At 65.8% G+C, this 44,656-nt stretch carries 44 protein-coding genes; 23 read left to right on the top strand and 21 right to left on the bottom strand.

The features are described 5' to 3' along the window. Window positions 1-369 (top strand): amidase family protein (locus C493_RS12290; protein ID WP_007259767.1); only part of this gene is annotated, 369 nt, incomplete at its 5' end. A gap of 5 nt (window positions 370-374) precedes the next feature. Here C493_RS12290 and C493_RS12285 read toward each other — a convergent pair. Beyond that, window positions 375-1,052 carry a type 1 glutamine amidotransferase gene (locus C493_RS12285; RefSeq protein ID WP_007259766.1) on the bottom strand — a complete coding sequence of 226 codons (678 nt, stop codon included), beginning with the start codon at window positions 1,050-1,052 and terminating at the stop codon, window positions 375-377. A gap of 259 nt (window positions 1,053-1,311) precedes the next feature. Between C493_RS12285 and C493_RS12280 the strand changes: the two genes are divergently transcribed. Genes C493_RS12280 through C493_RS12270 form a run of 3 tightly spaced genes read left to right on the top strand, consistent with a single transcriptional unit; the run spans window position 1,312 to window position 3,963 of the window. Beyond that, window positions 1,312-1,917: a UGSC family (seleno)protein gene (locus tag C493_RS12280; protein ID WP_049889339.1), complete on the top strand. Its 606-nt coding sequence runs from the start codon at window positions 1,312-1,314 to the stop codon at window positions 1,915-1,917. 1 nt (window position 1,918) lies between these two features. Continuing rightward, complete coding sequence (locus tag C493_RS12275; RefSeq protein ID WP_007259764.1) at window positions 1,919-3,022, top strand: hypothetical protein; 1,104 nt, start codon at window positions 1,919-1,921, stop codon at window positions 3,020-3,022. A 5-nt stretch (window positions 3,023-3,027) separates the two neighbouring features. Next, window positions 3,028-3,963: an NAD(P)/FAD-dependent oxidoreductase gene (locus tag C493_RS12270; RefSeq protein WP_007259763.1), complete on the top strand. Its 936-nt coding sequence runs from the start codon at window positions 3,028-3,030 to the stop codon at window positions 3,961-3,963. 73 nt (window positions 3,964-4,036) lie between these two features. On the opposite strand, the gene C493_RS12265 is transcribed toward C493_RS12270, so the two are convergent. Further along, entirely contained in the window at window positions 4,037-4,258 is a 222-nt protein-coding gene (locus tag C493_RS12265) for a hypothetical protein (RefSeq protein WP_007259762.1), read from the bottom strand. Between the two features lie 103 nt (window positions 4,259-4,361). Further along, window positions 4,362-6,008, bottom strand: a complete 1,647-nt coding sequence (locus tag C493_RS12260) for a SagB/ThcOx family dehydrogenase (RefSeq protein WP_007259761.1) — start codon at window positions 6,006-6,008, stop codon at window positions 4,362-4,364. A gap of 82 nt (window positions 6,009-6,090) precedes the next feature. On the opposite strand from C493_RS12260, the gene C493_RS12255 reads away from it, so the two are divergent. The 5 genes from C493_RS12255 to C493_RS12240 all read left to right on the top strand — a co-directional run bounded on the left by C493_RS12255 (window position 6,091) and on the right by C493_RS12240 (window position 12,318). Next, window positions 6,091-8,148 carry a MutS-related protein gene (locus C493_RS12255; protein ID WP_007259760.1) on the top strand — a complete coding sequence of 686 codons (2,058 nt, stop codon included), beginning with the start codon at window positions 6,091-6,093 and terminating at the stop codon, window positions 8,146-8,148. A gap of 170 nt (window positions 8,149-8,318) precedes the next feature. Next, entirely contained in the window at window positions 8,319-9,539 is a 1,221-nt protein-coding gene (locus tag C493_RS12250; protein ID WP_007259759.1) for an MFS transporter, read from the top strand. 104 nt (window positions 9,540-9,643) lie between these two features. After that, on the top strand, window positions 9,644-9,811 hold the full coding sequence (locus C493_RS22230) for a DUF1059 domain-containing protein (protein ID WP_007259758.1): 168 nt from the start codon (window positions 9,644-9,646) through the stop codon (window positions 9,809-9,811). Between the two features lie 142 nt (window positions 9,812-9,953). Further along, window positions 9,954-11,084: an ORC1-type DNA replication protein gene (locus tag C493_RS12245; protein WP_007259757.1), complete on the top strand. Its 1,131-nt coding sequence runs from the start codon at window positions 9,954-9,956 to the stop codon at window positions 11,082-11,084. A 118-nt stretch (window positions 11,085-11,202) separates the two neighbouring features. Continuing rightward, window positions 11,203-12,318 carry a saccharopine dehydrogenase family protein gene (locus C493_RS12240; protein ID WP_007259756.1) on the top strand — a complete coding sequence of 372 codons (1,116 nt, stop codon included), beginning with the start codon at window positions 11,203-11,205 and terminating at the stop codon, window positions 12,316-12,318. A 330-nt stretch (window positions 12,319-12,648) separates the two neighbouring features. On the opposite strand, the gene C493_RS12230 is transcribed toward C493_RS12240, so the two are convergent. The 3 genes from C493_RS12230 to C493_RS12220 form a co-directional block, all read right to left on the bottom strand. After that, the gene (locus tag C493_RS12230; protein WP_007259754.1) at window positions 12,649-13,665 is read right to left on the bottom strand and encodes a hypothetical protein; all 1,017 of its coding nucleotides are present in this window, start codon (window positions 13,663-13,665) and stop codon (window positions 12,649-12,651) included. Next, window positions 13,658-13,864: a DUF4177 domain-containing protein gene (locus tag C493_RS12225; protein ID WP_007259753.1), complete on the bottom strand. Its 207-nt coding sequence runs from the start codon at window positions 13,862-13,864 to the stop codon at window positions 13,658-13,660. Before C493_RS12225 ends, C493_RS12230 begins: the two co-directional genes overlap by 8 nt. A 64-nt stretch (window positions 13,865-13,928) precedes the next feature. Beyond that, on the bottom strand, window positions 13,929-14,195 hold the full coding sequence (locus tag C493_RS12220) for a DUF7553 family protein (protein ID WP_049889341.1): 267 nt from the start codon (window positions 14,193-14,195) through the stop codon (window positions 13,929-13,931). Window positions 14,196-14,343: 148 nt separating this feature from the next. On the opposite strand from C493_RS12220, the gene ligA reads away from it, so the two are divergent. Then, a complete protein-coding gene (ligA, locus tag C493_RS12215; RefSeq protein ID WP_007259751.1) occupies window positions 14,344-16,428 on the top strand; it encodes an NAD-dependent DNA ligase LigA in 2,085 nt (694 codons plus the stop codon). A gap of 9 nt (window positions 16,429-16,437) precedes the next feature. Here the strand turns inward: ligA and C493_RS12210 are convergent, their stop codons facing one another. Beyond that, window positions 16,438-16,716, bottom strand: coding sequence for a type II toxin-antitoxin system HicB family antitoxin (locus C493_RS12210; protein WP_007259750.1), 279 nt, complete (start codon window positions 16,714-16,716; stop codon window positions 16,438-16,440). A 95-nt stretch (window positions 16,717-16,811) separates the two neighbouring features. After that, on the bottom strand, window positions 16,812-17,405 hold the full coding sequence (locus C493_RS12205; RefSeq protein WP_007259749.1) for a GNAT family N-acetyltransferase: 594 nt from the start codon (window positions 17,403-17,405) through the stop codon (window positions 16,812-16,814). Window positions 17,406-17,878: 473 nt separating this feature from the next. Here C493_RS12205 and C493_RS12200 point away from each other — a divergent pair, with 473 nt between their 5' ends. Both C493_RS12200 and C493_RS12195 read left to right on the top strand, forming a co-directional pair. Further along, the gene (locus C493_RS12200; RefSeq protein WP_007259748.1) at window positions 17,879-18,274 is read left to right on the top strand and encodes a hypothetical protein; all 396 of its coding nucleotides are present in this window, start codon (window positions 17,879-17,881) and stop codon (window positions 18,272-18,274) included. Window positions 18,275-18,276: 2 nt separating this feature from the next. Further along, a complete protein-coding gene (locus C493_RS12195; protein WP_007259747.1) occupies window positions 18,277-18,474 on the top strand; it encodes a helix-turn-helix transcriptional regulator in 198 nt (65 codons plus the stop codon). A 30-nt stretch (window positions 18,475-18,504) separates the two neighbouring features. On the opposite strand, the gene C493_RS12190 is transcribed toward C493_RS12195, so the two are convergent. Then, entirely contained in the window at window positions 18,505-19,521 is a 1,017-nt protein-coding gene (locus C493_RS12190; protein ID WP_007259746.1) for an ArsA family ATPase, read from the bottom strand. Window positions 19,522-19,689: 168 nt separating this feature from the next. Between C493_RS12190 and C493_RS22695 the strand changes: the two genes are divergently transcribed. After that, window positions 19,690-20,163: a hypothetical protein gene (locus tag C493_RS22695; RefSeq protein ID WP_152421156.1), complete on the top strand. Its 474-nt coding sequence runs from the start codon at window positions 19,690-19,692 to the stop codon at window positions 20,161-20,163. A 272-nt stretch (window positions 20,164-20,435) separates the two neighbouring features. Here C493_RS22695 and C493_RS12185 read toward each other — a convergent pair whose 3' ends face one another. From C493_RS12185 to C493_RS12175, 3 genes are all read right to left on the bottom strand, one after another. Beyond that, the gene (locus tag C493_RS12185) at window positions 20,436-21,416 is read right to left on the bottom strand and encodes an ABC transporter permease (protein WP_007259745.1); all 981 of its coding nucleotides are present in this window, start codon (window positions 21,414-21,416) and stop codon (window positions 20,436-20,438) included. Further along, window positions 21,413-22,342: an ABC transporter ATP-binding protein gene (locus tag C493_RS12180; protein WP_007259744.1), complete on the bottom strand. Its 930-nt coding sequence runs from the start codon at window positions 22,340-22,342 to the stop codon at window positions 21,413-21,415. The genes C493_RS12185 and C493_RS12180 overlap by 4 nt, the downstream gene beginning before the upstream one ends. Window positions 22,343-22,466: 124 nt before the next feature. Then, a complete protein-coding gene (locus C493_RS12175) occupies window positions 22,467-22,742 on the bottom strand; it encodes a hypothetical protein (protein ID WP_007259743.1) in 276 nt (91 codons plus the stop codon). Between the two features lie 214 nt (window positions 22,743-22,956). On the opposite strand from C493_RS12175, the gene C493_RS12170 reads away from it, so the two are divergent. Next, entirely contained in the window at window positions 22,957-23,739 is a 783-nt protein-coding gene (locus C493_RS12170) for a hypothetical protein (RefSeq protein WP_007259742.1), read from the top strand. Between the two features lie 26 nt (window positions 23,740-23,765). Beyond that, window positions 23,766-25,610, top strand: coding sequence for an excinuclease ABC subunit C (locus C493_RS12165; RefSeq protein WP_007259741.1), 1,845 nt, complete (start codon window positions 23,766-23,768; stop codon window positions 25,608-25,610). Window positions 25,611-25,815: 205 nt separating this feature from the next. Here C493_RS12165 and C493_RS12160 read toward each other — a convergent pair whose 3' ends face one another. Next, window positions 25,816-27,186 carry a carboxylate--amine ligase gene (locus C493_RS12160; protein WP_007259740.1) on the bottom strand — a complete coding sequence of 457 codons (1,371 nt, stop codon included), beginning with the start codon at window positions 27,184-27,186 and terminating at the stop codon, window positions 25,816-25,818. Between the two features lie 88 nt (window positions 27,187-27,274). Here C493_RS12160 and C493_RS12155 point away from each other — a divergent pair, with 88 nt between their 5' ends. From C493_RS12155 to C493_RS12145, 3 genes are all read left to right on the top strand, one after another. Continuing rightward, window positions 27,275-27,571 carry an SUI1 family translation initiation factor gene (locus C493_RS12155; RefSeq protein ID WP_007259739.1) on the top strand — a complete coding sequence of 99 codons (297 nt, stop codon included), beginning with the start codon at window positions 27,275-27,277 and terminating at the stop codon, window positions 27,569-27,571. 170 nt (window positions 27,572-27,741) lie between these two features. After that, a complete protein-coding gene (locus tag C493_RS12150; protein ID WP_007259738.1) occupies window positions 27,742-28,221 on the top strand; it encodes a GNAT family N-acetyltransferase in 480 nt (159 codons plus the stop codon). A gap of 240 nt (window positions 28,222-28,461) precedes the next feature. Continuing rightward, the gene (locus C493_RS12145) at window positions 28,462-28,947 is read left to right on the top strand and encodes a GNAT family N-acetyltransferase (protein ID WP_049889340.1); all 486 of its coding nucleotides are present in this window, start codon (window positions 28,462-28,464) and stop codon (window positions 28,945-28,947) included. Between the two features lie 13 nt (window positions 28,948-28,960). Here C493_RS12145 and uvrB read toward each other — a convergent pair whose 3' ends face one another. Next, window positions 28,961-31,021 carry an excinuclease ABC subunit UvrB gene (gene uvrB / locus C493_RS12140; protein WP_007259736.1) on the bottom strand — a complete coding sequence of 687 codons (2,061 nt, stop codon included), beginning with the start codon at window positions 31,019-31,021 and terminating at the stop codon, window positions 28,961-28,963. Window positions 31,022-31,183: 162 nt separating this feature from the next. Between uvrB and rio1 the strand changes: the two genes are divergently transcribed. The 3 genes from rio1 (at window position 31,184) to C493_RS12125 (ending at window position 32,892) form a co-directional block, all read left to right on the top strand. Next, on the top strand, window positions 31,184-32,050 hold the full coding sequence (gene rio1, locus C493_RS12135) for a serine/threonine-protein kinase Rio1 (RefSeq protein ID WP_007259735.1): 867 nt from the start codon (window positions 31,184-31,186) through the stop codon (window positions 32,048-32,050). A gap of 105 nt (window positions 32,051-32,155) precedes the next feature. Continuing rightward, complete coding sequence (locus C493_RS12130) at window positions 32,156-32,338, top strand: hypothetical protein (RefSeq protein ID WP_152421155.1); 183 nt, start codon at window positions 32,156-32,158, stop codon at window positions 32,336-32,338. Window positions 32,339-32,391: 53 nt separating this feature from the next. Beyond that, window positions 32,392-32,892, top strand: a complete 501-nt coding sequence (locus tag C493_RS12125) for a metallophosphoesterase family protein (RefSeq protein WP_007259733.1) — start codon at window positions 32,392-32,394, stop codon at window positions 32,890-32,892. Between the two features lie 159 nt (window positions 32,893-33,051). Here the strand turns inward: C493_RS12125 and C493_RS12120 are convergent, their stop codons facing one another. The 4 genes from C493_RS12120 to C493_RS12110 all read right to left on the bottom strand — a co-directional run bounded on the left by C493_RS12120 (window position 33,052) and on the right by C493_RS12110 (window position 38,324). Further along, window positions 33,052-34,938 (bottom strand): hypothetical protein, encoded by a 1,887-nt coding sequence (locus tag C493_RS12120; RefSeq protein ID WP_049889338.1) that lies wholly within the window; start codon window positions 34,936-34,938, stop codon window positions 33,052-33,054. 227 nt (window positions 34,939-35,165) lie between these two features. Continuing rightward, complete coding sequence (locus C493_RS12115; protein WP_049889337.1) at window positions 35,166-37,046, bottom strand: hypothetical protein; 1,881 nt, start codon at window positions 37,044-37,046, stop codon at window positions 35,166-35,168. Between the two features lie 390 nt (window positions 37,047-37,436). Next, window positions 37,437-37,577: a DUF7564 family protein gene (locus tag C493_RS24295; RefSeq protein WP_449289429.1), complete on the bottom strand. Its 141-nt coding sequence runs from the start codon at window positions 37,575-37,577 to the stop codon at window positions 37,437-37,439. Window positions 37,578-37,688: 111 nt separating this feature from the next. Further along, window positions 37,689-38,324 (bottom strand): hypothetical protein, encoded by a 636-nt coding sequence (locus C493_RS12110; RefSeq protein ID WP_007259730.1) that lies wholly within the window; start codon window positions 38,322-38,324, stop codon window positions 37,689-37,691. Between the two features lie 162 nt (window positions 38,325-38,486). Here C493_RS12110 and C493_RS12105 point away from each other — a divergent pair, with 162 nt between their 5' ends. Then, window positions 38,487-39,503 (top strand): DUF4352 domain-containing protein, encoded by a 1,017-nt coding sequence (locus tag C493_RS12105; protein ID WP_007259729.1) that lies wholly within the window; start codon window positions 38,487-38,489, stop codon window positions 39,501-39,503. An 87-nt stretch (window positions 39,504-39,590) separates the two neighbouring features. On the opposite strand, the gene C493_RS24290 is transcribed toward C493_RS12105, so the two are convergent. The 3 genes from C493_RS24290 to C493_RS12100 all read right to left on the bottom strand — a co-directional run bounded on the left by C493_RS24290 (window position 39,591) and on the right by C493_RS12100 (window position 42,779). Next, the gene (locus tag C493_RS24290) at window positions 39,591-39,734 is read right to left on the bottom strand and encodes a DUF7563 family protein (protein ID WP_449289428.1); all 144 of its coding nucleotides are present in this window, start codon (window positions 39,732-39,734) and stop codon (window positions 39,591-39,593) included. Continuing rightward, window positions 39,721-39,897: a hypothetical protein gene (locus C493_RS23445; RefSeq protein WP_162832294.1), complete on the bottom strand. Its 177-nt coding sequence runs from the start codon at window positions 39,895-39,897 to the stop codon at window positions 39,721-39,723. The genes C493_RS24290 and C493_RS23445 overlap by 14 nt, the downstream gene beginning before the upstream one ends. Window positions 39,898-40,244: 347 nt before the next feature. Further along, window positions 40,245-42,779, bottom strand: coding sequence for a bacterio-opsin activator domain-containing protein (locus tag C493_RS12100; RefSeq protein WP_007259728.1), 2,535 nt, complete (start codon window positions 42,777-42,779; stop codon window positions 40,245-40,247). Between the two features lie 395 nt (window positions 42,780-43,174). Between C493_RS12100 and C493_RS12095 the strand changes: the two genes are divergently transcribed. Next, on the top strand, window positions 43,175-44,656 hold a 1,482-nt coding region (locus C493_RS12095; RefSeq protein ID WP_007259727.1), incomplete at its 3' end, for a S8 family peptidase.

Raw genomic sequence — 44,656 nt, 5'->3', positions numbered from 1 at the left:
GCCTACGCTAACGACGCCTACCACTCGCGGTACTACGCCGACGGGATGAACCTCTTCGTCGAGCTGACGGAGCGGTACGACGCCCTGCTCGCGGACCACGATCTGCTGGCGATGCCGACGGTCGTGGACACGGCGCCCGAACACGACCCCGAAATGGATCAGTACGACCGCCTCGGCGAGGACCTCGTCGTCACCAACACGGCGCCGTTCAACCGGACCGGCCACCCCGCGATCAGCGTTCCCGTCGGCGAGGTCGACGGGCTTCCCGTGGGACTCATGCTCGTCGGCTCGCGGTTCGACGACGCGACGGTTCTCGACGCCGCCGAGACGATCGAGTCGATGCTCGCCGATCGATCGTCGAGCGCGTAACGACGCTACGCCCGCGAGTTCGCGGCCCCGTCGGCGACGATCGACGCGAAGTTCTCGACGACTCGAGTCGCGTTCGTCTCGGTGAAGCCGTACTCGCCGTCGGTCCAGTCGAAATCGGCCTCGAGTCGCCCGCGGAGGGCAGCGGTGAACTCGGGGTGAAACTGGACGGTCCACAGCGGGGCCACTCGGTGGCGCGTCGCGAAGGCGCGGTAGTACGCCGCCGAGGCGATGAGCGTCATCCCGTCGCCGAGTTCCGTGACGGCGTCGCCGTGGGCGACCGGCACGACCGACGAGACGCCCTCGAACAGCGGGTCGTCCGCGAGCGTGGCCGCGACGGGCCGGCAGGTCGCGCCGACGCGCTCGACGGTGCCGCCGAGCGCCGCGTTGGCGAGCTGGTGGCCGAAGCAGACGCCGAGCGTCGGCACCTCGCGGTCGATCAACTCCCGCACGAGCCGCTGTTGATCGGCGATCCACGGGCGTTCGTCGACCTCGTAAACGCCCGCCGTCGAGCCCGTGAGAACGACGGCGTCGACGGCCTCGAGGTCGAGTCGTTCGCCCGATGGGTAGTCGACCGTCCGAATCTCGGCCGCAGCGTCCGAGACGACCCCCTCGAGTGCGTCGCAGTGGAACTCGCGGTCGGCGTCGACCTCGTTGCGAACCACGGCAATCGTCGGCGATCTCATTGTGGTAGTGTTGTCTCACCCTCGAGAAAACCGTACTGGACGTGGCGAATATCGAGCCGACGGTTCGAATTCAGTCACCAGAACAAGTGATTGGTTCGGGAATCAAAAGCAGCTCGGCCGCTCGAGTCGACGCGTCGAGAGGCGCGAGCGCGACCGCGAGGTACCGACGACGAGGACTAGGGTAGTCCGCAACTCGACCCCAAGAATCTCGCCGCCAGTCCAGTCTTTAAGAGAGGTGGTACCGTATGCCACGGTAGTCATGTACGATCCAGTGGCCGATTCCGAAGCGGCGGAGCGGAAATCCATCGCCCCGCGCCTCGAGCAGATCGAGGGAGCGCGCATCGGGCTGTTCGACAACGGAAAACCGGCTGCGGAGCCGCTGCTAGACGTCGTCGAGGAGCGCCTCGAGGAGGCGTATCCGAGCGTCACCGTCGACCGCTACGCCGTCGACCACCTCAACCGTATCAAAAACGACGCGGAGATGGACGCGATCGAGGCGTGGGCCGACGAGGAACTCGACGCCTGCATCGGCGCCATCGGCGACTGCGGTTCCTGTACGAAGTATCTGGTCTACGGCATCGAGTCGGCCGAACGCAGCGAAACGCCGGGAGTCGGCATCGTCGACGAGGGATTCGCGCTCGACTGGGACACCAACGCGCGTGATTTCGGCCGCGAGCTGCGCTACTACACCATGCCGGCGATCTCGGAGGTGATCGACCGCGACCGCTTCCGCGAGCAACTCACCGTCGACGTGCTCGACGAAATCCTCGATGAGTTGACGCGCCCACCGACGCCCGAGGAGCGGGCCGCCGAGGACGCCGAAAGCGAAAGCGAGACGACGGTCGTCGCCGGCGGGGATCGGTGACATGAGTCGGCAAGAACAGGATATCGAGGGCGTAACGGAGTCGTTCTACCGGAAGGGGAAAACCGACGGGTTGCCGGTCGTGCCGCCGAGCGAGGAACGCGTCGAGCGGATGCTCGAGGGGACGGACCTGCCGCGCGACGAGGTGATCGGTCGGCTCGGGACCCGCGAGGGGGCCCTCACGGTGGAAAAGCTGGCGGTAAACGGCGTGATGGCCGGCTGCCTGCCGATCCACATGCCGCTGCTGGTCGCCGGCGCGCGGGCGCTGGCCGACCCCAAGTCGAACGCCATCCAGGCCTCGGTCAGCACCGGCTCGTGGGCGTATCTCTTCGTCGTCAACGGCCCCATTCGGCGCGCGCTGGACGTCAACTCCGACACCGCAGCATTCGGCCCCGGCTTCCGCACCAATCGAACCGTCGGGCGGGCGCTCGGGTTGGCCTACAAGAACACCGCCCGCATCCACCCCGGCGAGAAGGAGATGGCGACCATCGGCAACCCGTTCAAGTTCAGCCTGTTCGCCGGCGAGAACGAAGAGCGCAGCCCCTGGGAGCCGCTGCACGTCGAGCGCGGCTACGACCGCGACGACAGCACGATCACGTTCGCGGCGCCCAACAACTTCCTCCAGTACAAGTTCGAGGCGGGACCGCGAGGCGACCAGGAGATGGTCGAGAGCCTGATCCGTAACACGCCGCCGCACATGGTCGGGCTCAAGACCGAGACGGCCAACGAGCGCTACGAAGGCGCCCAGCTCGAGGTGTTCTACGCGCTCTGTCCGTACAACGCCCAGGAGCTCGAGGCGTACACGAAAGCCGAAATCAAGGAGTACATCTCCGAGAACGCCCGGCGACGGGCCGACGAGCTGTCCGGTCTCGGCGGCGGGAACGCCGAGGACGACGGCTTGCAGTCGCTCTGGCGACGGCAGTTCGCCGATCCCGAGCGCATCAAGCTGTTCGTCACCGGCGGGAGCGGCCGGTTCAACGCGGCGATGGGGCCGACTCTCGGCGGTCCGACGACGAAGCGCGTCGAACTGCCCGACAACTGGGACGCGCTCCTCGAGCGGTACGGCGACGGACTGGACCGCGAGTGGGGACAGGCGGGCGGTGGGTAACTGGCATGGGCTCCGACGACGAGTACGATTACGACCTTCTCGTGGTCGGCTCGGGACCAGCCGGGCTAGCCGCTGGTATCGCCGCCGGTCGCCGCGGATTCGAAGCGGTACTCTTCGAACGGGAGTCCGTCGGCGGCGAGCTCGTCAACCGCCACACCATCGAGAATCTACCGGGCCATCCCGAGACCACGGGGCCGGAGCTCCGCTCGACGCTGGTCGACCAGCTCGGCGAGGTCGGCGGTCAGGTTCGACTGGCGGCCGTCGACGACGTTCGACGAGCGGACGAGGGGTCTCGAGGCTTCGCGGTCGACACGACCGAAGGGACCTACGACGCCCGCACCGTCGTCGTCGCCACCGGCAGTCGACCGATCAGGCTGGACGTCCCCGACGCCGAAGCCTACCGCGGCCGCGGCGTCTTCTACTGTGCGATGTGCGACGGACCGCTGTACGCCGGCGAGACCGTCGCCGTCTCCGGCAGCGACGAGTGGGCGCTGGCCGACGCGCGCTACCTGACCGAACACGCCGACCGCGTCGTGGTCGTCGAGGAGGGGTCGCAACTGGCCGCCGGCGAGGCGTTCCGCGAGCGGATCGCCGAACACCCGGACGTCGAGGTTCGGACCGACACCGAGATCCGCGGCGTCGACGGCGAAGACGTCCTCGAGCGCCTCGAGTTGTTCGACCGCACCGAGGACGCCGAGTACGTCGAGGCCGTCGACGGACTGTACGTTCAACACGGCGTCGAGCCCGCGGCGTCGTTCCTCCCGGAGTGGGTTCCGCGAACCGACTGCGGCGCCATCGCCGTCGACCAGTCGTTAGAGACGGCGGAACCCGGGCTGTTCGCCGCCGGCGACGTTCGCCAGTCCTCGCCGCGGACGATCGCCACGTCGCTCGCCGACGGCGTCACCGTCTGTCGGTCGGCGGCGCGGTATCTGGAGAAGTAACCGCTCGACGACGGTTTCGACGCGTCACTCGCGGCTCGAGTCGAACGCGAGCGAACGGTCGGCCTCTCCGGTCTCAGGCCGGACTCGAGTCCGACGAGCCGCCGCGAACGAGGTTGAGAACGCCCTGGGCGGCCATGCCGATGATCGCCCACTTCCAGGCGAGAGCGGCGACGCCGAGCAAGAGCGCGCCGCGGACCCTGTTGCCATGACTGAACGCCGTTTTCGCTTCCGAGAGCACCGATACCACCGTCAGCGATCGCGTCGCCGTCGAACCGAGGAGTCGCTTGAGTACCATATCCGTCCTTGGGAAGCCGACCGAATAACGAGCCACCCGGAGGGCGCAAGTTCGGACAGACGGCGTCTCGATCCGCTCGAGGCGCTCGCGGCGCTCGGCGAGCCTACGCCGGCCGTCCGATCGTGTAGAGAAACAGCGGCGTCTGCCCCGCAGCGCGAGGCGCGAAGAACTCGGTGACGAGGTCGTCGTAGAAGGTCAGTCCCGTCCCGCCCAGCGCTCGGTGGGCGTAGGTGGCCAGGTACAGCCGCCCGGCGGTCAGCGCGGCCTCGAGTTGCGCGACGCGGTAGCCGCGGTCGCCGAGGGCGTCGACGACCGCCTCGAGGTCGGTCAGGAAATACAGACAGGCCGCAGCGTCGCCGCCCAGCCGCTGGTCGAGCGCGAGGTGGGTGGCCTCCTGCCGATAGTCGCCCGACCGGAGGCGCTCGAGTTCGCCCGCCTCGGGATGATAGTGGTAGCTGCCCGATTCGAGACCCTCGACGCCGTTTGCCACGAGGTACGGATCGCAGAACGACAGCGGCCGGGCGCCGTTCCGGCTCGGGCGTCGCGGGGCGTCCGCACGCTCGTTCGAGGCCCCGCGTCGGTCGTCCGCTCGCCGGCAGTCCATCGCCACCCCGCGGACGGCGCGGTCGAGCACCGTCGAGAGCTTTCGGAAACTGATCGGGTCGGGGTCGTACTGCCGACAGGAACCCCGTCGCCGGATCGTCTCGTGCAGCGGGCGACTCGAAGCCGTCTCCGGACCGACCGGCTCGAGCGGGACGCGGGCGCGGTCGCCGGCGTCTCGGGTCCCGATCGAGTCGGCGGCGCTCGGACCGTCGGATCGCCACAGTGCGGCCGCCGCGCCGTCCTCGAGCGCGCCGGCGTCCCAGGCCTCGTAGAGCAGCGGGTACTCCCGCTCGGTCGGCGAGAGGGGTTCGGTATCGGGGTCGATGGGGTCGACGGCGGCCGCGTCCGACGCGGTATCCCCGGCCCCGCCGTCGCCGCCGTCACCGCCGTCGCCGACGCCGATCGGAACGATCTCGAGTGGCGCTTCCCGCTCGGGATCGACCCCGAGCAGGTCGGCGACCGGTCGGTCCGCGAAGCCCGCGACGACCTCGGCCCGGAGGTCCAGCGCGTGCGCAACCGCCAGCAGGTTCGCCAGCGTCGTCCCGGAGTCCCAGAAGGCGTGGCGAAAGGTCCGTTCCTCGTACTTCCAGGCGTTTCGCCACCACGTCGAGGTCGCGACGATCGACAGCGGCGCGTCGCCGACGGCGTCGTCCCCGCTCGCGGCCGCGAGGACACCCCGGAAGTCGCCCGCTCGGAGGACGTCCAGCGAGAACGTCCGCGGGTCGAAGTGGTAGACGCCGGCCTCGAGACGGGGGCGGTCGCCACAGACCGCGTACAGGTCGACGTGATAGAGCGCGCCGGTCGTCGACGCGGCGCGGAACAGCTTCGAGCGGTTCCGAAGCTCGATCCGCTTCGTGATACCCGCGGCGTAGTAACAGAGGGTGGCGACGGTTTCACGGTCGAGTCGGTCGACGCGAGATTCCTCGCCGTCGGCCGGCACCACCCCGTCGGGCGTCGGTTCGGCGACCGCGGACAGCGCCGGCTGCTGGGGCGGCCGAATCGAGTCCGCGAGCGGAACCGACGGCAGGTCCGCGTACACCTTGTACGGCCGCGGCTTGATGTCGAAGTCGAGCCCGGGTTGCCCCTCCCGGACGCTTTTGGGCGAGTGTTTCGTGCGACGGTGATACTCGAGCGCATCGACTGTCATGTGCCGGGGTACCACCCCGAGTACGAAAAGAGACGGGCGGGAGGTTTTTCTCGCTCCGGTTTGATACGACCCTCGAGAACGAATGGACCTCGAGACGATCCCGGGCGTGGGCGAAAAGACCGCGCGGGCGCTCGCCGCGCTCGACGAGCCCGAACGCGCGCTGCGACGCGGCGACGTGGCGACGATCTCGACCGCGCCGGGGATCAGCCAGGGCCGGGCCGCTCGCATCGCCCGCGGCGCGATCCGGCTCGAACACGACGATCCGGGCGGCTTCCTCGCGACCGATCGGGCTCGCGAGATCTACCGCGATGTGCTGGGGCTGCTGCAAGAACGGACGGTCACCGACTACGCCGCCCAGCGACTCGAGACGATCTACCCGAGTCCGCGCCGGTCGCGCATCGAGGAGGTGCAGACGTTCGCCGCCGAGGCCGTCGAGCGCGAGTACGACGCGGCCGTCCTCGAGGCCCTCGAGGGCGTCGAACCGCTGCGGAAGCCGGGCGACGTCCGCGTCCGCGAGCGCTGTCTGGCGACGACCGACGCCGAGCGCTACTCGGCGGCGCGGGAGGCGATTCCGGAGCTCTCCGTCGAAGTCGTCGAGGACGCCCAGGGACTGGCCGAGCTCGCCCGCGGCTACGCCACGGTGTACGCGCTGGACGAGTCCTTCGCCGGCGTCACCGTCGAGGGCGACGTTCAGGTCACTCCCGACGCTCTCGAGAACCCCGCCGAGGTCGTCCCCGAGCGTCCGCTCGCCTTTTTCGCGCGCAACCGGGACCGCCTGCAGGCCGCCGTCGAGGTGCATCGAACCGCGGCCCTCGAGCCGGCCTGCGACCTCGCGGCGCTCGAGGACGGCCTCGCGCGCCTCGACGAGGACGGCACCGTCGCGGGCGACGAGGAGCTCGATCGCCTGACGACGGCGGTCGACGATCTGGACGCGGCTGCGAGCGCGGCCGAAAGCGTCGCCAACGATCGCCTGCGGGAGGCGATCCGCGAACAGGACGTCACCATCGAGGGCTCGGACCTGCTCTCGCTGGTCGAACGCGGTGCCGGCGTCGATTCGCTGCTCTCCCGAGAGCTCGCGGACGAGTACGCCGTGGCGGTCGAGGCCGCCCGCGAACACCTGATCGACGCACTCGATCTGGACCAGGGCGAGGCCGAGGTGGCTCGCCGCGCGTTCAGCGACGAGCCGACGTTCCCCGTCGAACGCGACGAGGAGGTGATCTCGCGGCTGCGCGAGGAGCTGACCGCGGCCAAGGAACGCCGCGCCGGACGGCTCAAACGCGAACTCGCGGCCGACCTGGCCGACCAGCGCGAGGGCGCCCGACAGCTGGTCCGGGACGCCCTCGAGTTAGACGTCGAACTCGCCGTCGCACGGTTCGCCCGGGAGTACGAGTGTACGATGCCGGCGTTCGTCTCCGACGACGACGCTGACGCCGTCGGCTTCGCCATCGAGGGCGGCCGGTCGCCGCTGCTCGACGAACCGCTCGCCGAGATCGATCCCGTCGACTACGACGTCTCCGGCGTCGCCCTGCTGTCGGGGGTCAACAGCGGCGGGAAGACCTCGACGCTGGATCTGGTCGCGAGCGTCGTCGTGCTGGCACACATGGGGCTACCGGTACCCGCGGATCGCGTCCGGCTGCGGCGGTTCGACGACCTCCACTACCACGCCAAGACCCAGGGCACCCTCGACGCGGGCGCCTTCGAGTCCACCGTCCGGGAGTTCGCCGACCTCGCGCAGGGCGGGGAGGGATCGCTCGTGCTCGTCGACGAACTCGAGAGTATCACCGAACCCGGGGCGTCGGCGAAGATCATCGCCGGCATCCTCGAAGCGCTCTCCGAGAACGACGCGACGGCCGTCTTCGTCTCCCACCTGGCCGGCGAGATCCGTGAGATGGCAGACTACGACGTCACCGTCGACGGCATCGAGGCGGTCGGACTGGTCGACGGCGAACTCGAGGTGAACCGATCGCCGGTCAAAGACCACCTCGCGCGCTCGACGCCGGAGCTGATCGTCGAGAAACTGGCCGACGAGGCCCGCGACGAGCAGGTCGCGGCCAACGGGGGCGCGCCGGCGAGCGACGGGTCGGCCGACCGCGAACCGGAGCCCGTCTTCTACGACCGTCTGCTCGAGAAGTTCGACTGAGCGGCGGTCGACGGCGCCCGCGTCGGATTCCGATTCCCGTAGCTATTTGACGCATCTTCGGCATACGCTATTCGTGAACTGTTCGCAAGAAGTCGTGGTGGGCCGGTCGGTGGTCGATTCGGTAGGCGCCACGGTCGACGGTAGTCGACACCCGAGTGAACTCGAGCGCGATGGCGAGTAGCGTCGACACGGGGTCAGGCCTCGCCGACGATCCGAAACTCTACGCCGTCCTCGGGCTCGCCGGCGTCGGCGTCTTCGCGAGCACGCTCGTCTCACCGGCGCTGCCGGGGATGGCGTCGGCGTTCGATCTGACGGAAGCGCGCGTGGGGATGGTGATGACGGCGTTCTTCCTCACCGCCGTCGTCGCGATTCCGATCGTCGGCTCGCTGACCGACGCGCTCGGCCGGCGACGCGTGTTTCTCACCTCGCTGGTCGTCTACGGGCTGGCGGGCGTCGCCATCGCGTTCGTCGACTCCTTCGCCGTCATCATCCTTCTGCGAGCGATTCAGGGCTGTGCGTTCCCCGGCTTGCTCCCGATGTCGATCACGCTGATCGGCGACCTCTACGAGGGGCGCGCGGCGACGACGGCCCAGGGGTTCCTGACGAGCATCACGGGGCTGGTCGGCGTCGCCTCCCCCCTGCTCGCCGGCGCGCTCGTCGACGTTTCCTGGCGGCTGCCGTTCGCCCTCTACGGGCTCTCGTTCGTCGCGTTCGTCCTGTGTTACGTCTGGCTTCCCGAACCCGAGTCGGCGCCCGCGAACGGCTCGAGCGCCGCCGCCGCGTCGGGGGTACCATCCCTGTCGCGCGTCCTCGAGCTCGTCCGCGAGGTCGCCGCCGCGCTCACCCGCGAGATGCGGATCGTCATCGTCGGCGTCGGCGTCCTCTTTCTGGTCCGCTACGCGCTGTTTACGTTCGTGCCGCTGTATGCGGTGACCGTCCTCGGGACGAGCGAGTTCGTCGGCGGCCTCGCCGTCGCCGTGCTGGGACTGGGGCGACTGCTCGCCGCGCCCACGGCGGGCCGGCTCGTCGGTCGCGTCGGTCGCCGCGCCGTCCTCGTCGGAAGCCTCCTGCTGTTCGGTGCCGGCACCGCAGCGCTGTTGTTGACCCGCGATCCGGTGCTCGTGCTGATCATCCTCGGCATCGCGAGCATCGGCGACGGACTCTTCGATCCTGTCGCGAACGACGCCGTCACCGCCGCCGCGGCGCCCGACGTTCGCGGCCGCGTCGTCAGCGTCCTCGAGGTCGGCAAAACCGGCGCGATCTCCGTCTCGCCGGTCGCGTTCGGCGTCCTCCTCTCGGCGAGTTCCTACTCGGTGCTCTTTCTCACCGGCACCGTCGTTCTCGCGCTTACGGCGGTGGTCGTCGGACTGGTGCTGGACGGAGGTCCGTAGGGACCGAGATCGGTCGCGGTGGCCTCGAGGCCGTCGAACGGTCTCGAATCTGGCCCTCACACGCAAGTAAAACTACTACTTCCGCGCTCAGGGGACGCTGTGGTATGCCCTATCAATTCGCGTGTTCGGAGGGGAGCTGTCAGTTCGCGATTCGCTCGAGCAGTTCCGACGAGGTGGAGCGACTGGTGCGGGCACACGTGCGGATGACCCACAACGGGCGGATCGACCGGGCCGACATCGAGCGCGGGATGGAGCGGGTCGAACTGGCTTGACGAGTCGGCACTGCTCGAAGCGAACGGCGACCGTAAGCGAGGCGACGACAGCAGCGCCGACGACCGAACGATCACACTGATCGGCTCGAGCGCTGACCCGCAGCGAAGAACTAAGTGGCTCGGAGAGCGAGGTGAAAGTGTAATGGCGGACGACCCCGATGGGGGCATGTTGTCGTGGGACGAATCCGTGTTCAGAGACGAGCACGTCTTCGAGATCGACTACGTCCCCGAGACGTTCAAGCACCGCGAGAGCCAGACGGACAGTCTGACCTACGCGCTCCGGCCGGCGGTGCGCGGGTCGCGGCCGCTGAACGTCATGGTTCGCGGCCCGCCCGGCACCGGCAAGACGACGGCCATCCAGAAGCTCTTCGACGAGGTCGGCGCCCAGACCAGCGACGTCCGGACGATCCGCGTCAACTGCCAGGTCAACGCGACGCGCTACTCGGTGTTCTCGAGGCTGTTCGAGGGGACGTTCGACTACGAGCCGCCGTCGTCGGGCATCTCCTTCAAGAAACTGTTCGGCCAGATCGCCGAGAAACTCGTCGAGGAGGACAAGGTGCTGGTCGTCGCCTTAGACGACGTCAACTACCTCTTCTACGAGAACGAGGCGAGCGATACGCTGTACTCGCTGCTTCGCGCCCACGAGGAGTACCCCGGCGCGAAGATCGGCGTCATCGTCGTCTCCTCCGATCCCGCACTCGACGTCATCGACGAACTCGACTCGCGGGTCCAGAGCGTCTTCCGACCCGAAGACGTCTACTTCCCGGTCTACGACCAGCCCGAGATCGTCGACATCCTCGGCGAGCGCGTCACGCGCGGCTTCAACGACGGCGTCATCTCGCGGGACACCCTCGAGTACGTCGCCGATCTCACGGCCGACAGCGGCGACCTCCGGGTGGGGATCGACCTGCTTCGGCGAGCCGGACTCACCGCCGAGATGCGCGCCAGTCGCACCGTCGAACGCGAGGACGTCACCGAGGCCTACGAGAAGTCCAAATACATCAACCTCTCGCGGAGCCTCTCGGGGCTGACCGACACCGAGCGAACCTTACTCGAGGTCATCGCCGACAACGACGGCGAGCAGGCCGGCGACGTCTACGAAGCCTTCCACGAGGAGACCGACCTCGGCTACACGCGCTACTCCGAAATCGTCAACAAACTCGACCAACTGGGGCTGATCGACGCCGACTACGCGGAAGTCGACGGGCGCGGTCGCTCGCGGTCGCTCTCCTTATCGTACGAGAAAGAGGCCGTGCTGGATCGACTCGAGTAGTCGACGGTCGACGGCCGACTCGAGTTCGCGTCCGGATACGGACTCGGATCGTCCCGACGGTCGACGGTCGAGCGAATGCCGGCCGGTCCCTTACCTACGGAGAGCACTCCGTTTCGATATGGCCACGTCTACGCTGCTCATTTACGGTTCGTACGGCTACGTCGGTGACCTGATCGCTCGCGAAGCGATCGACCGCGGGCTCGATCCGATCCTCGCCGGCCGAAGCCGCGACGACCTCCGCGAACAGGTCGACGAACTGGGCCGGCCGGGTCGGCGGTTCTCGCTCGAGGACCCCGGCGCCGTCGACGAGGCCCTCGTGGACGTCGACTGCGTGGTGAACTGCGCCGGGCCGTTTTCGAACACCGCCGAACCGCTCGTCGAGGGCTGTATCCGCAGCGGCGCGGACTACGTCGACATCACCGGCGAGATTCCGGTTATCGAGTCGATTCAGGACCTCGACGGCAAGGCCCGCGAGGCCGGCGTCACGATGTTGCCGGCGGCCGCGCTGTCGACGATCCCGATGGACTGTCTGGCCGCCCATCTCGCCGACCGGCTGCCCGAGGCCGACCACCTCGCGCTCGGCGTCGACGCCGTCCGGATCCCGTCGATCGGAACGGTTCGGACGGTCCTCGAGGGAGCCGACACTGAGGGCGCCGTTCGCCGTGACGGCCGGGTCGAGCACGTCCCGACGGCGTGGCAGACCCGCGAGATCGACTTCGGTCGGGGCGAGCGTCCGGCCGTGACGATGCCGATGGGCGATATTTCGACGGCCCACTACACGACGGGCGTTCCGAACGTCGAGATGTACGCGATGCTCCCGCAGCCGGCGCGGCTCGCGCTCAAATCCCATCGATATCTCTCGCCGGTGTTCGAGTCGAAACCCGTCCGGTGGCTCCTGAAGCAACTGGCCGGCGTTCGCGACGGTCCCTCGGAGTGGGCCCGCGAGCGCGGCACGGCCTACGTCTGGGGCGAAGCCACCGTCGGCGACGACGGCGAGGGCGACCCCGACGAACGCGTCGTCTCTCGTCTGCGGACGCCGGATCCCTACGTCGTCACGGCCGACGGCGCCGTGACGGTTGCCGAGCGAGTCCTCGAGGGCGACGCGGACGCCGGCTTTCAGACGCCCGCCGGCGCCTTTGGACCCGAGTTCGTCTTCGAACTCGAGGGCGTCGAGGGCTTTTTCGACGAGGTGACGCCCGAGGCGTCGTCGCCGGTGAGTTCGCTGTTGCAGTAGTATCGAGTCCGTACCCTCGAGTGGCAGTCTACACTTGACAGCAGGGGTATCGCTCGAATTACGCGTCGTACCGAACCGTATCGGGTTCGAGAAATCCCGAAGCCGCAGTCACAGACGACCCTGTTCGGATCGCCGTCTACTCGCCGCAGCGCTCGAAGTCGTCGCCTTCGGCGAGCGCCACGTACCAATCGCCGTCGACGACGCCGATATCGACGTCAGCGAGCGCTCGCCTCGAGAGCGATAGACGCGACTCGGTTCTCGATCATCGTCGACGCGCGACGATAGGCGTTCCGCGAAAACGAACCGTCGATCGAAACGCGGCGATGGCGACTACCGCTGGGACTCCCGAAGGATCTGCGGTCCGATCGCGAGCGTCCGCTTTGCGACCGTCGCGACCCGAGTGATGTACGTCGTCAACAACAGGAACGGGACGAGCGTAAACGAAAACGAGAGCCCGATGAGCCAGAGTAGGTTGTCAATTCCGAGCGTGCTCCCGGGAATGGTCGACTGGTCGACGAACGTCAACATCATTCCCGAAACGAGCAGTGCCGGAATCCCCGCATAGAGGATCAGCCGCATGAGGTCGATCAGCTCCCACTGAAAGTACAGTGTTTTGACGTGTTCTCGAGCCGGACCGAACATTGCGAGCGAGGTCCGGAGATCGTCGAACGCGTCGAACTGCGGTTCCTCGAGAACGTCCTGATAGTCGTCTTCGAGGCGGTCGATCTGGAACAGCTTCCAGGAGTAGTTGTAATCGAGCGCGGCGTTGACCACGTTGAACGTCCCGAACTGTTCGCCCTCGAGTTTCTCGCGGACCGCCTCGCTGTTGCCGGTGATGCTGTCGGTGAACTCGTCGACTTCTTCCATGAGTTCGTCGTCGTCGACCTGCGCGATCGAATCCTGGAGATCGTGGGCGCGCTGTTCGCTCGTATCGACGATCTCGCGCAGCAACGCCGACGGATCCGCCGGGGCTGGTTTGCCCGTCACCTCTTTCATGTAATCTCTGAAGTCGAGCGCTTCGCTCATCCGGCGTCGCTGGTCCCCGAGCGGGCCGTTCTCCTGCGAGATGATCAGCTGGCTGATCGTCACGACGAGGGTGATACCGGTGATCAGCGCGCTGATCATCGTCGAGAACATCGACTCGATGACCGCCCGCTGTGTGAGCATATCCGAGAGCGTCGGCCTGACGAAGATGCCGGTCATAAACGCTGCGAAAAACGCGAACGCCAGCAGGCCGGTGAGCACGAGCCGGTTCGCTTTGAGCAGGAACCAGAACTTGAACCGGTTCTCGCCGATCCGTTTCCGCATCGTATTGGCCGTCCCCGGATCATCGGTGTCCTCACTCATCGCGGCCCTCGTCTACCGGCCGCCTGAAGACGAGGTATTTCGTCCCGCCGCCGCTGTAATCAATGGTGTCGATTAACTCCCATCCGTCGCTTCCGTACTCGTTGAGGAGATCCTCCGGATCCGACGCCTCTTCCATCGTCGGATCTCTCGGCGGACGAGCCGTCTCGTACTCCCACTGCGTGACAGTCGTGTCGGCCATCTGCGCGTGGCTACCACGAGGATCGTTGAAAAAAATCAGCTTGCAACCGCGATCGAACGCTCGCTCAGGCCTGATCGATCGTTTCGCGGTAGTCCTCGATCGTCTCGATCGCCGAGTCGACCTTCGCCTCCGTGTTGCCGTCGGCCTGTTTGCTGACCTGCCTGAGCGTGTTGAGCCGCTCGTCGAGCAGCGCGTGGTCGGGTTCGGTATCGCCCATCACGTAGTCGGCGAACGCGTCCGTCGTCTCGCGGATGTCGTCGCGGACGTCGTCGTCGGCCGCCTTCGCCGCTTCCTCTAAGTCGTCACGCGCCTGCTGGAGTTGCTCGGTCATACGCGAGAACAACACGAGACGATCCATAACGGTTGGGCGAGCAATGGCCACGTCACAGCGGCGGCCGGCGACGGCGAAATCGATCCGAACGCACAGCGGACCGCGAGTCACCGTCTTTAGGAGGTGCGGGTTCCAAGCGCGAGCAAGAATGGCGCGCACTGACTCGAACGCGGACGGAGACAACCCGTACCTCCGGAACCCGCCGACCGACTTCGAGCCGGTCGCGGAGCTCACCGAGGACGCGGCCCGCGAACAGGTCGAGTTGCTCCGGGCGGCGATCCGCGAACACGACCGCCGGTACTACGTCGAGAACGACCCCCTCATCGCCGACCGAACCTACGACGCCCTCTTCGCCCGGCTGCAGGAACTCGAGGACGCCTTTGATTGCTCCCACCCCGACAGTCCGACCAGAAGCGTCGGCGGCGAGCCGATCGAGGCCTTCGACACCGTCGAGCACGTCGCGCCGATGCTCTCGATCGACCAGAGCGGCGAGGACGCAGACGTCCGGGAGTTCGCGGACCGCGTCCGCCGGGAAGTCGGGGACGTCGACTACGTCTGCGAGCCCAAGTTCGACGGCGTCTCGATGGAGTTCGTCTACGAGAACGGCTCGCTCGAGCGAGCGGTCACCCGCGGCGACGGCCGCGAGGGCGACGACGTGACCCGGAACGCCCGAACCATCGGCTCCGTCCCCCAGACGCTCCACGGCGACCATCCCGACTTCCTCGCGGTCCGCGGCGAGGTCTACATGCCCAAAGACGCCTTCCAGGCGTACAACCGCGAGCGGATCGAACGCGGCGAGGAGCCCTTCGCGAACCCCCGGAACGCGACGGCCGGCACGATCCGCCAGCTCGATCCCGCGGTGGTCGCCGAGCGCCCCCTCGAAGTGTTCTACTTCGACGTGCTCGAGGCCAGCGACTTGGCGGACAGCCACCGCGAGGAACTCGAGCGCTTCCCCGAGTGGGGACTGCGAGTGACCGACCACGTCGACGTGGTCGACGATATCGAGGACGCGATCGATTACCGCGACCGCATGCTCGAGGCCCGCGACGACCTGAACTACGAGATCGACGGCACCGTGATCAAAGTCGACGACCGCGACGCCCGCGAGAAGTTAGGGCGAACGGCGCGCCACGACCGTTACGCCTTCGCCTACAAGTTCCCGGCCCGCGCCGAGGTGACGCCGATCGTCGACGTCGCCGTGCAGGTCGGGCGAACGGGGCGACTGACGCCCGTCGCCTTGCTCGAGCCGGTCGACGTCGGCGGCGTGACGGTCTCGAGAGCGAGCCTGCACAACCCCGAGGAGATCGCCGAGAAGAACGTCAATATCGGCGATACCGTCCGCGTCCAGCGGGCGGGCGACGTCATCCCCTACGTCGAGGAGGTCGTCGAGAAAGGCAACGAGGGCCACTACGAACTCCCCGATCACTGTCCCGTCTGTGACAGCGCCGTCGAGCGCGACGGCCCGATGGCCTTCTGTACCGGCGGGCTCGCCTGCGATGCCCAGCTTCGGCGCTCGATCGAGTACTACGCGAGCGACGACGGCCTCGACCTCGAGGGACTCGGCGAGAAGAGCGTTCGACAACTGGTCGACGCCGGCCTCCTCGATTTCGTTTCGGACCTCTACGAGCTCGAGTCCGAGGAACTTACGGAACTCGAGGGTTGGGGCGAGACGAGCGCCGAAAATCTGCTCTCGGAGATCGAATCCGCCCGCGAACCGCCGCTTTCGGACTTCCTCTCGGCGCTCGGTATCCCCCACGTCGGCCCCACGACGGCCCGCGAACTCGCCCGCGAGTTCGGGACGTTCGAGGCGTTCCGCGAAACCGCCGAAGACGACCCCGAACGACTCGAGGGCGTCGACGACGTCGGCGAAACCGTCGCCGCACAGCTCCACGAGTTCTTCGCGAGCGAGGCCAACGCCGACGCCGTCGACGACCTCCTCGAGCACGTCTCGCCCCAGGAGAGCGACCTCGAGTCGAGCGGCGACGCGCTCGAGGGCCTGACCGTCGTCTTCACGGGCTCGCTCGAGGGCGTCACCCGCGGCGAGGCTCAGGAAACCGTCGAGACCCACGGCGCGAACACGACGAGCAGCGTTTCGGGGAACACCGACTATCTCGTCGTCGGGGAGAATCCGGGACAGACGAAGCAGGATGATGCGGAGGCAAACGACGTGTCGATCGTCGACGAGGACGAGTTTCGGGAACTGCTGGCCGAGCAGGGAATCGAGCTCGAGTAATCGAGCGAATCACCGGACGGTTCCAAGAGCGTCGGGACGTTCCTGCTCGCCGGTCGTATTGTCCGCCGGATCGATTCCCAGTTCGCAGAGCGCTGCGTCGGTTGGTTCGCTTCCGATCTTCTCAGCGTAGAGTGCGACTGCTTCGTCGAGATTCTCCAGTGCGGCGCCTCGAGTCGGTCCCTGTGTCGTGACGCCCGTCTCGACGTTCTTCGCGATCCACCAGTCCGCCTCGCGCCACAGACGAATTTCGTCGTCGTGAACGTCTCCATCGCGCATCGAACCGGTCATCTCATCCGCAATTTATCTGACGGCTTTTACGAGCTTTCGGTCCCGGTTTCTGAGATGGCCGTCGATATGCCGGTCGGCGTTCGCTTTCCCCTCCGTTACCGGCGTTCGTCCCACTCTTCTCGCGTGATACTGTACCGAACGGAGTCGCGAGGCTCGCCGCCGATAACGAGACCGTTACGGACCACGCCCTCTTTGTGCCCGCCGAATCGGTCGACGTACCGCTCGATAGCGCGTCTGGAACGTTCGTTTTCGGGGTCGTGGGAGATCGCGACGACCTCGAGATCGAGCCGCTCGAACGCGAGTTCGAGCAGGCGACCGGCGCGCTCACCGGAGTATCCGCGCCCCCAGAACGGCTTTCGGAGCCAGATACCCAGAATCGCCAGCTTCCGGTCCCAACGGGTGTGCAGTCCAGCCAGTCCGGCCAGCTCCCCGGCTCGGTCACCGTCTTTCGGTCGAATCGCGTAGGTCGCTTCCTCGTCATCGTCGAACGCCTCGCCGCAGGTCGACACCCAGTCGAACGCCTCCTTCGGGCTCTCGTAGGGATCCCAGGTAACGTACTCGGTGATTTCGTCGATTGCAGGGGCTCCCGCTCGAGCGTGCTCGTACAGTTCGAGCGGGTCGAAGTCGTCGGGGTGGAGTCGCTCGTATCTGAGTCGTTCGCTCTCCATCTCGGCGGGGAACAACGGCATGCGCTCGCATACGTATCAAGAGTGTAAAATGTGTTTGCTTGAAAACAGTCGTCACAAAATCTCGATAGGCTGGCGGTCGTTCTCACAGCCACGTGCCAGTCAACGCTCCCCTACGGTGGCGCGTCGCGGAACAGCGAACGGTCGAAGACCGTGAGCCGGTAACCGAGCGAATTGGCTGGGGAGGATGTGGAACACCTCGTGTCTACGATGGTTCGACCGCGGGTTCATCGCCGTGGCTTCGTCGAGTGCATCTCTGCGGTCGCTGTCGTTCGCTCGTCGAATCCCGATACGATTCTTACCGGGGAGACTCCGCGAAACCCGCAGCGACGACTATTTCTCCAAAATACTTATTCCGGTGGAACGTTCCCCATACAATATGGAAAAGATACTTTCCATACTGTCGGCCACTGTTGACACTCTCTGGATAGCGCCAACTCAACGAATCGCAACAGGTCGGACGGGCTACTGAAACGATGAGCGAACTCCCCACGAACATCGAACGGCAGAAACGGAACGGGTACGTGATGATCGCCGGTGCTGCGATACTCCTTCTCGGCGGCGCCGTCGTTGTCGGGGTCTCTTCGCTTCCGCCGGTGAGCTTTTTCGGACTGCTCGTTCCGGCCAGTATACTCGTGTTCTTCGGGTACAGGGCGGTATCGGCTGGTCGCGACCGGAAAGCCCTGGGCGACGAACGAACCGCCAAGCTGCACGGGAAAGTCGGCGTTAATGCGTTCTGGATGCTGCTGTTCGTCATCCTCGCCGACGGAACGTTTGCGATCTTCCCACGCGAGGGCGCAAGCACGGCATACATCTTCAGCGGACTGTTCCTTTATGGCGCATACCTCGTGTACTACAGATACCTCGAGTGAGTATGAGAAACGAACTGACGGTCTATCGGGCGAAACACGATCTGACCCAGGAGGAGCTCGCGAAAGAAGTCGGGGTTACTCGACAGACGATCAACGCGATCGAAGCGGAACGATACGACCCGTCCCTCGAGCTCGCGTTCAAGCTCGCGAGCTATTTCGAGTGTTCGATAGAAGACATTTTTCGCTACGACGTGGAGTGAGCCGGACGGCGGGTACGCGACGTCACCGACTCACCGTCCGACTATCCGCTCGGAAATCGACCGTAGCGCCTCGAGTCCCTGCACCTCCCCTTCCCGCTCGGGCAGCGTCAGGACCTCGAGGTCGGGAAACGTTTCCCGAACCTCCGCAACTCGCTTTTCGTGCCGTTCCCGCCGCGACTGACAGCGCGAACAGCCCGCCTCGGGATCCTCGAGCACCTGATTCACCACGAGCGAGTCGACCCGAACGCCGGCCTCCCGAAGCGTCTCGATCAGCCGCTCGGACTCGGCGATCGCCATTCCTTCTGGAAGCACGACCACCCGAAATTCGGTGCGCTCGGGGTCGGTGAGGAGGTCGCGAGCGCGCTCGAGTCGGGCCTGAAACGCCTCGAGGCTCTCCTCGCCCTCGCTAGTCGAGCCGCCGAGCATCGACATCGGACCGAGCACGGCCGTCTTCGCGGCGTCGCCGATCCGACGAGCCTGCCCGCGAAGCGACTGAACCGTCTCGAGGACCGGTCCCATCACGTCGGGGGTGTCGAACAGTCGAAGCGTGTGGCCCGTCGGCGCGGTGTCGAAGACGACGATATCCCAGTCCCCGTCGTCGACGTACTCGACGAGCAGATCCAGCGCGGCGATTTCGTCGCTGCCGGCGGGAGCGCCGCCGGCGAAGATCCGTTTCACCTCCTCGTCCTCGAGTCGGATGCCGGCGCTGCGCAGATCGGCGGCCAGCGCCCGGGCGAGTTTCTCGTAGCGTTTCTGTTGGGCCTCGGCGTCGATCTCGACGGCCCACAGTTCGCCGGCCGGATCGAGTTCGAGGTCGCCCCCGTCATCGCCGTCACGCTCGAGGCCGGGACCGGGCTCGACGACCCGCTCGAGTTTCCGGGGCTCGGAGCCGAAGTCAGCCTCGAGGGAATCCGACAGCGAGTGGGCCGGATCGGTCGAGACGACGAGCGTCCGGTGGCCGGCGTCGGCGAGCCCGAGGGCGGTCGCCGCGGCGCAGCTCGTCTTGCCGACGCCGCCCTTGCCGCCGTAGAAGATGCAGTCGGTCACGGCTCCGCATACGTTCGGTACCCATCTAAACTGATTCCCCACGTATTCAGCCCCCCACGGTGGGGCGGAGAATCCGCCTTGATATCTAGTTTGTATACGGTGAGCGTAGAATACGCATCAGATAATATTCGAAAAATTAATATGTATTCTATAGATATATACCCGTGTATGACAGATCCAGATACTGTGGAATCAGATGATGGTTCTGTACCGGCGCGACGAGACCTGATGAAGGCGGCCGCTGGTGTCGGAGCGGGTGCCCTGATTATTCCCGGCGTTGCAACAGCGGATCCAACTGATGGTGGTGATCAGGTTGGTCCGACCATAACAACGGATCTACTGGAGTATCTCCCGGGAGATGTGAACTTCCCGGCAAGTATCGAAGCCAGAGTGTACGATAATTGTAGCATGGAAATAGAGATCGACGTCGCTGGGACAACGAGGAGGGACGCGTTTTCGTGTGATCCGGACGGCCGTGCATGTGAAACGGTCAGCGTGGATGCCGGGGTAGGAAGGGTCGAAGTCGAGAGTTGCTACGATCAGAATTCGGCTATTGTCGAGAACGAGATCACCTACTGTACGAGAAGTTGGGATCTCAGTTGGAACTGTTCCACCCAGGGAGTCGAAACTATAAATATATAGACCCTACTACGTAACGGGTACAGTCAGAGGCACAGCGTGTCTTTCAGAGGGAGTGGTTCCACTCTATTCGTCGCAAGTCCAACAGCCAGTACGGCGGTATCTTCTACCTCATCGAACGGAGGTCCGTTTTGAGGAAGTTGTGGATTCGAAAGGTGATAGCGTCGATCAGCCACTCGTTTGGTAATCGAGTTCTCGGTAGCACGAGCACGGGTGCACCGATGTTTTCACGGACGGCGTGGAAATCGGTCGAACGAGCGAAAGCACCGGCAGTGCTAGAGGTCGACGCGATCGAACCGGTAGAGTGCGACCGCAATCGGAACGACGATCCAGATGAGGAGGATGATGAAAGAGAACCAATTCTCCAGATAGAACGGCACGTCGTCGGCAAAATAGTACTCCGGATAGGCTGTTCCGAGTTCGTCTCCCCCGGTCGAACTAAGGACGGTAATCGTGTTCTGGAATGCATTGCCCGGATCGATCATGTCGACGAACAGCGCCCAGTCGGGCAGTCGCTCCTGGGTAATCTCCTCAGTCGTCCCGTCGGGTGCGGTCAATTCGGCCGTGTAGCTCACGCCGTCGATCGTCCCGCGGTTCATCAACTGTTGAAGGGCCTCCAGGATTCCGTTCCAGACGCCGTAAAACAGGAGGAATACGCTGAACATCGCAGCACCGGCGACGGTCGTCGACTTCGTCAGTGACGACAGTGAAACAGCGATACTCGTGTAGGCAACGCCATAGATCATCGCCATCAGGAGGAGGGCCGCGTAATCGACGACGTCGAAGCCACCGAGCAGCGCGGCAACGACGGCGGCTGCGGCCACGAATCCGACGATCAACGAGAGCGAGAGGACCGCAGACCGACCGAGCAGCTTTCCGAGCAATACGTCTTTGCGCGAGTGAGGCAGCGAAAGCAAAATTTTGATGCTTCCGCTCTCGCGCTCGCCTGCGATGGACTTCCAGCCGAGTACGAGCGCAATTAGCGGGATCACGAGCCGTGTGGTTTCACTCGCGAAGAACACGAGCATGGCCGTCGTCGCGCCCTCCGCCGCGATATCTTCACCGAAGTACGCAAGCGAGCCCGTGATACCCACGATCAACAGGAAGAAGAAGGCACTCAGCCCCCAGAACACCCACGATCGAACCGCGTCCTGAAAGTCCTTCTTCGCAACCGCGCGGACGCTCTCGAGATTGATCGAACTCGCGGTCGATTCGGACGCGTCGGATTTCGTTCCAGCACCGGTGTCGGTACTCATCGCGCTTCCACCCCCGTTTCGCCGGTGGTGTACGACTGGAAGACGTCCTCGAGGGAGGCCTCCCGCGTCGAGAAGTCCTGAATCTCGATGTCGCGGTCCTCGAGTTCGCCCAGCACCGCCGTCTTCGAGCCGTCGACCTGCGCCGTGATAACCGGCGGGTCACCGCCCTCGAGGCGAGCCTCGGTCACGTCGGCCAGCGATCGAACGGCCTGCATCGCCGCGTCGTCGATGCGGTCGACGGTCACCCGCAGCGTCGTTCCGCTGCCGGCGGACTCACGAAGTCCTTCGACGGTGTCGACGGCGACCATCTCGCCGTCCCGAAGGATGCCGACGCGGTCACAGACCGCCTCGACCTGCTCCATGATGTGACTCGAGAAGAATACCGTCGCGCCGCGTTCGTTCTCCTCGCGGACGATTTCACGCATCTCGCGAGCCCCGTTGGGATCCAGTCCCGTCGAGGGTTCGTCCAGGATGAGGAGATCGGGTTCGCCCACGAGGGCCATCGCGAGCATCAGCCGCTGAGCCATCCCCTTCGAGTAGCCGCCGGCTTTCTTGTCGATCGCATCGGCGAGGTCGACGCGCTCGAGCAGCGCCTCGGGGTCGTCGTCGGCCCCCTTCGAGTCGATGGCGAACTCGAGGTGTTGACGGGCGGTCAGGCGCTCGTAGGTCTCGACGCCCTCCGGGAGGACGCCGGTTCGCGAGCGGATATCGCGGCTGTGTGCCTGTGCGTCCAGCCCCAGCACCTCGATCCTGCCGCTCGTGGGACGAATGAAATCGAGGAGCAGGTTGATCGTCGTCGACTTCCCGGCGCCGTTCGGTCCCAAAAAGCCGAACACTTCGCCGTCCTCGACCTCGAAGGAAAGCTCCTCGAGGGCGAGTTCCTGACCGTAGGACTTGGTCAGCGAATCGACTGTGATAGCTGGCATGGCTGAGTGAATTCGCTGTTCGCCGATAAGCGTTGGTACTCGTTCGCACTCGTGTCGTGGCACTAACCAGTCGTGTCGCGGCGCTGACCGTATCGCGAGAGCGCGCCTCGAGGCGAGTTACCAATCAGATTGAGTCGTCGGGGTCGTACTGCTCGGCGGTCCGTTCTGCCTCCGCGGCGTAGCGTTCACGAGTGTCCTCGTCCGGAACCGCCTCGAGGTCGTTAGCGGCGATCTCGGCGCCCGCCGTGACCGCAGATCCCTGCTGGAGCAACGTCTGCGAGCGCTCGCGCTGGTGGTACCGCGAGCCGTCCGGCGTCGCGTAAACGATCGTCACGATGTTCCGACTGCCGTAGTCGCGTTCGACAAGCCAGCACTGCACCGTCTCCGAGTCGTCGCTCATACCCCACCTTGCGCGTCGACGACCGAGAATGTACCGCGTCGACGCCGTCGCGTTGGCTCGCTCGTTGATTCGCTGCGAGCCCCGTGAACGCCGACCGGAACCCCAACGCGGAGTTCGCGCCCTTTCGTTCTCCCCTTCCTCTCCCCGATTCGCAGCGCACGGAAGCCGGCGCGAGGTACTTGCCGCTGGACGACGGACTCTCTCGTACGCACCGATGCTCGGAACCTGGAGTGAACACGTCGACGAGCTTCTGTACGACGGCGAGCGCGTCCAGTGCCGCGTCGACCTCGAGGCGGCGACGGTCGTCGTGACGAACGACCGCGTCCTCGTGTTCACCGAAGACGGCGGCGGATCGAACTACCGGACCGTCGAGCGGCCGAACGTCGCCCGCGTCTCCGTCGAGACCGACGACGCGCCGCGACAGCTCGTCTGGGCGACGGTGGTGTTGTTCCTCGGCGTCGGCCTCCTGCTCGCGGCGGCGACCTACGACCTCGCGGATCTGGTCGCCGGCGTCGACGTCGAAGGGGCCACGGGGATCACGGGCGGCGCCCTCGAGACCGTCGAGACGCTGCTCACCGCACTCGACCTGACCGTCCTCGTCGCCGGCGCGCTCGTCGCCCTGTTCTCGACCGTCTTCTTCGTTCGGTACATCGCGTCCCGGACGCGCCGGCTCGTCCTTCGGATCAGCGGCGACGACGACATCGCGCTGCCGGTCTCCGACGCGGATCTCGAGGCCGACCGGACGATCGCGCTCGAGGAGGCGATCGGCCCCGGCGAGCCGAGCGAGTCGGTGACCGTCGAGACCGATTCGGACTCGTCGGCGAACGACGGCCCCGCTGACGCGGCCGGCGGACGGGCGAACGCAGACGGTCGACCGGCGGCCAACGGCCCCGACGACGCGCGGCCAGCGGATGGTGAGCGCTCGCCGGTGGACGAGCGGTCGACCGATAGAACCGGTGTCGACGATCCGCTCACCGATCCCGATGAGTCAGGCTGAAAGCCACTGACGCCGTAGGCCCGCCGATGAACGCCGAGGCGGTTCGCGAACGCGCACAGTCGTTGCCTCGAGAGCCCGGCGTCTACCAGTTCCGGGCCGACGACGCGACCCTCTACGTCGGGAAGGCGGTGGATCTGCGCAGCCGCGTGCGATCCTACGCCGACCCGCGCAGCGCCCGCATTCGTCGGATGGTCGACCGCGCCGCGGAGATCGAAATCGCCGTCACCGACACCGAGACGCAGGCCCTGTTGCTCGAGGCGAACCTGATCAAGCGCCACCAGCCCCGGTACAACGTCCGGCTCAAGGACGACAAATCCTATCCGATGGTGCAGTTGACGAACCACGACGCCCCGCGGATCGAGATCACCCGCGATCCGGACGGCGAGGCGCAGGGCGCCTCGAGTGCGAGCGGGCCGACGGTCTTCGGCCCCTACACCAACAAGGGCCAGGTCGAGGTCGTCGTGAAAGCGCTCAGGGAAACCTACGGCGTCCGGGGCTGTTCGGACCACAAGTACGCGGGCCGCGACAGACCGTGTCTGGACTACGAGATGGGGCTCTGTACCGCCCCCTGCACCCGCGAGATCGACCTCGAGAGCTACGCCGAGGACGTCACCGCCGTCGAGCGCTTCCTCGAGGGCGAGACGGGGATCCTCGCGGACCCGCTGCGCCGGGAGATGGAGGCCGCCGCCCAGGAGCAGAACTTCGAGCGGGCGGCGAACCTCCGAGACCGCCTCGAGAACGTCGAGGCCTTCCACGGCGAGGGCGGCGAGGCCGTCCAGTCGGTCGGCGACGAGCGCGCGGTCGACGTCCTCGGGGTCGCCATCGAGGGCGAGGACGCGACCGTCGCCCGCCTGCGCGCCGAGAACGGGAAACTGGTCGACCGGAATCGACACACGCTCGAGGCGCCCGGCGCCGATGCTGGTCCCGGTCCCGGCACCGGTTCCAGTGCTGGCACCGCGCTCGAGGGAACCGGCGCGACCGCGGCGGCCGACCGCGACGAGGGCGGCGTTCCCACCGTCCTCGCCGCCTTCATCGTCCAGTACTACGCCGAACGGGACCTGCCCGACGCCCTGCTCCTGCCCGAGCGCCACGGCGACGACGAAGTCGCGGCCTGGCTCGAGGCCGAGGGCGTCTCCGTCCGCGTGCCGGGCGCCGGTCGCGAGGCCAAACTGGTCGAACTCGCGCTGAAGAACGCCCGCCGGAACGTCGGCGGCCGCGACGAGTGTGCGATGCTGGCCGACGCCCTCGAGATCGAATCCGCCCAGCGAGTCGAGGGCTTCGACGTGAGCCACGCCCAGGGGAAGTCGGCCGTCGGGAGCAACGTCACCTTCGTCGACGGCAGCGCCGAAAAGGCCGACTACCGCCGGAAGAAACTCGCCGACCAGAACGACGACTACGACAACATGCGGGCGTTACTCGAGTGGCGCGCCCGCCGCGCCGTCGAGGGCCGGGACGGTCGGCCCGACCCCGACCTGCTGGTGATCGACGGCGGACAGGGGCAACTCGAGGCCGCTCGAGACGCGCTGGCTGCGGTCGGCTGGGACGTCCCAGCTATCGCGCTGGCGAAGGCCGAGGAGCGCGTGATCACGCCGGATCGCGAGTTCTCGTGGCCGAGCGACGCGCCCCACCTGCACCTGCTCCAGCGGGTTCGCGACGAGGCCCACCGTTTTGCCGTGCAGTACCACCAGACGATCCGCGACGAGGTGAAGACCGTTCTCGACGACGTACCGGGCGTCGGCCCCGAGACCAGAAAGCGGCTGCTGGGACGCTTCGGCAGCGTGGAGAACGTGCGGGAGGCGAGCGTCGACGACTTGGAGAGCGTCGAGGGGATCGGCGCGAAGACGGCCGAGACGATCAAGTCGCGGCTCTGACCCGAACGCAGCCGGCGGTTCGTTCGGATCGACGAGACAACGCGTCTTCGGTCCGCCATTGGACGCTATCCCAACAGCCGAAGCTCATGATTCAGGTACGATCATGGGAGCCTCGGTCAGCACCTTAGCAATCGGATTGGAGGCTACATCTCCTGTGCGTACCGCGATTTTCACATCTGTTTCCAGAGAAACTATCCGCTGACGGCTACGGTGGCGGTTCAGTGACGATACCACGCGTTCGATCAGCAGCAGGCGCCGAACCGGCGGCCTCGCGCCAGTGAACCGGCTCCGTCGCTCCGCTGAGCCAACGGCCGAGCGCGGACGGCTCGAGGCCGTCGAGCGGCGCCGGAAGCGACGCCGAAGCACGATCGAGGGCCATCAGGTAGCTCTGGACGAACGGCCACGGGTCGTCGCGCTGGAAGGTGTCGCTCGTCGGGTGTCTGTACCAGGAGGCGGCCATTTCGCGGAGCGTCTCGGGCAGCGACGGCCTGTCGACGAGATCGGAATCCTTGCGGAAGAGACTCGAGAGGTACAGCAACTCGCCTTTGACGTAGTGGCTGCCGGCGCCGACGTCGTAGCTGTCGTCGATTTCGTCGGCGCGGTCCGTCGCCAGTTGCCAGTAATAGGCCGGAAAGTCGGCCCCCATCCGGACGTTCGCCGCGAGCGAGGTCCACATTCGGGGGTTGATCTCGCAGAGGTAGAACTCGCCGGTCTCGGGGTGGCGCATGTACTCGATGCAGGCGAGGCCGTGCCACTCGAGTTCGTCGAGCAGCGCGACGGCGGCGTCCTCGAGTTCCGGGATCGCCGTCGCCTCGCGGTAGACGCCCCCGCCGCCGGTGTACGATGAGCCCCGAAGCTGGCGGTGCTGGAAGGTCGCGACGGCCTCGCCGTGGTCGTAGAGCGCGCCGATCATGTACTCCTCGTCGATCGGGACGAACTCCTGAGCGATGGGGTCGTGACCGAACGACTCGCGAAGCGCGTCGACGTCGGGGTCCGATCCGGCGGAGACGTGTTCGACCGTCTTGTTCCGCTCGACCCGGTTCGACGGGACGCCGTCGACGTACTCGTCGACGAGGAGGTTGTACCGCGTCTTGACGATCGAGTCCGAGTCCCAGTCGTCGACGGTCGAGAGCGGGCGCGTCTCCGGGACCGGGACGCCGGCCCGTTCTGCGGCCTCGGCGAGTCGAACCCGGTCGTGGACGGACCGAAGCGACTCCGGATCCGGCCACGGCGTCGCGACGTGCTCGGCGAACTCCTCGCGATACCGCGAGAGGACGAAGGCGTCCTCCTCGCGGACTGGGACGATCGTCCGGACGTCCTCGCGGCGAGCGAGCGCGAGCAACGCCTCGGCGTACCCCTCGAGCGCCGTCTCCGGGTCCGGAACGAGGACGGCCTCGTCGCAGTATGCCGAAGCGAACGACGGCGCGGTCCGATCGTCGGAAACGACGATCGTGCGGACGCCCGCCGCGGAGAGCGACCGCAGACAGCTCTCGGTGCTCGGGACCGGGACGGCCGGAACGACGACCGAGTCCGTCGATGACGACTGAGCCGAATCCTCGTCGCGTCGAAGAGACATGATTCGTCACTACCAGAGTATCGATCATATCAGACCCCGTTGCCATGGCAGGGACAGGGCTATGTCCCGTAACGTGCTAGGGTCATCTATGTCAGGCGATGACGAACTCGAGGACCTCCTCGAGGAACTCGACAGTCAGGGCGACCTCGAGACGTCACAGCAGGTGTTGTCGATCCGCACCGAGAGCCGACGCTACGACAAACCCGTCACGATTATCGACGGGTTCGACCTCGAGCAGTCCGAGGTGAAGTCGATCGCGTCGGATCTGAAAAGTTCGATGGGGACGGGAGGAACGGTCGACGAGGGACGAATCGAACTGCAAGGCGACCACCGGGATCGAGTTCCGGAACTGCTTCGCGACCGCGGCTTCGACGTTCGGGAGTGAGCGCTTTCGGGCGGACCGCTGCGGTTCAGGACGGTGCCGACCCAGCACGCCACTTTAGTACATTTCACTCCATTTAGAACCCTTGAGTACCCTCAAAGTGCGAACGCGCAATATTTGTCAGCAGATACCGTGGTCGAAGTCACTTTATGCCACCCCTTTCAAGTAGGGGTATGAACATTCGACCAGCCGACGACGACGATTTCGACGCGATCAAAGCCGTCGCCCGGGTGACCTGGCACGACACCTACGACGAACTCGACGAGGAACTGATCGATCGGACCGTCGACGACTGGTACACCGACGACTCGATGCCCCTCGAGGCGCCGGGGACGGTCGTGCTCGTCGTCGAAGACGAACGCGGCGAGATTGTCGGCTTCACCCACGCCGTCGCGCAGGGAGACACCGCCGATATTCTTCGGATGTACGTCGAACCCGACGCGCAGGGCGAGGGCGTCGGCACCGACCTCCACGAGCGACTGGTCGAGCAACTCGAGGCCTACGACGTCGACCGGATCCGATCGTTCGACTTCGCGTTCAACGACGCCAGCCGACGCTTCTACGAGGGGCTGGGCTTCGAACAGACCGACACCGGCGAAGTCACCATCGAGGGCTCGACCTACGACGAGGCGGTTTACACGCTCGAACTCTGAGGCGTCCGTTTCGTTGCGTTTCGTCGCGTCCACCGTGACGGCTCGAGGAAGTCGACGGTCGCGGTCGGTACCGACCCGTAGTCGGGCGTGGCCGGTTTACTACGTTCGCGTCTGTCTCACGGCGATTCGGACGACCGCCGATTCCGAGAACGGACCGTCCGTCTCGATCGGCCGACACCTCCACAGTCGGGTGATACCACTTTAGCACTCGAAAGTGTAGCGCGCGCTATGGACACGGAGATCGAACTGCGACCGGCCGCACTCGAGGATCGCGAGGAGATCCGCACCGTCGCCCGCGAGACCTGGCACGACACCTACGACGAACTCGACGCCGAGACGATCGACGAGACCGTCGACGACTGGTACGGCGACGAGCGACTCGAACGGGCGCTCTCGGAGCCGGGAACGGCGTTCCTGATCGCCGAGCGGGGCGACGAAATCGTCGGCTTCACCCACGGCGTCGTCAGCGAGGCCGAGGGTGACGTGTTGCGGATGTCCGTCCACCCCGACCATCAGGGCGAGGGGATCGGCACGGCGCTGCACGAGCGGCTCTGTGAGGACTTACAGGACTTCAACATGAGGCAGATGCGAGCGATCGACCTCGCCTCCAACGAGGGCGGACAGGAGTTCTACGAGAAACAGGGATTCGAGCGGACCGGCGAGGGATCGGTCGAGATGGGCGGCGAGGAGCGCAGAGAGGTCGTCTACACGCTCGAGTTAGCGTAGTCGAAACAGCCGCTCAGAACTCCTCGGTCGGCGGCGCGATCCCGTCGTCTTCGGTTTCGAAGTCGAACTCCTCGCGGACCTCCCGGATGCGGTCGCGGATGTCGGCCGCCAGTTCGAACTCGAGGTTGCTCGCCGCCTCGTCCATCCGATCCTCGAGCTCGTCGATGTAGCGGGCGGCTTCGTCCTCGTCCTCGAGTTCGCGCCCGGAGACCTGCGTCGTGTCGGTCTTGCTGCCGGGGAGGTTGGTCTCGCCGACCTCCTTTTCGATCGTCGTCGGTTCGTAGCCGTGCTCCTCGTTGAACTCCTGTTGGATGCGCCGGCGGCGCTGCGTTTCTTCGATGGCCGACTCCATCGCGTTCGAGGGGTCGTCGGCGTAGAGGACGACCTCGCCGTTGACGTTCCGGGCCGCACGGCCCATCGTCTGGACGAGCGTCGTCTCGGAGCGGAGAAAGCCCTCCTGGTCGGCGTCGAGAATGGCGACCAGCGAGACCTCGGGGATGTCGAGCCCCTCCCGCAGGAGGTTGATGCCGACCAGCACGTCGATCTCTCCTAACCGAAGGGAACGGATGATCTCGTGGCGCTCGAGCGTGTCCGTCTCGTCGTGCATGTAGGCGACGTCGACGCCGGACTCCTCTAAGTACTCGGTGAGGTCCTCGGCCATCCGCTTGGTGAGGGTGGTGACGAGCGTTCGTTCGTCGCGTTCGATGCGGTCGTCGATGCGATCCAGCAGGTCGTCGATCTGGCCGCTGGCCGGCGAAACCTCGATCTCGGGGTCGACGAGGTGGGTCGGGCGAACGATCTGTTCGACGATCTGGTCGCTCTCCTCGCGCTCGTAATCGCCCGGCGTCGCCGAGACGTACAGCAACTGGTTCGTCTTCTCCTCGAACTCCTCGAACGTGAGCGGGCGGTTGTCGTACGCGGTCGGGAGGCGGAAGCCGTTCTCGACCAGCGAGTCCTTCCGGGACTTGTCGCCGGCGTACTGGCCGCGGATCTGCGGGAGGGTCACGTGGGACTCGTCGACCACTGTCAGGAAGTCGTCGGGGAAGTAATCGAGCAAGGTGTAGGGGGCTTCGCCCGACTCCCGATCCGAGAGGTAGACGGAGTAGTTCTCGATGCCCGAACAGTAGCCGGTCTCCTGCATCATCTCGAGGTCGAACGACGTTCGCTCCTCGATGCGCTGGGCGGCGATCATGTCGCCCTTGCGCTCGAAGTACGAAATTCGGGAGTCCAGATCGTCCCGAATCTCGTCCATCGCGTTCTCGAGTTTCGTCTCCGGGATGGAGTAGTGCTCCGCCGGGTGGACGAGGACGGCCCGCTGCTCGCCCTGGGTCGTGCCCTCGAGGGGATCGACCTTGATCATGCGGTCGATCTCGTCGCCCCAGAGTTCGACGCGGACGGCGTAGCGGCCGTACATCGGGTAGATTTCGACCGTGTCGCCCCGGACGCGGAAGGTGCCCTGCGTGAAGTCGACGTCGTTGCGCTCGTAGTTCAGATCGACCAGTCGCTTGAGGAGTTCGTCGCGGCCGATCTCCTCGCCGACCTCGAGTCGCAGCGACATGTCGACGTAGTTGCGCGGGTCACCCAGCCCGTAGATGGCCGAGACGGAGGCGACGACGATGACGTCCTCGCGGGTCAGCAGCGAGCGGGTCGCGGAGTGGCGAAGCCGGTCGATCTCGTCGTTAATCGAGGCGTCCTTGTCGATGTAGGTGTCGCTTTGTTCGACGTAGGCCTCGGGCTGGTAGTAGTCGTAGTAGGAGACGAAGTACTCGACGGCGTTGTCGGGAAAGAGATTCCGAAACTCCTCGTAGAGCTGCGCGGCGAGCGTCTTGTTGTGGGCGATGACCAGCGTCGGCTTCTGGACCTCCTCGATCATCCAGGAGACGGTGTTGGTCTTGCCCGATCCCGTCACGCCCAGCAGCGTCTGCTCGTCCAGACCCCGCTGGAACCCGTCGGCCAACTGCTCGATCGCCTCGGGCTGGTCGCCCGCGGGATCGAAGGGTGCGTCGACGTCGAACGGCCGGTCGACGTCCGGACGGTCCGGCTGCAGGGGGCCTCGAGAATCGGTGTCGCTCATTATCGAGGTCAGGAACTCGAGGCACTTGACGCGCTCGCCTCGCGTCGGCGGTCGCTCGGTGTCGTCTCGCCTCGCGCCACTACACCCCCACCTCCCTTCTCTTTCCTTCCCTCCCCCTCGAGACCCAGTACTTTACCCGTCGGGCCGAGTAGAGAGTAGTAGATGGGAGAGGGAAAATACGGACTCGTCGACCTCGAGGAAGCGGAAACGCCCGGCGACGAGTGGGAAGAGATCGACGTCACCGACACCGAAGCCGATCGGATCGCCCGCAAGCGCGACCGGAAGTTCGAACAGTTCGAGGAGCGCATCAAGGACGCCGACCAGTTCAAGGTCGAGCAGTCGGTGTTCGACGACGCGACCTTGGCGGCGCTGTACAAGCTCGTCCAGGACGGCTACGTCGAAGCCTTCGGCGGCCCGCTCTCGACTGGCAAGGAAGCCAACGTCTACCACGCACAGGGCGACGGTCGCGAGGTCGCCGTGAAGGTCTACCGGATCAACGCCTCGAACTTCCGGCAGATGCGCGACTACCTCGAGGGCGATCCGCGCTTCGAGGGACTGGGCGGCAAGAAGAAAGACGTCGTCCTCGCCTGGACGAAAAAGGAACTCGCGAACCTGGCGCGGGCGAAAGCTGCGGGCGTCCGGGTCCCCGAACCGATCGCCGCCGAGCGAAACGTCCTCGTGATGGAGTACATCGGCAACGAGGAGGGGCGCGCCCGGCGACTCGGCGAGGTCCACATCGAGAACCCCGAGACCGCCTACGAGGTCATGCGCGAGTACATGCGCCGGCTCTACTCGGCGGGGATTATCCACGGCGACCTGAGCGAGTACAACGTCGTCTTCGACGAGGGACAGCTGGTGATCATCGACGTCGGCCAGGCCGTCACCGTCCACCACCCCAACAGCCGCGACTTCCTCGAGCGAGACTGCGAGAACGTCGCGAATTTCTTCTCCCGACAGGGGCTAGAAACGGACGCCGACGAGTTACTCGAGTTCGTGACGAGTCCGGAACCGGATCCGTCTCGAGACTGACCGGGCGAACCCGAATCGGTACGCCCGATATGGGTATGGGGTTCGTATATGCGGCCCGCCATCGAACGTGTCGCCTATTCTCCGACGGATCGTGACGTCGTGCGTATGTCCGGGTGTGAGAGCAGCCGCCCCTGTCGTCGGCGAGCGAGCTACCGGATCAGCGTCAAACACAGCGCGGGCGATCGCGTGGTGTACTGGCACTACTGCACCCAGCACTTCCGTTCGGAGACGCAACGATTGGGCGCGAACGAGTACTTCCGCGTCGTCGACGTGACCGCGTTGTCGTGATCGAACGGGTCGCATCCCGAACGAATTAGTGGATTCCAGTCGCGTGTAAGCGTATGAACATCGGTATCATCTCAGACACCCACGACAACCTCGAGGCGATCGAACGCGCAACCGAAATCTTCGCCGACGAGGGCATCGAGATCGTCGTCCACTGCGGCGATTTCGTCGCGCCGCTGATGGTCGATTACTTCGGCGAGTTCGAACTCCACGGCGTCCTCGGAAACAACGACGGCGACGTCGCCACCCTCCAGTCGAGGTTCGACGCGCTGGGCGGCGAGAGCGAACTCCACGGCCGCTTCGCCAGCCTCGAGTTCGACGGCCTCTCCTTCGCCGCCCTCCACGGCGAGAGCCTCGAGGAGGTCGAAGCGATCGCCGCCGGCGAGACGTTCGATTTCGTCTGCTACGGCCACCACCACGAGCGCGAACTGTCGGAAGAGGGACGGACGACGGTGCTCAACCCCGGCGCGCACGTGCTCCCGCGGTCGGCAGCCGATCGGTCGGTCGCGGTCGTCGATACCGAAACGGAAACGGTTCGATTCCGCGAACTCGAGTAGCCCGGGAGCGTCGCCTGGTTTCAGCCGGGCCGCACCGAGGGTCGGTGAAGCGGTATCGCCCGCGACGGTCGGACGTCGGCGCCTCGAATCCTGTCCGTGGCGTCGGCTATCGGTCGCCGACGGTGCGGCAAAAAAGTGAACGGGATCGCCACTCGTTCGTCAGCCGAACACGGCGGACACGAGGTTCCCGACGGCAGAGCCGATGCTCGAGGTGAGGCCGGATCGCTCCGTGCGGTCGGAGTCGTCGGCGTCGTCATCGCTCGAGTTCGAATCGTCGTGGCCGCAGTTGGAGTCGTAGGACTCTTCGAAGGTGCTCTCGTCGCTCGAGTGCTCGATGCTGTCGCGCTCGGAGTCGGTTTCGGAGTCGCTGCGGCTGCTGTCGCGCTGGTCGACGTCACTCTCGCTGTCGCGCTGGTCGAGGCTGTGTTCGCTCTGGCTATCGTCGCTGCGCTCGCTGCGCTCGCTCTCACTCAGGTCGGATTCGGTGTCCTGATCGCTGCTGGACTCGCGTTCGACGTCGGTGTGTTCGACGGTGTCGGTGCCAGCGTCGCTCTCGCTATCGGTGTCGAGTTCGGACTCGCTGCGCTCGCTGCGGTCGCTCTCGCTCGCGTCACTCTCGTCGGTGTGCGTACTCTGGTCGTTCTCGCTGTAGGTGCGGTCGGTCGAGGTCTCGCTCTCGTCGGATGCGCTGCTACGCTCCTCGCTGTCGTTGTCGGAGCGGTCTAGGCTACTGTCTTGTTGGTCGCTCTGCGTTTCGCTGCTGTCGCTTTCGTTCTGGTTCTGTTCGGTCTCGCTGTGGGTTCGGTCGCTGTCGGTGCTACTCGCGTCGCGGTCGCTCTCGTCGAGCGTGTGCTCGGAGCCGTGACGGTCGCTCTGGCTCGCGTCGCGCTCGGAGTCGTCGCTCTTGCTTCGGTCGCTCTCGCTGTCGGAACTGGTCCGATCGCTCTGAGCGAAGTCGCTCTCGCTTTCGTCGCGCTCGGATTCGTCGAACGCGCTCTCGCTTACGCTCCGGTCGCTCTCGCTTTCCTCGCTGTCGCTCTGTTCGTACTCGCTTTCCTCGCTGTCGCTGTCGCTGTCGATTCTGTCGAAGGTGTCGCGGTCGTTCTCGCCGCGGTCACTGGAGTCGCGTTCGTCGTGTTCGGACTCGCTATCGCTCTGTTCGTGCTCGCTCTCGTCGCTTTCGCTACTGTCGCGGTCGCTCTCGTTCTCGTCGCGGTCGTGCTCGCTGACGTCGCGCTCGCTCTGATCGGCGGTGCGCTCGTCCGCGTCGCTCTCGTCGGACTCGTGTTGGCTGTCGCTCTCGTCGAGCGCGCTCGAGTCGCGTTCGCTCACGTCGACGTCAGAGTCGTCGTGGTCGACGTCGCTCTCGCTGCGGTCGTGCTCGCTCTCGTCGGTGCTGCTGTCGCGTTCGTCGGTGTCGACCGACCTGTCGCTGGCACTCCGTTCGCTCTCGTCCGCGCCGCTGTCGCTGGCGCTCGAGTCGCTCTCGCTGAGCGTGCTGTCTCGGTCACTCGCGGTGTCCTCGCGCTCGCTGACGTCGCGGTCGAGGTCGCTTTCGTCCTCGTCGGTCTGGACGTCGGCGTCGTCGATTTCACTGTGACTCTCGTTGCGGTCGCTCTCGTCGACCGTGCTGACGTCGCGCTCGCTGCTCGAGTCGCGCTGTTCGTCGCGGTCGTTCTCTTCGAAGGAACTGCCGTCGCGATCCGTTTCGCTCTCGCTCGAACTGTCGCGGTCACTCCGGTCGACCGACCGTTCCTCTGTGTCGTCCGAACTATCGCTCGAACTGTCGCTCTCGGTCAGTTCGGAATCGCTCGAACTCTCTCGAGTGTCGCTACTGGACCGGTCCCGCTCGCTGCTGCTGTCTCGTTCGCTCTCTTCCTCGTCGGTCGACGAGGACGTGCTGTCGTCGGCCGTCTCGCCTTCGTCACACCGATCGTCTACGTGCATGCTGACGCCGGAACTCGCGCCCGCCAACCCGCTTGCGCCGACGGCTCCGGACAGCATCACCAGACCGATCACTGTGAGGATTAGTAATTTCTGACTCATACTCTCTCGAACCTATCCCGTAGGTCACTGCACCCTTGGCTCGGCGGCGTTAAGAACTCGAGACGAAGGGACGGGGAGAGCCGGTACGGATCGGGTCCGACGGGGTCGATCGGCCCACGAACGGGGCGGGAGCCGGACGGTGCCACGTCGGCCCGAGTCACAAAACGGACACCGTCAAAAAACTGGCAGTCGCGGGGGTTCGGCCCGCGGTCCGACCGGCCGACGGCTCACTCGAGTTTGCTGACGTCGACGTCGAAGGAGCCGTCGTCGTTCTCGGTGATGACTCCCTTTCGCTCGAGTTCTGCGGGGCTGTCGCCGGTGACGATCAGCCGTTCCGAGATCGTTTCACAGTCCGAATCGGTCGTCTGCTCGCGTTCGGACTGGTCCCGTTCGGTCTCCGTCCGCTCGCTCTCGCTGTCGGTGTCGGACTCGCTGCGGTCGCTGTCGCGCGTCTCGAGGGACCGGTCGCGTTCGCTTTCGTCGCGCTGGCTGTCGCGTTCGCGCTCGTCGTCGCGTTCGCTGCGATCGCGTTCGCTTTCGTCGCGCTCGCTGGACCGGTCGCTGCTGCGCTCGCGCTCGGTATCGGTGTCCGTCCGTTCGTCCGTCCCGGTATCGCGCTCGCTCTGGGTGTCGCGTTCGGACGCGGTCGACTCGCTGCGGTCGCGATCGTGCTCGTCGCGCTCGTCGAAGTACTGACTCCCGTCGCGCTCGCTTGAGGTGCGATCGGTGTCGCTGCCGCGATCGGTTCGGTCGCGCTCGCTGGACTCGCTGTCGGCATCGGTCGTCTCGAGGACGCCGTCTCGCTGCTCGCTATCAGCTTCGCTGCGCTCGGTCTCGAAGGCCTCGCCGTCGAAGTCGCTGCGGGAACTTTCGCGTTCGGTGCTGCTCGCGTCACGGTCGCGGTCCTCGACGTCGCGTTCGCTTCCCTGGCGGGTCTGTTCGCGCTCCTCGAGGGTCGAGTCGGCGGTCTCTCCACGGAACGTCTCGGCGTCGACGTCGCTGCGATCACTCTCGGATCGGTCGCGCTCGCTGCGGTCGCGCTCGCTCTCGTCCCGATCCGATTCGTTCGTCTCGCTCGTCTGCTCGCCGTCGGTGCGCTCGCTCGCGTCCGCCGTCTCGCTTTCGGCGTCGCGCTCGTCATCAGCGCGTTCGCTCTCGTCGACGTCAGCGGTGCCCTCGTCGCCGCGGTCGAAGCGGTCCGCGTCGATCCGCTCGGACTCCGTGGCCGAGTCGGCGGCCTCGCTCTCGGCGCTCTCGCTGGCCTCGCGCTCGGCGTCGCGCTCGTCGACGTCGCGCTCGCTGCGATCGCGCTCGCTCGCGTCCACGGTCGCTTCCTCGAGGTCGCGTTCGTCCGACGCGGTCTCGTTCTCGCTCGTCTCGGCACTGCTCGTCTCGTTCTCGCTCGCGTCCCGCGCCGCGTCGTCGGCGTCGACGTCGCGCTCGCTGCGGTCGCTCGCACGCTCGTCGTCGGTACGTTCGGTCTCGTCGGCGTCGCTCGCGTGTTCGCTCGTACCCGACTCGCGTTCGTCGACCGTGCCATCGATGACCGCCGAGTCGCGTTCGCTGTGCGTGCTGTCGGCGTCCGATTCGGTGACGTCCGACTCGCTAACGTCGCGTTCGCTGTCGCGTTCGCGCTCGTCGACCTCGACGTCCGTGTCATCGAGTTCGCGCTCGTCGACGTCGCTCGCGTCGCGCTCGCTGCTCGAGTCGCGCTGTTCGTCGCGGTCGGTTACTTCGGACTCGCTGCCGTCGCGCTCGTACTCGCTGTCGTGTTCGCTGTCGTGTTCGCTGGCATCACGGTCGCGTTCGTCGACCGCGCTCGAGCGGTCGCGCTCGCTGTCGCGCTCGCTGACGTCGCGGTCGTGTTCGGTTTCGCGGTGGTCGTTATTCGCTCGGTCACGTTCGCGCTCGCTCTGACTCTCGCTCTCGTCGATCTCGTTCGTGAGATCGACCGTTTCGTCGAGGTGTTCGCTCACGTCACATCGCTCGTCGTCCAGGGTGTAGAGGACGGTCTGGTCGGTCCCGTCGCTGACGGACCCGGTCGCCGCAACGACGCCGCCTAACACCAGAATCGCGACCAACGCGAAAACACCAACTTGGTTTGTCATGTGTGCTCGCCCATTGTGTATTTCAGCCGTCCGTTCACCACGGATAGCGCGCTATAGCAGCCACTGAAACGGTTCACACACCGATCCCAACCCGTGACCCGATGTGCGGTAGCGGTCAGCGGCGACTATAGATACCGAGACGTTCGGCCGTCGCACTCAAAAGGAGACGACGAAGGGTGGGGAAGAACCGCCGCGAATGCGCGCAGTCGGATTCGCGAATTCCGTCCGTGAGGAGCCGCGATAGCAGCCACCGAAAACCGACGCACACCTGACCGCCAGACAGCGCTGTGATCAGTGTGTAACTGTTTCATGCGGATTACCGTAAGTCGTTTCCGGCCCGACCGCGAGCCGACCTGCGGTCGGGCCGGTAACTCGTTACAGCAAACCGTATCAGTGGCTACGATACCCGTCCGCCCCGTGTCGTTCTCCGGGCCCCGGACGGCAGTTGACACAGTAGTAGCCGTGGTACGCGTTTTCTCGTTCGTAGTCGGTCCCACAGTTGATACACAGCGAGTACTCTCGATTCGTCATTATACTGGACTACACGTCGGGAAGGGTCGTATAGCATCGGTGAAAGACCGTGCCGAATAGCTGCCAACCGACCCCGTGAGCGCACCGTGGACAGACGGATCGACGTTCGTATCAGCCTCCCGATTCGACGACGACCTCGATGTCGTCGCCCGATCCGCCGCGTGCGTCTGCGACCGATTCGACGCCCTCGAGAACGTAGGTCTGTGGATCGACGGCGTCGCCGTCGACGGTCACGCTGATTTCGTCGCCGTCCGCCTCGGCGTACGCCGCGTCGTCGATCACGAACCGTTCGGCGGTGAGTTCCATGCCGAGAGTTTCCAGCGCGTACTCGATCGTCACATCCTCGCAGTGAGCGTGCCACACCGCGGCGTCGTCGGCCGCGTGAAAGTGGAAACAGTCGTCGGCCTCGATGAACTGCGGATCGTTGAACTCGACCGCCGCCCCGTCGTACTGGACGGAGATCGTTCCGTGCTCGTGGATCTGGCTCGTCGGATCCGGCTGGACGGCCGCCGAACTGGTGGCGGTGTCGTCGCCGAAGAAGAGGACGCCGTATCCGAGTGCGAAGACCACGACAATGACGCCGATACCGACGACGATCACCGGACGCCGGCGCGTCGGTTCGTCGGCCAGCGTTCCTACTCGTCGGGCGTCGATTCGCGTGAGTTCGTCCGTGTGCGTCCGCCGGAGGTGATCCTCGTAGCTCTCGTCGGGGACTCGATCCCCGCAGTAGGGGCAGTGTGTCGTCATCTCGCTCGTGGAGAGCAAGTCGGCCGAGAGTATGAACGGTGGTCGAAGAATCGGGTCACCGCCGGCGAAAAACCGGCCAGAGGCGCGAGAACCGGATTCGACTTCTCTATCCGGAGCCGTTTTTCACCCACTGTACTTGCCGTGAGGCGACGGATATCGACTATGGATCGCATCGATCGCCGGACGTATCTCACGCTGATCGCGGGCGCGACGGTCGTCGCCGGCTGTCTCGGCGACGGAGATACCGAGTCCTCGAACGACGGTGCCGAAGCGTCGGCTGGGAGAGCCGAGTCGAGGGAGTCGAACGGCGCGGACGGATCGACGCCTCCGTTCGAGATCGGGGACCGCATCGATCTAGCGGACCTGCAGTTCGTCGTCGCCGACTCGACTCTTGTCGAGAACGTAGATGCGGGACCGGAACCCGAGGACGACCTCGAGGCGGACGAGGGTGACGCGTTCGCCGTCACCGACCTCGCGGTGCGCCACGCCGACGACGAGGGGATCGTCGACGTCGCGGAGGCGGTGACGGTTCGCCTTCGCGCGGACGACGGCGACGGCGATCCGATCGAGCGTGTCACGGAACCCGAAATCGTGGCGCTCGATCCCACCGAGCGCCGCCTCGCACCGGGCGAACTCGTTCGCGGCGACCTGGTCGCCGAAGTCGAGGAATCCGCCGACGGCCTCGTCCTCGAACTCGAGTCGCTGACCGACGAGACGACGGCCGTCGTCGATCTCGAGTCGAACGGTGAGACGGGTGCGAGCGCGCGACTCGAGTCGACCGTTGACGACGTGTTGCGGTTCGCTCAGGGGGTCGAACACGGCGGGATCGAAGTCACGGTTTCGACGCTCGAGCACGGGAACAACCTCGGCGGGTTCATGCAGTCCGACGAGGGACACGAAATCGTCGCCGTCGGGGTGACCGTCGAGAACGGGAGCGGACGCGACCGGACGCTTTCGACCGAGCAGATCGAACTCAAAGACGAGTTCGGCCGTCTCCACGCGGAAGCACCCGGCGTCTTGCGAGCGCTCGAGGTGATAGACGGCGTGACGGTCGCGGACGGTGAGGAACACGACGGGAAAATCGCCTACCAGCTCGAGGAGGGACGCGAGGAGCTGTACTGGGTGTTCGATTTCGCCGCGTGGGGGGAGGATCGACGCGAGAGCTGGCAGTTGCGGTGAGTCGGGTGGGAAGCGGTTCGTGCGACGAGCGGCAATCGCCCTCGCTCCGAACCGCACCTTCTCGCGCGATCGGGCGGACGCTGGTGATCAGTGGCTACGAGTGTGCAGTTGCGCCGGTTGCTGGAGCGTCTCCAGACAGTACAGACAGCCATTTACTCCGTCGTCGTTGTCGCCGAAGACGCGCACGTACGACCGAGAGAGAACGCTCCCACAACGATCACACGAGCGCATTGTCGACCCGCAGAGCGTTGGTTTCGTCGGTCTCGTAAGCGGCCATGATGAGTCCGACGACCTCCGGGTTCGACGGCTCGTAGCCGAGTTGCTGTTCCATACTGGTTTTGATCTCCTCGAACCGATCGCTTTTCGATCCGTAGAGTTTGATGTGTGACGTCATTGGTAGTCTCGTTTTCGCCGCGGTTCGACTCCCCCGAACGATTCTCGCGGGGAGTCGGCCAGTGTCGCTCACGCGGGACCGTTCGCAGCACGTCGTTCGCTCGAGAGGATTCGCAGCGAAGACACGTCGCGATAGCCACGGTCGCGGTAGCGACGGTCGACACGCTACGGAGCGGGCGACCGCGCCGTTCGAACCCCGAACGCGGCCACTCGCTCCGATATATCGACTTTCGCCGCGCTCTGTCGAGAGTTGTCTGCCTATGTGGTTGGATCCCGGCAACCCTATGTCCTTGTCCAGCGGCGTTCGGCCCTCACTCGAGTCCAATCTCCGTTCTCATCAGATCCAGATCAGGAAGAGCGCTCCGGCGAGTCGGTGAATACTATCGCCAACAGTTTCCGCTGTGCGACGCGGAGGTGGTTGTTGAACGTCGGCTGCGTGATTCCGAGTCCCTCGGCGATCGTTTCGCCGGTCGTTTCCCGAGGAATCTCGAAGTACCCACTCACGAACGCCGTCTCGAGGGCCTCGAGCTGTTTCGCCGTCAGCGAGTTCTCGAGTTCCGAGCGCAACCCGTAGCCGGGTCGCTCGACGAACTCGCGGTCCTGTCGGCGGACGAGCGTCGAGTCCGGATACAGCCGAGTGAAGAAGTCGACGAACTCCCTGACGGTCGTCTCGTCGGAAAGGACGACGACGAGTCGGCCCGCGGCTTCCGACGCCGAGATCGACTTCGGGACGACGCCGTACTCGAGCAGGCGGCCGACGACGCTGTCCTCGCTGAGCGTACACTCGAACAGGTGCTTGCCCTCGCGTTTCGTGAGGAGTCGCGTCTCGGTCACCGAGGGCGATCGCCCGGCGAGTTCGAGAATCGTTTCGGCCGTCGTCCCCTCGATCGTGAAAAAACCGCGGATCGATCCATCAGGCCGCGAGACGACCGTCTCGAACTCGAACGAACATCCCGTTTCCCGCGCCCACTCGAGGAACTGAATCCCTCGGTCGAGAACGCGAAACTCGAGTTCGACGCCGCCGTGGCCGACGAGCGACGACCGCGCTTCGATCGCGTGGATCGCGTGTGCGATCCAGTGGCCGAACTCCGCGAACAGCCGGCGTTCCGCGTCGTCGAACGCACTCGCCCGTTCGCTGTAGACCGCCAGCCCGCCGTACGACCGTTCGCGGAAAATCAGCGGGACGGCGACGACGGAGCGGTAGCCGTGAGAAATGGCGTTCTGGCGCCACGGTTCGTCGATCGGCTCCGTCAGCAAGCGTCGGCGAGAGCACGGTTCGAGGGTCCGGATCGCACACGCCATCGGTTCGTCGCGTTCGACGAGCGAGCGAACGTCCGAGTCGAGACGTTCGAGGTATCCTCGTTCGGTTCCCGCCCACGCTCGGTCGCAGACGTCGTCACCGGTCTCGTCCAACGCGGCGATCCGGGCGAACGCGTAGCGATCGGCCGAGGCGATCCGTTCACAGATTCGGTGTTCGAGTTCGTCTCGCGTCCACGTCCGTCCGATTACCCGTGCGATCGAGCGAACGAGTTCGAGGCGTTCCTCGAGTCGGGTCGCCGAACCGGTCGCGGTCTCGAGTCGACGCTCGCAGTCGATTCGTCGCCGCCGGAGCTCGACGCGGTCCAACGCCGTTCCGAGAACGACACCGACGAGGCGGACGAACGCGTGGTCGAACGACGTCGGTCGCGCCCCCTCGGGCGCGCCGGCGACGAGAACGCCGTGAGCGCCGGTCGGGACGACGAGACCGCGGGCCGCAGTCGGCTCTCGGACGGGATCGGACGGCCGAGGCAAGAGCGCGGCGACGGGTATCGGCTCACGATCGACGAACGCGTTCCAGGCGGGTGTCGACTCGTCGAGCGGCAGCGTCGTAGCGATTCCGTCGAAGCGTGACGTCGCCGCTCGTCGGCGGAGTGTTTCGGTCGATTCGTCGTACTGGTAGCACGCGCCGGCCATCGATTCGGTTCCTGATTCGATCGCCTCCAGTGCGAGCGTATAGCGGTCCGCTATCGAGTCCGACTCGTCCGTCGACGAAATCGAAGCCGCCGCCTCGAGGCGTGCGATCTCGCGCTCCGGGCCAACGGCGCCGGGGTCGCGACTGGCGGACGCGCCGTCGACGCGCTCGCCGCGGTCGAAGACGGTGCAGACGTACCGGTCGTCCGTCCCCGCAGTGAGCGAGACGAGCGCGGAAAACGAACTTCCGCCGCGGCGACGCGCCGGGAGTTCGTCGGCCGCACTTCCACGAGATCTGGCGCGCTGCTCGAGCGCCGAGAGCGAGTCCGCTGCATCGCTCAGGAACGCGATCTCCCACGACGCTCCCGTTAACTCCGCCGGATCGTATCCGTGTAGTTCGGCGTAACTCGAGCTAACGGCGACGAGCGTTAGGGAGTCATCCAGAAGGCTACTGCCGGCGTGGACGTCGACCGCAGGCGTCGGTCGCTCGGCTCCCCTGGTACGATCGGCGGCCGCGGTCGGTTCGTGGCGCTCGACCGAGGTTACGATCCGCGACGCGAGCAGCCAGTAGCCGGCGTCGTCCGAGTCCGCCCGCAGAAAATCCGTCGCCCCGGCCGACAGCGCCGCGTCGACGAGATCGAAGTCACGGACCGCTGAGAACGCAATACAGGGGAGTTCGGGGACCTGTTTACGGACCGCTCTCACGACGTCTACATACTCGAGTCCCGACGGCCGAATCTCGCCGACGACGCAGTCGACCGACTCGAGCGAGCGAGAGACGTCGGAGCCGGACGCGACCGTGAGGTCGATACCGAACTCGCCCTCGAACACGGGTCGTACCGCTCGAGCAGTCCCCTCCTTCGCGTCGACGAAGAGGACCCGGATCGGCTCGTCTGTCGATGGAGAATCGCGTGACGGCGTCGTACTGTTCATAGGAGCTACCACTGTTCAGTGGGCGGATTCGCCGGTCGATCCTCGAGTTCGATTGACGAGTCGACGGGCGAAACGGCACACACGCCCGTAGAGAGGGGGTAGAAATGGAAAACGGCGAAGCCAACGTCCAGTACCACCCTCGGCCGATGTACGTTAGACGGACGCGCTCGCCGCCCTGGTGCCGGAATTAGTCAATTTCAGCGTTCGGAGACCGTCGACGCCCCGTCTCCGTGTGCAGGGCCCCTCGTCCGGGTCGTCGACACCCCGCCGTGGGCGATCGGTCGCCGCATATAATTCGAGTCGCTATTCGAATAGACACGGCTCTCCCGGCCGGCTATCCACGTAGCACCAGTCGTTTTCTCGGTCGCCGGCTGACCCCTCGTCCGGAGAACGATATGACCGAACAGGGACGATCCCACCCGATCGACGAAGATTCTTCACCGGACCGCTCGAAGCGCTGCGGAACTGCGCGAACGGCGGATTGTATCGACCGGCACACTGCGTGGACCCGCTCGCGGACGAGCGCAACCGAACTCGCGGGGGTGAGGTGGCTTCGAACGACGCTGGGTTCGATGCTCTCCCTTTCACTCCTTTTTTCGACGCTCCTCCTCGAGCGCGGGTTCACGCGGCGATCCGCGCTGGGGTCGGTCGGCGCCGGGCTCGTCGGTGCGCTCGGCATCACCACGGCAGCCGCGTCCGATCCCGAGCCCGACGACGAACCGGGCGGTGACCGGTACGTGGTCGGACTCGAGCCGGGAACGTCGACCGCCAGCGTCTCTCGGACCGCGTCGCGGCTGTACCGATCGCTGGACCGGTCCCCGGCCGGGAGCGCCATCGTCGGTGACTTCGACGACGACGCTCGTCGAGCGCTCAAGGAGCGCTCGGACGTTCGGTACGTCGAGCGAGATTACGTCCGCCGGCAGTCCGTCGCTACCGTCGACGCCTCCGAGAGCGTGGATCTGGTCGACGAGCAGCGGACGCCCTGGGGCGTCGAACGGATCGGTGCGACGGACTTCCACGGAAGTGACAGCGCGGGATCCGGCGCGACGGTCGCGATCCTCGACTCCGGAATCGACCCCGAACACGAGAGTCTCGAGGTGGCCGACGGCGAGGCGTTCATCGAGTGCGACGAGGACGTCTGTGCGACGGCGTGGGACGACGAAACTGGCCACGGGACCCACTGTGCGGGGACCGTCGCCGCGTTGGACAACGGCAGAGGCGTCGTCGGGGCCGCTCCAGCGGTCGGTCTCTGCGCCCTCAAGGTCCTCGCGGGCGACGGCTCCGGCTACGACTCGGACATCGCCGCCGCCATCGAGTGGTGCGCGGACAACGAGATCGACGTGATCAACCTGAGCCTCGGCGGCAGCGACGAGGCGCAGGTGCTCGAGGACGCCCTGCGATACGCCTACGACAACGGGGTGCTCATCGTTGCTGCGGCCGGCAACGACGGGTCCGTTGGCGGTATCGACTACCCTGCCGGCTACGACGAGTGCATCGCCGTCGGATCGACGGACGAACGCGACGCGGTTCCGAGCTGGTCGGCACGGGGTGAGGGAATCGAACTCGTGGCCCCAGGCGAAGACGTGCTGTCGACGATGCCAGACGACGAGTACGTCTATCTCGAGGGAACGTCCATGTCGACGCCACACGTTGCGGCGATCGGCGCGAAGCTGATGAGCCAGGGGCTTCCCAACGCCGAAGACACGGACGACGTCGACGATCCCGGCGGCGCCCGGGCCGTGCTCCGCGAGACCGCCGAGGATATCGGATTCGACGACGACGAGCAAGGATACGGTCTCCTCGACGCGTTCACCGCCTTCGAGGAACTCGAGCCCGTCACGACCGAGGACGTCACGGACGTTCGGACGCACAGCGCG

The sequence above is a fragment of the Natronolimnohabitans innermongolicus JCM 12255 genome (assembly GCF_000337215.1).
GTDB lineage: Archaea > Halobacteriota > Halobacteria > Halobacteriales > Natrialbaceae > Natronolimnohabitans > Natronolimnohabitans innermongolicus.
This window is presented reverse-complemented; position numbering and strand designations above follow the sequence as displayed.

Bases quoted from the DNA above. Each gene is read 5' to 3' on its own strand.
- C493_RS12285 (WP_007259766.1), bottom strand. From the start codon at position 1,052: ATGAGATCGCCGACGATTGCCGTGGTTCGCAACGAGGTCGACGCCGAC.
- C493_RS12280 (WP_049889339.1), top strand. From the start codon at position 1,312: ATGTACGATCCAGTGGCCGATTCCGAAGCGGCGGAGCGGAAATCCATC.
- C493_RS12275 (WP_007259764.1), top strand. From the start codon at position 1,919: ATGAGTCGGCAAGAACAGGATATCGAGGGCGTAACGGAGTCGTTCTAC.
- C493_RS12270 (WP_007259763.1), top strand. From the start codon at position 3,028: ATGGGCTCCGACGACGAGTACGATTACGACCTTCTCGTGGTCGGCTCG.
- C493_RS12265 (WP_007259762.1), bottom strand. From the start codon at position 4,258: ATGGTACTCAAGCGACTCCTCGGTTCGACGGCGACGCGATCGCTGACG.
- C493_RS12260 (WP_007259761.1), bottom strand. From the start codon at position 6,008: ATGACAGTCGATGCGCTCGAGTATCACCGTCGCACGAAACACTCGCCC.
- C493_RS12255 (WP_007259760.1), top strand. From the start codon at position 6,091: ATGGACCTCGAGACGATCCCGGGCGTGGGCGAAAAGACCGCGCGGGCG.
- C493_RS12250 (WP_007259759.1), top strand. From the start codon at position 8,319: ATGGCGAGTAGCGTCGACACGGGGTCAGGCCTCGCCGACGATCCGAAA.
- C493_RS22230 (WP_007259758.1), top strand. From the start codon at position 9,644: ATGCCCTATCAATTCGCGTGTTCGGAGGGGAGCTGTCAGTTCGCGATT.
- C493_RS12245 (WP_007259757.1), top strand. From the start codon at position 9,954: ATGGCGGACGACCCCGATGGGGGCATGTTGTCGTGGGACGAATCCGTG.
- C493_RS12240 (WP_007259756.1), top strand. From the start codon at position 11,203: ATGGCCACGTCTACGCTGCTCATTTACGGTTCGTACGGCTACGTCGGT.
- C493_RS12230 (WP_007259754.1), bottom strand. From the start codon at position 13,665: ATGAGTGAGGACACCGATGATCCGGGGACGGCCAATACGATGCGGAAA.
- C493_RS12225 (WP_007259753.1), bottom strand. From the start codon at position 13,864: ATGGCCGACACGACTGTCACGCAGTGGGAGTACGAGACGGCTCGTCCG.
- C493_RS12220 (WP_049889341.1), bottom strand. From the start codon at position 14,195: ATGACCGAGCAACTCCAGCAGGCGCGTGACGACTTAGAGGAAGCGGCG.
- ligA (WP_007259751.1), top strand. From the start codon at position 14,344: ATGGCGCGCACTGACTCGAACGCGGACGGAGACAACCCGTACCTCCGG.
- C493_RS12210 (WP_007259750.1), bottom strand. From the start codon at position 16,716: ATGACCGGTTCGATGCGCGATGGAGACGTTCACGACGACGAAATTCGT.
- C493_RS12205 (WP_007259749.1), bottom strand. From the start codon at position 17,405: ATGCCGTTGTTCCCCGCCGAGATGGAGAGCGAACGACTCAGATACGAG.
- C493_RS12200 (WP_007259748.1), top strand. From the start codon at position 17,879: ATGAGCGAACTCCCCACGAACATCGAACGGCAGAAACGGAACGGGTAC.
- C493_RS12195 (WP_007259747.1), top strand. From the start codon at position 18,277: ATGAGAAACGAACTGACGGTCTATCGGGCGAAACACGATCTGACCCAG.
- C493_RS22695 (WP_152421156.1), top strand. From the start codon at position 19,690: ATGACAGATCCAGATACTGTGGAATCAGATGATGGTTCTGTACCGGCG.
- C493_RS12185 (WP_007259745.1), bottom strand. From the start codon at position 21,416: ATGAGTACCGACACCGGTGCTGGAACGAAATCCGACGCGTCCGAATCG.
- C493_RS12180 (WP_007259744.1), bottom strand. From the start codon at position 22,342: ATGCCAGCTATCACAGTCGATTCGCTGACCAAGTCCTACGGTCAGGAA.
- C493_RS12175 (WP_007259743.1), bottom strand. From the start codon at position 22,742: ATGAGCGACGACTCGGAGACGGTGCAGTGCTGGCTTGTCGAACGCGAC.
- C493_RS12170 (WP_007259742.1), top strand. From the start codon at position 22,957: ATGCTCGGAACCTGGAGTGAACACGTCGACGAGCTTCTGTACGACGGC.
- C493_RS12165 (WP_007259741.1), top strand. From the start codon at position 23,766: ATGAACGCCGAGGCGGTTCGCGAACGCGCACAGTCGTTGCCTCGAGAG.
- C493_RS12160 (WP_007259740.1), bottom strand. From the start codon at position 27,186: ATGTCTCTTCGACGCGACGAGGATTCGGCTCAGTCGTCATCGACGGAC.
- C493_RS12155 (WP_007259739.1), top strand. From the start codon at position 27,275: ATGTCAGGCGATGACGAACTCGAGGACCTCCTCGAGGAACTCGACAGT.
- C493_RS12150 (WP_007259738.1), top strand. From the start codon at position 27,742: ATGAACATTCGACCAGCCGACGACGACGATTTCGACGCGATCAAAGCC.
- uvrB (WP_007259736.1), bottom strand. From the start codon at position 31,021: ATGAGCGACACCGATTCTCGAGGCCCCCTGCAGCCGGACCGTCCGGAC.
- rio1 (WP_007259735.1), top strand. From the start codon at position 31,184: ATGGGAGAGGGAAAATACGGACTCGTCGACCTCGAGGAAGCGGAAACG.
- C493_RS12130 (WP_152421155.1), top strand. From the start codon at position 32,156: ATGTCCGGGTGTGAGAGCAGCCGCCCCTGTCGTCGGCGAGCGAGCTAC.
- C493_RS12125 (WP_007259733.1), top strand. From the start codon at position 32,392: ATGAACATCGGTATCATCTCAGACACCCACGACAACCTCGAGGCGATC.
- C493_RS12120 (WP_049889338.1), bottom strand. From the start codon at position 34,938: ATGAGTCAGAAATTACTAATCCTCACAGTGATCGGTCTGGTGATGCTG.
- C493_RS12115 (WP_049889337.1), bottom strand. From the start codon at position 37,046: ATGACAAACCAAGTTGGTGTTTTCGCGTTGGTCGCGATTCTGGTGTTA.
- C493_RS24295 (WP_449289429.1), bottom strand. From the start codon at position 37,577: ATGACGAATCGAGAGTACTCGCTGTGTATCAACTGTGGGACCGACTAC.
- C493_RS12110 (WP_007259730.1), bottom strand. From the start codon at position 38,324: ATGACGACACACTGCCCCTACTGCGGGGATCGAGTCCCCGACGAGAGC.
- C493_RS12105 (WP_007259729.1), top strand. From the start codon at position 38,487: ATGGATCGCATCGATCGCCGGACGTATCTCACGCTGATCGCGGGCGCG.
- C493_RS24290 (WP_449289428.1), bottom strand. From the start codon at position 39,734: ATGCGCTCGTGTGATCGTTGTGGGAGCGTTCTCTCTCGGTCGTACGTG.
- C493_RS23445 (WP_162832294.1), bottom strand. From the start codon at position 39,897: ATGACGTCACACATCAAACTCTACGGATCGAAAAGCGATCGGTTCGAG.
- C493_RS12100 (WP_007259728.1), bottom strand. From the start codon at position 42,779: ATGAACAGTACGACGCCGTCACGCGATTCTCCATCGACAGACGAGCCG.